Raw genomic sequence first — 55,026 nt, 5'->3', positions numbered from 1 at the left:
CATAACCGATGCAAAACTGGCTTTCTTGCTGCTTATCGGAGCTATTTGTAATCTATGAACCTTGACCCGTCGCTACACAGGCTAACCATTTGGCTACTCAGGGATGCGTCACTAGCGCATCATCAAAGCATTACGCTTGCGGTCTATCCGCTTTGCTAAACCATGATTGGTTCTCCTATTGTTGATAAATACACCTAACACTGTCCGCCGCTTGCCTGAGATGCCATATACCCCGTGAGGTCTGGAGATGTCAGGGAACTGAGTTGTGCAGATATCTCTGCTCAGCATTAGATGCAATACCAAATTGTTAAAGAGCATATTGATTTATCTTTCGGCTGTGTGCCTTGGATGGATTCAATATAACTTTGGTTATGATTATTGGCAATAACTTTTTTCATGTTAAATATGAATTAAGTTATAAATATTTGAGCGGGAAAGGAATTTTTTTGAAAAAAGTTATGGGGGATGAGAGATGGGAATAATAAAAAGGCCGCATTATGCGACCTTATGGAGAAATGATTAATCTAAAAAGGATGCTACCCAGAAGACTTTACCCAATATTTCTACGCTATCCATTGGAACTTCTTCATCTGGATACTCTTCTTTTTTGAGGCTTCTGATGGTGATTTTGTCATGCGATGATCTGATTAGAATCTTTATTCTTTTCCATCCGTTTTGATTAATTGCATAGACTTTTCCGTCTATAACTTTTTTGTCATCACAATTAATAGCGACGGTAGCATCATTGGGTATCAAAGGTGCCATGCTATCACCTTTGGCGGGGAAGCATAGCACTCCCGTACCATCTGGGTCAGCTCCAACTCTTCTGAATGTAGGCTTAAAAAATCTCAGCTTAAACCCTTTATAGTCCGGCTTACTGTATTCACCATTACCATATACATAGTCGATATCTGTCAAAAATGGAACTTCTACTTCATCGAGTTCTAAAGGTGCTGGATTGTCCCATCGTTGAATATTTTCCCATTCTTCAAAAGGGTGGGAATTAGGATTAGCAATTTCACCTTTACCACTGACTAGCCATGTAGGATTCACACCCAAAGCTAGAGCAATTTCAAGTGACTTTCTGGAGGATTTAGCTTTCCCTGAAACGAGCTTGGCTATGGCTGGCTGTGAGATGCCAACCCTTTGAGCTAACTGCTCTTGCGACATTTTTGCCGCTTCTAATGCGACTTTCAGGCGTTCAGATAACGTTTTCATGCGTGGAATATATAACCTCAGTTATGCAAAATCAAAGAACCAAAGTTATTGCGTTTATCCATAACATTGGTTATATTTAATTTCAATTATTACTATCAGAGGCATAACCATGAATATAGTTATTCAACGTGCTATTAAGATCGTTGGTAGCCAAGAAAAATTGGCTCTCCTCTGTGATGTTAGCCAGCCAGCAGTACATAAATGGCTGAAAGGAGGGCGAGTATCTCCACAGCGAGTACTTGCCATCGTTAACGCCACGGATGGATTAATCAAGGCCCACGAAATTCGCCCTGATTTGCCACTTTTGTTCCCTCGCGTGGAACACGCAGCATAACTGCATAGCTCTTTAACAATCTATCTTCACGACAAGCTATTGATGAACCCTAGCAAATCGAAATAGCGCCGAGTAAGAACTCAGGCAATCGGGGCGTAGATCCCGTAAAGGCTTATTCATCAAGAGGCTAAGTCGTGTTAACCACTATCTAATCAGGATAGTGAATTCATTCGCTTCATACTTAAACCAAATTTAACTCTGGGTAATTTAACTTATGGAACACGCAATCACACGCAATACACGTAATGAGAGTAAAAAATTTATAAGTAATCATTTGCTCTCTTCGATATTGCAGCCCATCAGAGATGTTACGCAAAAAGTTATAGCTAACAAATTAGGCGTAGCCACTTCAACCATCACTCGACGACTTGACCATCTCCAACATACAACTGAAATAATGGCTCAGGCTGGAATAATCGATGTAGTGAAAGATGGTGAACGAAAAATTAGTGAGGAAGAATATCGATACTGGCTTATTCGGATGATACAAGCCTCTATCCAGAACTTGGAATTTAATTTCAATGGAGAGGTGAAGATATCTTACGAGGAATATCGATATTTGCTTAAGCAGCAAATTGAATTATCAGAAATGAAACTCAGGAACTTTATATGAAAAAGCCTCAACTATGGTGGTAGCTGAGGCCTATAAAACAATTCATAGAGTGGAAAAGTTTACGGATTAATTATACATGAAAACCAAATTTAATCACATAGCCGTGCATAAAAATAACATGCGCGATCGGGAGGCTCGTTCCGTTACCAAGGAAGGAGTTAAACATCTTCGTGCTCTTTTAGATGACGCGAAACTACGGAAAGAACTTCGAAAAGAGCTGATTGGAGATGATCGCCATGAGTAACATTGCAAGAATGGCTGATTACCGTCAGCCAATAACACAAGTGAAAGAGGAAAGTGTGAATGGTGATATCGAGTTCATTAAAATGCCTCGTAGTCCAAAATTAGTTTTAATGGCGCACAGCAACAAGGAGATAACCTATCGGCAGTACAGGATCATTGATGCCATTATTGAAAAAACGTTCGGCTGGCATAAGCGGTTTGATAGAGCAACTAACACTCAGATAGCAGAAATGATTAACCTACACCACACTCATGTGAGCACCGAAATTAAGGAGTTAACACAAAGAAAAATACTTATTAAACAAGGAAGTATGATAGGGCTAAATTTGGAAATTTCTGAGTGGATTTTAGATGTTAGCCAAAATAGCAAACCTTTAGCCAAATCAGCTAATAAAAGTTTAGCTAAAACAGCTAAAAAAAATAAGCCAAATCAGCTAAACACAAAAGATACTATTAAAGAAAAGAAAGATAATAAAAACATATTGTCCGAACAAGTTCAGACTGAATGTGAAAAAACCTCTCTTGAGCCAGCAAAACAAGATCAGGTTCAATCAGTATTCGAAAATATCTTTTGGCTTGCCGGGATGAAAAAAATTGGCAAACCCAAGGCACTCTCCGCTTTCAAATCTCAGTTCAAAGCGTGGCGGAAAGAAACCGGAGGAACGCCGGAGCAGTTTGCGACGTTTCTGGTTGAGGACATTCGGTCACGTTTGCAGGCAAAGATATTCGGATTTGAAAATCTCCACCCGACCACCTACCTGAACCAGAAACGCTGGACAGATGAAAAGCCCGCGATAAGCACGCCAGCTAAACCCACTTCGGGACAGTCCGGGATTACCGTCAGTAAATCCGGGTTGGTCTTTCTGGATTAGCGACGAAATACCAAATCACATCGTCCATGAATTTATGATGCCGTTATTTCTCCGCGAAATTAACGCAGAGAGTATTAAATGGCATAAGTCATAACATTGGGTGTTTTGAAGTTAAAACCTCTCAAAATTGATTACAGAGGGTTTTACGCCCATGTTTAAATAGTGTTCATGCTAATTATCAGGCATGGAAAATAGCGGGTAATCTGATGACTATTACAGAACTTTCAGACCGTCTTTGGTCTGAGGTGGAGAGAGTGGCGAAGTACTTGTTACCAAACGGCAAGCGAGAGAGTCACGAATGGGTGACTGGTTCAGTGAACGGTGAGACGGGGAAGAGCCTGAAAGTGAATCTTACCGGGAAGAAAGTCTGGTCAGATTTTGCTGAGGGAACTGGTGGGGATTTACTGGATTTATGGATTCAGGTGAGAGACTGCAGTCTGCATCAGGCGATGACCGAAGCGAAGCAATTTCTTGGTATTAGCGATGATGATCATCACTTCGAAGCAAAGCGGCAGAAGAAATTCAGCCGACCCAAAAGCGAATCGCTGAAAAAAAATATCCGCAAAACTGAAAACTGTTATACCTACCTTGCGAGCCGAGGGATTAGCCGGGAAACCGCCGAAGCATTCAAAGTTTGTGATGCGGTGATCTGGTCGCACGATGAAAATCGGGAGTTACCTGCTATCGCCTTTCCCTACAAGCGAGATGGTGAGTTATTGCAGGTTAAGCGGATCAGCACTGAGCGGCCCAATGGCAAGAAAGCCATTTCCGTTGAGGCAGACTGTGAGCCTTGCTTGTTCGGTTGGGATACCGTGCCGAAAAACGTCAGAGTGGTGATTCTCTGTGAAGGTGAAATTGACAGCATGAGCTATCACCAATACGGATTACCCGCGCTTTCCGTCCCGTTCGGGGGCGGCAAAGGAGCAAAACAGCAATGGATTGAATTTGAATATCATAACCTAGACCGCTTCGAAGAAATCTGGCTATCGATGGATAACGACGAAGTGGGCCATGAGGCGGCAAAAGAAATTGCGAACCGCCTTGGTGAACATCGATGCAGACTGGTCAAGCTTCCGCACAAAGATATCAACGAGTGTCTGCAGGCGGGTATGACTCAGGATGAAATTGTCCGCTGTCTTGAAACTGCCGCCTTTTTCGATCCCGAGGAACTTTGCAGTGCCAGAGAATACTATCAGGACACCATTCAGGCATTTTACGGCAAGGAGCAATACCTGTTCGGCAGCCCGTGGGAGACTTTGAATCACAATTTCAAATTCAGGGAGGCGGAGTTAACCATACTCAACGGGGTTAACGGTCACGGGAAAAGTGAAATACTGGGCCATGTTCTTTGTGAAGCCATGAGGCAAGGTTCAAGGGCGTGTGTGGCCTCGTTTGAGTTAAAGCCTTCCGTATTTCTCAAGAGGCTGACCCGGCAGGCAACATGTAGCACGTTGCCACCAATGATTGAGATTGAGTCTGCATTTAATTTTTATGATGACCGCTTATGGCTATTCGGACTGACAGGCACCGCAAAAGCTGATCGCCTGTTAGATATTTTTCGCTATGCCAACAAACGTTATGGCATAAACCTGTTTATCATCGACAGTCTGATGAAGTGCGGAATTGCCGATGATGATTATAACGGGCAGAAGGATTTTCTTGATGCAGTCTGTGACTTCAAGAATAAAACCAACAGCCATGTCATCCTCGTCACTCACAGCAGGAAGTCTGATAGTGAAGATAAACCCACCGGGAAAATGGATGTCAAAGGCTCCGGTTCTATTACAGACCTGACTGATAACCTGTTTATCATCTGGCGAAACAAACGTCGGGAGAGGGCCTTGCAAAAGCTACAGGCAGGACAACAACTCAGTGATGAAGAACAGCGCCATACCAACGAGCCTGCGTCCATTCTCTGCTTGGAGAAGCAACGGAACGGGGAAGGATGGGAGGGTAAGATCCCGTTATATCTTGAAGAACAATCTCACCAATTTCTCATCATGGAAGGCGCTACACCTTACAACTATATCGCAAACATGCCTAACGCCGACTATGACGATGCTTGGCGTGAGGCGCATGTAACTGAATATTAACCCCACCAGAAGAACTTTAGATGACACAGCAAGAAAAACCAGACACCAAACAGCTAATCGAACGTACCAACCACACATTCCTGAAAATTATCTCGCAAATTTGTCTGATCATGACATTGGATGAATCGGACGAATCTGACCGACTGGAGGCATTGCGTCTGGCGAAACATCAGAATGCTGAAATCGAAAAATGGTTATTGGAAGAAAATGCAGGATGAAAATCAAAATAATCTCGTTGAATTGATTAATGCCATTATTTCGCTGTGAGATTAATACAGAGAGGATTAAATACGATAAGTCATAATTGGGTTAGTTGAAGTTAAAATTCATTAGAGTTAATTACAGGCTGCTTTATGGGTATGGTTGAACAATGGTCAGATTAATTTATTCAGGCATGAAATTAGAGGAGAAATATGGTGGCCAGAAATACAGTTGAACGATTAAGCAATTCAGCAGGCCATGATTATCAGTGGTCAGATATGTGTCGGGTTCATCTCTGTAAACTGTGTGGCACAGCAGAACACCGTAGCGGTTGGTACTGATGGGCTGGTTACAAATCGAGAATTGAGCCGCCATGTGAACGGCGATGCTCTAAGGATGAACTACTGAAATGGCAAGAAGAGGCTATTTTCGAAGGAATATAACGGAGATTAGATGGATAAGCAGATCTTTCTGCTACGAAATGCGCACATACTCAAAAATCTGATAGTCACACTCGATAACTTACCTCTCAACGACGAATTTCCCATTCAAATCACTATCTCAGATTCAAATCGAACACTACCGCAGAACGACAAGTTCCATGCGTTATGTGGTGACGTTTCTAAACAGGGGATTGAGTGGGCTGGCAGTACATGGAATACACCGGAATGGAAATGCATTTTTGTTTCTGGTCACGCTAAAGCGACAGGAAAAGAAGGGCAGATCATTGCAGGGCTGGAAGGTGAACTGGTGCCGTTGGCAAGAGAAAGCACTGCCAGAATGAGCATGAAGCGCATGAGCAGCTTAATTGAATATTCACAGGCATGGGCTGTATGTCAGGGCGTAAAACTCACAGAGACACGCTACGCGCTGAATTATTACGGCCACAGGATTTAAATCAAATGACTAGGGAATAAGATGGCAAATTTGCGGAAAGAAGCGCGAGGTCGGGAATGTCAGGTCAGACTTCCGGGTATTTGTAATGGCAACAACGAGACAGTGGTTCTGGCTCATTACCGAATGGCGGGTATTAGTGGCATGGGAATGAAGCCGCATGATCTATTTGGCGCATGGGCCTGCTCTGCCTGTCACGATGAAATAGACCGCCGAACGACACTGACCGATATCGATTATGCACATCTCGCTCATCTGGAAGGGATGATCAGAACACAATCCATATTGTTATCGGAGGGTAAGATTTGACGTGAAAATCTATGACATCTTGCCTGTTCCCAAACCACGGATGACACAGGCAGACAGATGGCGAAAGCGAAAGCCGGTATTAAATTACTACGCATTTAAGGACGAAATCAGGCTCAACAACATTACTCTCCCTGAATCGCATTACCACATCACCTTTGTTATCCCGATGCCACCAAGCTGGAGCAAGAAAAAACGCACAGCGATGAACGGCAAGCCACACCAGCAAAAACCTGATAAAGATAATCTCGAAAAGGCGTTGTTAGATGCTGTTTTTGATGATGACTCACGGGTCTGGGATGGTCGGGTGACGAAGCTCTGGGGAGAGAAGGGGCAGATCATTATCAGGGAATTAGATGCATGACCTTCATTGAACTACACACACGTACAGCATTGCCGGGGATAAAATAAATGAACCTAGAGAGCGCATTAAAATACCATTTCGCGAAATCCCCTTCATTGACCGATTCATCCAGAGCGACATCCAGTGAAACATTAACAGGCACTGATGTGATGGCGGCCTTCGGGATGTGTCAGAGTAAGGTGTCATTCGGCTACGCCGCGTTTACAGGAAAGATGGGGCTTAGCCGGAACGACAAGGATAAGGCGATCAAACTACTGACTCAATATGGGATGAGGCGGTGTGATAAGGTGGCAGCCTTACGCAAGCTCAGTCCCAAGATTAAGGTAAAAGTCGTGCAAATACTGGCAAAATTCGCGTTTATGGATTATTCGCGCTCTGCGGCTAGCGTTACTGAATGTGAAAAATGCCGGGGTGTAGGGATTATTTACGCCAAAAAGGACGTCACCAAACACCCTGGCATTATTCGTACAGATGGTAAGGTGATTATTGAACCCTGGGTTGAAACAGAGCAGGTTGGTGAACTTTGTCAGAAATGCAATGGGAAAGGATCTGTTTCTTGCGCCTGTAAGGATTGCAAAGGGCGTGGAACGGCAGTGGATCAGGACGAAACCGAAAGGCAAGGTGTGCCTGTTCGTAAGGCTTGTAAACGTTGCAGTGGTCGAGGATATGAACGAATTCCAGCCTCTAAAGCATTTAGGGCTGTCAGGGCGGTTACTGGTGGTATCAGTGTTGCCACATTAGAAAAAACAGTAAAACCATTTTATGAAGACCTCATCCAAGAATGTGAAAGAGAAGAGACGAAAGCCAATAGCATGTTAAAGAAAGTTACCAGTGATTTTGGCGATGTTTGATAATCACAAACGTTTTCGTTTGACAAATTTCCGAAAACTGGGTAAATTTGACGCTAATGATGGGATACTCTGTCTTATCAAATAGAAACCTCGCCCTTGCGAGGTTTTTTTATACCTGAAATAAACATAAGACTTGCTGTTGTCGTTGGTCAAAGTTACATGTGTGTTCACGCCGAATAACTGACCAAAGGTTTAAAATTATCATGCTAAAACATGAAGATATGACAACAACAGCTTCCTGCGTTTTAGAAACAGTGCCTCTGTATGACTGGGCGTCTGTTTCAGATATTTCTACCTTAACGGGGCTAACAAGGCCACGTTGCCAATTGCTTTTAACTCAATTTTGTCTGGCTGGTCTGATGGAAAGCCGGGACAATGAGACGTTTTTCAAACGTTGCCTTTGATGGGGCAATGTCTTAAGCGGTGAAATGCAGGGTTGGTGATGCAATAACGCCAGCCTTCCCCCTGTGGCTTTCCTGAGAACCCGTCAGCGTCGATGTATGGAATAGCCAGTGAATTTAAGTAGTACCACATTAATTAACGACGACTCTCTGAAATTTATCAAAACCCTGCCGGATAACTGTATTGACCTGATTGCGACTGACCCGCCTTACTTTCGGGTCAAAGACTGCAGTTGGGATAATCAGTGGAACGATGTGACGGCGTACCTTGCGTGGCTGGATGAACTGCTGGCTGAATTCTGGCGGGTGCTGAAACCCAACGGTAGCCTGTATATGTTCTGTGGTTCGCGTCTGGCCTCTGATACCGAGCTGCTCGTGCGTGAACGCTTTAATGTGTTGAACCATATTATTTGGGCGAAACCTTCCGGCTTGTGGCGCAGGCCGAATAAAGAAAGCCTGCGGATGTATTTCCCGGCCACTGAGCGTATTATTTTTGCCGAACATTATCAAGGCTCCTATCACCCGAAAAGCGATGACTATTCCCGTCACTGCCGGGAACTGAAACAGTCGGTATTTAAGCCGCTGATCGATTATTTTCGTGATGCCCGGAAAGCGTTAGGCGTCACGGCAAAAGAAATTCACGCTGCTACAGGAAAGCAGATGGCGAGTCACTGGTTCAGCGACAGCCAGTGGCAGTTACCCAATAAAGAGGATTATCAAAAACTGCAGGTGTTATTTGACTGTATCGCTAAAGAAAAGCATCAGCGTGGCGAGCTGAACAAGCCTTATTCTAATTTGGTGGAATCACACCAGATATTATCGCGCCAGTATGAAGAACTGCGGCAGGAGTACGGCTTAATGCGCCGTTCGTTCTCAGTCAGAGCAGAAGTGCCTTATACCGATGTCTGGCAGTTTGCGCCTGTGCAGTATTATCCGGGCAAGCATCCGTGCGAAAAGCCTGCTGATTTAATGGCGCATATTATTCAGTCCAGTAGCCGGGAAGGGGATCTGGTGGCTGATTTCTTTATGGGTTCCGGGGCGACACTGAAAGCGGCGCTGAAATTGAATCGCCGGGTTTTAGGTGTGGAATTGGAAGAGGAACGGTTTAAGCAGACCGAGCAAGAGATAACAGGCTTGAGTTTGTAGCTCGATAAATAACCTATCATCTTTCAAATTATGAGTCTTGCTATAGTAGTAATCTGATTGAGATGGGGACTTGGCTTAAGTAAGGTTTTCGGTGAGTTAACAGTAGGATGAAATTACCTTTATTAATAAATAATTAAGTGAGGTGTTTATGTCTGACGTTAATAAACTAGATGATAAAAATTGTTCATTCGACCCTGAAAAATATAAGGTCACATATAAGACTACCACGACAGTTGAGCTTAGTAATGATGTTACTGCTCCGGTAGGCTCTTTTGCATGGGCAATAATTCAATTGAATTTAGGTAAGTTAGTGAAGCGTAAAGATTGGGATTCCCCCAAGCAATACTTACGATTTAATAAAGAATCAGGTTATATAGAAGAATACGATAAGCATGACCATTGGGAACGATGGAGTCCTAAGCAAGAAGACATGGTGGCTTGTGATTGGCTGTTGGAAGCAATGTGTCCAGAAGATGCCATGTTGATTTTTGATCTTAAACTAGGATTTGAACAGATTCCAGCGGGTAACAAATGGTGGGGATACAATAATTGGGGAAGTAAAAGTATTCATACTGGTACTTTAAATATAATTCAAAATAAAATAGGAATTATTGATATACAGTGGTTCTATTTGGATGTTGATAATACTATCCCAACTCTTCTTACAATAGCTTTGCAAGTATCCACTGATAAAAATAGCGATCAAAAAGTATATCAGATATTTAAGAAAAATTTTTATGTTACCGTTGATAATGAAACTTATAATCTTGGTATTCGTCCAAGTTGGGGGCAAAATGGTCTTTATACGCGCAACGTGAGCTATACTTATGATAGTAGATATGATGCCCATAATCTTCAGAAACTTAATGTCAAAAAATTAAGTGAAATATTAAAGCAGACAGATCAAACTAAGCGTTTCTGCATAACTTGGCGTGATAAATAATTTGTCCAAATGCATACACGAAATTCAAGGCTGCGCATTGCGTGGCCTTTTTGTATTTCAGCCAAAGTAAACAGCCCCAGAGTGGGGCCGTTGGGTTATGGAATGAGTTGCTCTGGCGTGCAGTTGTATAGCGTCGCCAGTTTTTCCCGTGTGCGCTTCTGTGGGCGATCTGATGCCTCCCACTGAGACACGGTGGATTGAGCTGTGTTGAGCTTTTCAGCGACTTCATATTGAGACAGTCCACGATAGATGCGCCAAGCCGCCAGAATAGAAACATCCTGGTCAACCATGATAGACACAACGCCGTTAGGCACGGTTACATCATCGTATTTTGACGGAGTGTAGGGCACATCCTCCCAATCTCCTTTTGCGCTGATAAGCTTTTCGTATTCAGCTACTGGCAGGACAACATACAGTGGTTTTCCTGCTTCATCGTTTATGTATTGCATTGTCATATATTCATCCGGTTGGCTAAGAATCGCGGTGAATTTAATAATGAGGAAATGGCGGGTTACCCCGCCTAGTACGTTGTCGATGTTCTCCGTTTGACTGCCATTATCGAGCAGATAACCGGTTCGCCGTCAGTGAATTCGAAGATTATCCTGTAGTCGCCGACCCTTAGTCTGTACTGGTTATCAAGGTCATGAAGCTTCTTGATGTCCAGTGTTACTGCAGGAAAGGTTTCAAGTTGGTTAACCTTCTCATTGATAGCTTTCCGGTATCTGGTATCGATTGAAAGCAACTGTTTTCGCGCTTTCCTCGTCCATTGAACCGTAACCATCGTTTCCTCATTTGTTAAAGAACATATCCGCTTGGGATGATTAGATAATAAGATTTAAATCGTATTTAGTCAACTAAAAATGCGATTAAAATGCGATATTGTTTTCAGGGCTACGCTATTGGCGTGGTCTTTTTAATTTATGCCACCGCAATCACTTTCAGAACCTCAGTATTTCCTATTGCGGCTGGCATCTTATTAACTCACTAGCGAGGTGAATGGTGGAAAAGCGTATTGAAGAACTGGAAAAAAAAGTTGTTGAGTTGGAAAAACAGCTCGCTGATATTCAAAAATCAGTGAGCTGTGATATTGACGCTCTAAGAGCAGATTCAGCTGTAATTAGACACGCAATAATTAGTAAATCTTAAGACAATTATTTTATGGTCACGTTTAGCTTATTAATACTGTTGGCTAACTCAGTATAGACTTGCTTTACTGTTGAGTTTTGATGTTGATCGGCAAATTGTTGAAGATTGACTATCACATCATTTTTAACTGATGGGATAGCTGTATCCAAGCAAGCCAGTGTAATAGACAACGCTGATTCAAGCGCTTCAATTTTTACGATTAAAGCTGTTAAATCAATAGATTGATAAGACATTTAAAATTCTCACTCCGAAGCTACTCAGCCATCACTTCGGTCAGTTAATACTCGGCTGATACAGTAGCATACCTTAATTATTAACTTATTACATTTCTCACAGGGGCGAACCTATTTCACCCCACGGACGCCCATTGTTCTGATGGGGTGGAATATGAAAATGAAAGAAAATCCTGATATTTGGGTACATCTCGGTGACTGGCTCATATCGATAAGAGAGCAAGGCATCGGGGCAGCCCTCGCCGGGACAATGGCATTTCTTCGCGGTCGTTATCAAGGCGGTGGTTGGTTAAAAGTGTCAATAGATGCCTTTATGTGTGCCATGTTCGCTTGGTTCATTCGTGATGTATTAAATCTGTTTGGTCTGAATCCTGACTTGGCCTACATCGGTAGTGTAGTGATTGGTTATCTGGGGACAGACTTTATTGGTCAATGGCTGCGTAAGGCGGCGGAGAAGAAAGCGGGAGGCAATAATGACGAGAGGCATTCGTAACAATAATCCCGGCAATATTGATCACAATCCCGCGAATAAGTGGCAAGGTCAATTGCAGCATGATCTGAATCTTGAAAAGCGGTTCTGCCGGTTCGAGTCTCCTGAATATGGCGTTCGGGCACTGATGAAGTTGCTGTGTAATTATCACAAGGGCGGGCACAACAGCATATCTAAGATGATCAACCGCTGGGCACCTTCCAATGAGAACAATACTACGGCTTACATTAATGGTGTTGCTAAGGCGCTTAATGTTAACCAGTTCGAGAGAATTGAAATCAACAGATCCACACTGATTGCACTGGCTAAGTCGATTATCCGACACGAGAACGGCAGGCAACCTTATTCCGATGATATTTTCATACGGGCATTTGAGATGTTATGAATATTTCAAACTCAATGTTTGCCTTGATATGTGCATTGATCGGCTGGTGCTGGTTCTTCTTAGCGGTAATGTTGCTATGAAATTCAACATCCAGCTTTTCATGATTGGTACGCTGGCTCTTCTATCTACTCTGCTCAGTTTAACTTACTGGCAGTATCAGAAAAAAGTTAAAGATTACACAGAGCTGAATGAGAAATATCAAGCGCAACTCACTGCGATAAATAAGCAGCAAGAGCGTATCCAACATCTTTCCGAACTAGACAAGATTCACACTCAGGAACTCGCCAATGCCAAGACTGAAATTGACAGGCTGCACACTGCTTCTCTTGCTCATCCTGAGCGGGTGTACATCAAAGTCAAATGTCCAATGCCTGAAACCGATACCACCTCCGGCATGGATGATGCAACCACTGCCCGACCTACAGACTCCGCTGTCAGAAATTATTGGTTACTCAGAGAACGTATTGCCACCTCAGAACAAATAATTCTGGGATTGCAGGAGTATGTTAGGACGCAGTGTAGGTGAGAGGACGGCGGAGTACCGTCCTACTCGCATTCAGATAATATTATAAGGAATAGTCCCATGCATAAGTGCGTTAAAGCCAAACCTACTAACAGGCAAAAAGGAAGGTATTTCTTCATTAATTCTCCATGTGTACTTGCAGCGCAATGAAGCTTAATAACCCTCACTTTTGCCCAACAACAAGCGAATAATACTTAACAATTGATTAACACTTGAAACTAAACCTAATATTTCTTTACCCATTCCCTGAGTGGTTAAAGAAATACCCCAAGCCATCACATCCGTGGTGGCTTTTTTATATCTGAATTTCACCGCTTCTCGCTCGAAGCACAAACACCAAAGAACCTTTCAGGATAAGCCTTGAGGAATACCAGTAGTGGTCTGGTTAACCCTCTTTGGGCTGGTGATTCCTGAGCGCAAGGTTTATCACTAAAAGGAACTAACCATGAAAGAAGTGATAGTCATCCCTCCATTCGATTTCCAAGAAATGGTAACAGCCGTACAAGATAAGGTGGTCACGACGAGCCTTAAAATCGCGTCCTATTTTGGCAAACGGCATGACAACGTTTTAAGAAAAATTCGTCAGGTTAGAGATGAATGCCCGGATGATTTTGCTGCCCTCAATTTTGAGGAGGCTGATTTCATTGATAAAAATGGTGATGTGCAGCCGATGTTCAACTTGACTAAAGATGGTTACATGTTGGTTGTAATGGGATTTACGGGCAAAGCCGCAATGCAAATCAAAGTGAACTACATACGAGCCTTTAACTGGATGGCGGAGCAAGTAGATCGATGGAAATATCTTGGTGAAGAGGCGCAACAGCGCCATGCTTTGAAAGTGGCTAAGTCTGAAATCAAAGCACGAATGGGGAGCAGGCTGATGAATGCGAGGAAGAAAGAGAAGAAGTTGCTGGCCTTGGAGTATGAGCAAATTTTATCCCTAACACAGCCAAAATTGCTTTTTCACGGAGATTAATAGTTCGAGGGGTGGCATTTGAAATGCGATCCTTTGCCATGATAAGCGACTGATGTTGGCGAGGTACTCGGTTTGGCTTACCACTCAGCAAAGCTTTTTACTTATTAACATCGGCTAAAAATTCAGCCAATGACCATTTTACAAAATTCTGTAAAGTATTCACATTTGGTGTGGCTGGTAGGATGTGTATCAGTTTTGAGGCAGATGGGTGGGGCAGTTAAGATGTATCACTGCCCTCAGAATGTTATTAATTATATCGTAAAGTCTAAGGCTTCTCTTAAACCCTGAACCATTATTATGCAGTTGATAGTTACATGTTTATTCGTCGCTTTAGCTTCTTCCATGGTTTCTTTAAAGATGTTAGTAATAATGAGTTTAACATAATCCTCTTTTTTTAATAAATCGTTACCAATTACATCAATTTCACCAACGATAGCGGTTTCAATATCTTTGATTTTTTCGGACTCTTGGATTGAAGGATTTTGTGAAAATGTGGCTTCTATTTTTTTTCTGATAGCTGCCGCTTTCTCGTCTGCATCACGAATTCCAAAAGAAGATATTACAGAGTAAGTTAATAAAAATGGTTTAAACATTTGAATCTCCAATTTTGAGTTTTTTGGGTGGCCAATTGGCCAATGTTGGGAATCGCGGAGAGATTAATATTCCTTTACCTTACATGTGGGAGCCTTGGTATAAATCAATCTATTAAGTAAAAAAGTTTAAAATTTGTGATGGTTGTCATTAAATGATATTTAAATAAGGAACAAAAATGGCTAAACCAGATTGGGAGGCTATCGAATCGGCTTACCGGGCTGGTTTGCTGTCTCTCCGGGAAATTGCCTCTCAGCATGGCATATCAGAAGGGGCCATCCGCAAAAGAGCTAAGCGTGACGAATGGACAAGGGACTTAGCCGCAAAAGTCAAATCCCGCTCTGATGACATGGTACGCAAAGAAGAGGTACGCAATCAGGTACGCAATGAAATAACACTCTCTGAACGCGTACTGATTGAAGCCTCTGCGGAGGTGATTACTAAGGTTCGCATGGAGCATCGCGGTGATATCCGTCGAGCCAGAGAGATTGCCAATGCGCTGTTTGATGAACTGGGTGCGGAATGTGCCGATATCGATGCGTTGAGGCAATTAGGGCAACTGATGCAAGAACCGGATGATAACGGGCGAGACAGGCTCAATGAACTCTATCACGCCATTATCAGTCTGCCTGAACGGGTGAAGTCAATGAAAGCCTTGAGCGAGACACTCAAGAATTTGGTTGGATTGGAGCGTCAGGCCTACGGACTGGATGACATACAGACGAATAAAGCGGTTGATCAGCTCTCGAATTTAATGGACGAATTGTCTAAGGGATAGCATGAAGCCGGCACATTTAGCGTTACTGCGCGATAAGCTCTGGCGACTCAACAATCTCTACTGGATAACCAACAAAGAAGGCCGTCCGGTCAGATTCAACATGACCCCAGAGCAGTTGGAGTACTTCGAAGGTATTCATACCCGTAACATCATTCTCAAAGCCCGTCAGTTGGGGTTTACCACCGAAGTCTGCATTATTCAGCTGGATGCCGCCTTATTCGAATCCGCCCGATGCGCCCTGATTGCGCATACCTTAAATGATGCCAAGCGCCTGTTTCGGGAAAAGGTCAAATATGCCTATGACCGATTACCCGACGAGATTAAGGCGGCGAATCCGGCCAGTAATGATGCGGCGGGAGAGCTGGTCTTTCAAAAAGGGGGATCGCTGTATGTCTCCACGTCGTTTCGTGGCGGCACATTACGTTATCTGCATGTGTCTGAGTTCGGCAAGATTTGCGCCAAGTTTCCCGACAAAGCGCGTGAGATTGTCACCGGGGCATTTGAGGCGGTATCAACGGATTGTTTCACCACGATTGAAAGCACGGCAGAAGGGCGGGCAGGTTATTTCTTTGACTACTGCCAGACAGCGGAGAAAGCCCTGATCCAAGGCAAACGACTCTCTAACCTCGACTGGAAATTCTTTTTCTTCTCATGGTGGAAGAATCCACTGTATGCCATTGATCCGGTAGAACCCACACCACAGCGATTGGCTGATTACTTCGCTGAACTGAGAATAAAGCACGGCATCACCCTGACCGAACGCCAGCAGGCATGGTATCTCGCCAAAGAGAAAACGCTGGGCGATGACATGAAGCGGGAATACCCCTCGATCCCCGCTGAAGCTTTCCAGCAATCGGTTGAAGGTGCTTATTACGCCAAGCAGTTCCGCTGGCTGTATGAAAACAAACGCATTGGCAAATTACCGGATAATTCCCATCTGCCTGTTCATACGTTCTGGGATATCGGTGTCGGGGATTCCACGGCGATCTGGTTTGTGCGTGAAGTCGGGGGAGAGTTTCACGTTATCGACTACTACGAGAACTCAGGTGAAGGGCTGCGGCACTATATGAAGGTGCTGAAAGATAAGGGTTACACCTACGGCGAACACTGGGGACCCCATGATATCGATAACCGGGAGTTCGGTGCAGATGCGAAATCACGCCGGGAACTGGCGCGGGAAGGGTATGAAATCGACGGTCAGCGTTATTCGCTTATCTTTAAGGTCGTACCCAAAGTGGCGGTAGATACCGGTATCGAATCTGTGCGTGAAATACTGCCTAATTGTGTCTTTGACGAGGAGAAATGCAGTGAAGGCATCTCCCATCTGGAAAGCTACCGCAAAGAGTGGGATGACAAACGCGGCTGCTGGAAAGATAAACCCTTACATGACTTCACGTCACACGGGGCTGATAGCTTCCGTTATTTTGCGGTGGCTAAGAATAACCGTAAGGCAGTCGGTGCCTTTTTCTTTTAAGGAGCGTCTTTCGTGAGTGAAAGCAAAACAGAATTTCTGGTCAACAGTCTGGCGGATACGCTGGCTAAACGGAGGCTGTATGTGTCAGGCGGTGTCAGCGGCAATACCAAACGCACCAATATCTACGCAGAGTTTGGCTATCCCGAACGACTCACCTTTCGTGAGTATTACAACGCCTATGAACGTCATGCCGTGGCGCATGCGGCGGTGCACCGTCTGCTGGATGGCTGCTGGCAGGATAACCCGACTCTGATTGAGGGCGAGGAGCAGAAAGAATCCATCGTCACCAGTGCATGGGAAAGGGAGGTCACCAAGCTAATCAAACCGTTCTGGGCGAAAATCAAGGACGCTGATCGCCGTAACATGATTGGGCATTACTCCGCCTTATTGATTCAGGTGAAGGACAATCAGGCATGGCATGAGCCGATTGATACGGCGGTGGTGTCCCGCTTAAAAACGGAGGCACTGGTGAATCTGATCCCGGTCTGGGAATCGCAGCTTACCGTGGCGGAATGGGATTCTGATATCAACTCAGACAACTACGGACAACCGACGATGTTTAACTTTGATGAACGTCCGGTGGGGCAGGTTGATGTTCAGGGGCCCGCCAAGCAACTGGCGATCCATCCCTCCCGCGTCATTATCTTGTGTGAAGGGGCGGAGGATGGCGATATCTTCTCCGGTACGCCGCTACTGCGGGCAGGCTATAACAAGTTGCTGGATATTGAAAAGGTGTCCGGTGGCAGCTCAGAAGGTTTTCTGAAGAATGCTTCCCGTCAGATTGGTGTGGAGTTTGATAAAGAGACAAACTTACACGATATCACTACGGCAGCGATTAAGGCGGGTTATCCCGATTTGGGTGCCGCACTGGAAGATAAAATCAGTAAGCTCAACCGGGGGACGGATTCTGCTGCGGTCATGCAGGCCGGTAAGCTGAATGTCTTGTCAGTCACACCGGGCGACCCAACCCCCACATGGGAAGTGACGACCCGCGAGTTCTGCGCCTCGGTGCAAGTGCCATTTACCGTGCTATTCGGCACACAAACCGGAAAGTTAGCCGGTGATAAAGACGATACCACATGGAAAGTGCGCCTGAATGGGCGTCGCTGGGGATTTCTGACCCAGTATATTACCCGGTTGCTACGACGGTTGTGGGAGATTGGCGTGATCACACCGCCCGGTTCTGGCGAGGTCACTATTGCATGGTCTGACATGCTCGCCGCCAGTGAGCAGGAGAAGATCGACAACATGATTAAGATGGCAGAAGCGGCCCTGAAAACCCAGCAGGCATTTGGTACACCGATATTCACCGCCAATGAAATTCGTACTGTAGGTGAGCTGGAACCACTGGACGACGAGCCGGAGCCACAGGGCGCAGCAGGAGATCCGCTGACTGATGAGCAGAAACCGAATCGGCACCCCGATCATACCGAGAAATAAACGCGACCCCACTCAGTCATACCGCCCCGTCAACAAGATGTTCCGGGATATCGAACAGCGATACTACGGCATCAAACAAACCCTCAGACAGCTCTTTGATCTGAAATTAACCGGTAGAGCGCAGGTAAGCAATGCCGGGTTATCGCATACCCTGCATGGCAACACACTCTATCAGGTCAATGCGGGGAGTTTTATCTATGAACTGTCAGCGACAGAGCTGGCCTTATTGCTTGAGCAGATACAGACCATTCTGGACGAGTATCTGCTGGCAGGCGGTCAGGACCAGCTCTGGGCTTTCGAGTATGTGGCGCAGGCGTACCAGCGTGGCACTGTAAACGCGTATACCAATCTGTCGGCGCAGTCCGCTGTCTATGCCCAGCAAACCACACTGTCGGCTTTGTTATCCATGCCTGCGTATCAGAATCAGGTGGCGGTGGCGCTCGTAGCCACTTACAGCGACTGGAAAGGGTTATCTGATGCGGCAAGGGCGGATTTGTCTCATGTGATTGCGGAGGCGATTGCGCGAGGGATTAATCCCAGAGAAACAGCGAGGATTATCAGCAAACGCCTTGATGTGTCGATGAGCCGGGCGAAAAACATCGCCCAGACAGAGCAGGTTGGCGCATTGCGGCAAGCCAACTGGAACGAAATGGCATGGGCCAGAGAGCGGTTAGGGTTAAATACCCGGCTGCTGTGGTTATCAGCCTTAAAACCGACCACTCGCCAATGGCATGCAGTCCGGCACGGGAAGCTCTACACCAAACAGGAAGTCGAGGAATTCTACGCCAAAAATGGTAATCGCTACCGCTGCTACTGTGCGCAACAGCCTGTGGTGCTGGACGATGATGACAAACTGCATAACACCGGTCTGACCGCGCGACTGGACGAAGAGCGCCAAAGCTGGTCGGGCAACTTATCTCAGTAACCATTCAACAAGGTGACAGCATGGGATCCTTTGGAATTCATATTAAGTCACTGGCCTTAAACTCCGCCAATATCGCAACAGAGACCCTTGATGGGGATGTGCATATCGTCATTCGTGGCGTGGTGCCTGTCGTGGATGATGTGGTGATGAACGGAGGGTTATATCCCGCCAGTGAGATTAACAAAAGCTATCAGTCAATGGAGGGGAAACAGGTGCCTTACGGCCATCCCAACATTGACGGTCAGTATATTTCGGCTGATATGCCCCGTGCGGTAAATCAGTTTCATATCGGTGCCTGGGCGGAGAATGTCCGCAAAGACGGTGACCGGGTGATGATGGATGTGAAGGTTAACCGGCGATTTGCCGAATCCTCTGATAAGGGAAAGGAATTCTTATCCCGTGTGGATGACATTATCGCCGGGAACAGTACCGATCCTATCCATGTGTCCACCGGATTACTGCTCCAGCGAGAACAGAATAAAGGCAAGTCAAAAGGCAAGGCGTATAGCTGGATTGCCCGGAATATGCACTTTGACCATATCGCCGTCCTTCCTGCCAGTGAGCCGGGGGCAGCGACACCGGAAGAAGGCGTGGGGATGTTTGTCAACGCGGACGGTGAGCACCTTGAAGTTGAACGGGTCAATCTGTCTGATGCCGCCAATTGCACTCAGGAGAGGCTGATTGATAAGACGAAGTTCTTCTTCAGCAATGCCGCCAATTTCTCTTTCGACGACATTTATGCTGCCCTGAGAGCGAAGTTAAAAGCCATCGACACCGAGGATGACTGGCCTTACCCGGAAACAGTCTGGCCGGACAAATTTATCTATTACCACACCGGTAAAACCTACCAGCAAAAATACCTCATGAACGATGACGGCACCGCCGAATTCGTGGGTGAGCCTGTGGAAGTGGTACGCAAACCCACGGAATACGAAGCAGTCAAAACCAATAAGGAACATAACCCGATGAAAGACATGATTATCAATGCGCTGAAAGCGGCAAACCAAGCCACGGACGGTAAATCCGACGAGGAACTGCTGTTTGCTTATAACGCGCTTAAAGAGAAAGAAAAGCAGGCGCAGGATAGCCAAAAGAAAGAAGAAGATGAGAAGGCGAGGCAGGCCGCCAATAACGCGGCTCAGCCCCCGGAATGGTTTAAACCTTTTGTGGAGAAACTCACTGCGATTGAGTCTGGTCTGACCGCCAATGCGGACAAAGAAAAAGCCGACAAACGTGCGGCAGTCAAAGCCAAATTCGGTCTGGATGATCTGGCGGTTAACGCACTGGATGGCGCAGCCCTCGATGGCCTGTATGCCCAGTGTCAGTTCTCAATGGGACTGAACTCCGCCTTTACCCACACCCCGACTGAATCCTTCACCTCAATGCCGGAGTAATCAACATGGCAAAAAATGGAAAACGCGTTATTCATGCGGGCGGTTTATTCCCTAACCCGATGCTGAACAGAGAAGGGGCGGCAGCCGTCGATACGCTGCCTGGCACCATTGGTTATTTTGAAAAAGGTAAATTCCATGCCTCAGCGGACGGCAAAGAAGCTGCCTTGCTGTATGTCGCCAATATCGACTATCTGCGCTGCCAGACGGTGGATGATCCCATTAACGCAGGCGAAGTGGTCGTGAGTATGCAGCCGATGGCGGGCATGTTCCTGAATCTCCGGGCAACTGCCGGAACCTACAAAAAGGGGCAGGCCGTGGCCGTCGCAGAAGGCCAGATCACAACGGCAGGTGAAGGCATTGCCGCCTTTGCCTATATCGAAGAAGACACCATTACAGCAAAAGCAGGCGATCTGGTCCGCGTGGTTTTTAAATAAGGAGAGAATGAATGCTGGTATTTTCAACTAAAAAGGCCACCGAAACCGGAAACCTTGACGTCAACCAAATGCAGTTCCGTGAACTCGAAGCGGCCCGTAATGCTTCGGCGCAGGCCGTGGCTGATTTCGTTGCCCGTACCCGCTGGCGAGGGGATGCGGCTAACACGCCAACACTGGATGCAGTCAATGCTATCGACGATATTCGCCGCCTGTACCGCACCTATGACCAGACGGTACTGGCTGAGTTTGAGCCGAACACCGAATTCACCCTGCTGAACGACCTGATGCCGCTGTCCCGTTCGGTGCGTCTGGAAGAGTCGGTGTATGAGTACGCCCGTACCGGTGGTAAGGGCTGGGCACATACCTCCATGAGCGGTCAGATTGGTGCAGCACTGGATGCGCGTACCTATTCCTTTGATGGCACGATGGTGCCTATCCATGATTCTGGCTTCAAATTCCAGTGGCGTGACCCGATTTTCAACAAAGGTTCAGCACTGGCCTCACTGGCCGATGCGCAACGCGGTTCGGTTGAGAATGTGCGTCGTCAGTACATGGATTACGTCTTTAACGGCTTCCGTGATGAAGAGGGCAACTACATTCAGTTTGACGGCAAGACGTGGAAGGGCCTGAAAGCCGATGAGCGCGTTGGCATGGTGGATCTGGGTGCAGGTGGCATGAATATCGACTTTACCCAAGCCGAGGCAAAATCTATCCGCGAAGGGGCCATTGCCCTGCGTGACACTTTGCGCCTGAAAAACAACATGTACGCCGAACAGACGTGGTATGTCTCCGGTAACATTCTGTCTCACTGGGAGAAAATTTACTTTGATGTGAATTCGACCCGTACCGTACTGGAAGAAGTACAGAAGCTGACCGGCATCAAAGCCATCAAAGAAGATTTTGAGCTGAAAGGCAATGAAATCATGGTCGTGCCGCTGGGCGCGGGGGTGATTGCCCCTATCGTGGGGCAGGCGTTCGGTACGGTCGCGGATCCGCGTCCACACTACAACTCTGACTATGTGTGGCGCACATGGGGTGCGGCTGGTCTGATGGTCAAGACCGATATCAACAACAAACACGGCATCTTGTTTGCGAAAGGGTAAGGAGCAATTATGGCACGGGTGAAAGTGATTGCGGGTAATCTGTTTTCGGGGGCCAGTCTCCAGAATCTGGCGGTGAGTGATATGGTCGAGGTGGATCAGGCTACGGCGCAGCGTTGGGCGCAGATTGGGTTGGTCGAATTGCTTGAAGACCGGGTGTTTGAAGTGGCTACACCCCACAATCCTCCTGAGTCTGACCCAGAAAAACCACCCAAAGGTAAAGGGAAGAAGGATAAACCCGATGGTGACGATAACGCTGAATGATATCAAGCCGATGAGCGCCGAGCTGGGGTTTACTCTGCCTGATTCGGTGCTTGAATTGCTGTTGAATCAGGTCAATGAAACCGCCGAATGCATGGCGGCGCAGGGCTATGCTGAACAACTACAAAAGTTACTGCTTATCTATGCCACTGTGCGTCTGGCCTCGCTGTCCGGGGCCAGAAAAATTGCCTCACAAAGTGCGTCGTCGGGCGCGTCCCGCTCATTTGCTTATGACTCATCCGGCACGGATTATCTGCTTAAACAGATGAGAACGTGGGATACGTCCGGTTGTTTGTTTGGCTTGCCGCTGGAGAGTCAATCGGTTGGCTTCTTTGATGTGGTGGGGTGAGGATGAGCAGTATTGCTAACTGGGCGTATACCGCCCCTTGTACCTTCTGGAAGCTGTTGGGCAATGATGAGTACGGAAGCCCGCTCGGTTATGACGTGCCGAAAATCATCATGTGTGATTATCAGGGCGGACTCGCCAGCAAGCTATCCAGTGTTGGGACTGAACTGATTGCCAAAAACACCTTCTGGACGGAGTTTGCGGATGCCTCCATCGGGGATTATATCCTGATTGGGGAATCTTCCCAGCCAGACCCGATTGCAGCCGGGGCCAGTGCCATTAAATATGTCACGTTTGATGCCGACACCTTCGAGCGCCTTGCCGATGATTATATCTTAGTAACAGGCGTCTGATATGGGCGTCAAAGTCACGGGGATCCGTGAAGCCCAATCCCGGCTCAATGCCCTGATTGGTGATATCCGGGGGCGCAAAGTTGTTCGGGCTGTGTATAAGGCACTGTATATCGGCAGTACACAGGCCGCACTGTATACCCCGATTGATACTGCCACGCTGATTAACTCCCAGTTTCGTGATGTGCGCTTTGAGGGTACACGGCTCACAGGGCGTGTGGGTTATTCGGCAAACTATGCCGTCTATGTCCATGATCCGGCTGTGAAGCAGGATTTTCGCCGGGCCACTGCGAAGAAGGCGTTTCTTAAATTGGGCTTTGATGAGATGCGAAAAGAGATAGATAACGCGGTCGCACAGGAGCTGAAACTCTGATGATCTTTGAACAATTCCGCCAGTATCTGGCAAAAGCAGGGTTGATTGACGGTTTTAAAATCCAGATGCTGAACTGGATTGAACAAAAAGGGGATGGCGGTCAGGCCCCATATATGGTCTTTCAGCCTGCCGGGGGAACCGGTCGGCTGGATGATTTAGGGGCGGATGATAATGTGCAGGTCATTCTGGTGAGTGGGCAGAATAATCCTCAGCCCGTTATCCGGCGTGCACAGGACATTCTGAATTATGTCGCGACTCATCCCGATGATGATTGTCTGAACGGCGTCTTTAATCTCGGCGGCCTGACCCCCCCTATTCCTACCCAAGAGAACCGGTATGTCATCCGACTACTCTTTCGTTGTATATCCTAATCAGGTCGCCTTGCGCGGCCTTTTTTTTATTATAAGAGGTTATTCACATGGCTAATTGCCCGGTAGAGACCAATAAACTGATTGGTCGTCATGCCATTATTCGTATTGCTAAAGGGTGCCCTGACACCGCACCGAAACAATCTGATTTTTTACGACTTGGGGCGCTGACCACCAAATCCTTCGATCTGTCACCCAATACCCTGACTTCTGAAGCCGATGATTCAAAAGGGCTGGTCGAAAGTGTCGTCACCAGTATGGACTTAACCATCAGCTTTGACGGCGAGTACCGTAAACAGGATAAAAAAGACGATTTTGGCCCCTTGCGTCTGTTGAAGGAGATCCCGCAAGAAGTGCAGGCCGGTCGCCAGCCCGCCTATTGGGTGCAGATGGATTTCACCGGCGATCATGCTTTCGTGCTACAGGGCTATATGGTGTTCACCTCCTGGTCATCTCAGTTCGGTGCGAATGAGATTGCCACCTATTCCGGTGAGTTAAAGGTCAGTGATGCTGACTCGGTGGACTGGCTGATTGAAGAAGTGCCGGTAAAACTCCCCAAAGCGGGATAACCGTCGTTCCTTGATATTACAAAGGGTACTGATGCAGTGCCCTTGATCATATTCAGGAGGCTTTATGACACCCATGCTTGAAATCGGGGAGATGGTGATCTCCACAGAGAAAAAAGATTTTTCACTCAGTCCCTCATTCGCTGCCATGACCCGTCTGGGTACACCCCGACAAATCGTGGAAGCCTATACGGTGCTGAACGGCGCAAAGGCACAGGCACTCATTCAACGGGCAATGCTGGCTTACGGCACACTCCCTGACTGGTTAATCACACTGATGGGAAAACCGGTATTTGGTCGCCCGGTGTTGTCCACAGCGATGTCCGTGATACAGGCGTGCTGTGAAGAAGAGATTGATGCGCTCATCGGTGAGTGGCGACCCGGACAAAAAGGTATGGTGTATCGTCCGGGCAGTATGCCGGTTAAGGACATCATCCCGATTGCCAAAGAGCTGATCACCCACGGTGTAATAGGCAAAGTGAAGCTGCGAAAACTCCAGCGCCATGAAGGCACGGAGGCCTATTCTGACCAATTTAACGCGATGGAATATATCAATGCAGCGCGGACGCATTTTGGTATGTCGCGTGAGGAAGCGGAACGGTTAACCATGACGGAGTTCCAGATGATGCTGAAAGCCAAGTTCCCGGAAGAAAAAGGCTTTACCCGTGAAGAATACGATGCCGTGATTGCGGCGGATGATAAACGTACCCGTGATCTGCTCAGTGGTAAACGCAGACTGGTGAGTATGAAATAATCAAAAAGAGCTATAACCTATAACGCCTTGAAAAATAATTATTATTGAAAGGCGAATGACGGGTTTTTGATAGAATTCGCTAACTTATTAACGGTTTTTAGTGATAATAATCGGTAAATACCTACTATTTGTGTACAAATAGTTGATTATTCGAGGTGTATCCCAATTTAAAGTGAACTTTCTTTACAAAATGTGACAATCACGCAATTAATAGTGTCCTATCGAAATGACGAAGCCCCTAACTATAGCCGTAGTCAGGGGCCTCTGAATTGTCCAGTATTAATTAGGAACCCAGACGTGAGCATTGTAACAGTTAAGGAAAGCAGTCCAATCATCAACGTTCCATTTTATGGCGCAGATCTCTTTATCGTGAATTACAACGGTGAGCCATATGTCCCCATGAAGCCGATTGTTGAAGGAATGGGGCTGAGCTGGGCCTCGCAGTGCACAAAGCTGAAAACACGTATTCAGGCCGGTGTAGAGAAAATCCCGATACTGACTAAGCAGGGTCTGCGAACAATGAGCTGCCTTGCACTTGATGAACTTGCTGGCTGGTTAGCCATGATCAACCCCAATAAAGTGAAAGTGGCTATCAGGGATAATGTTATCTGGTATCAGGAAGAGTGCAATGATGTACTTCAGGTTTACTGGGTTGTGAATGAAGCAAAAAGGAAAGAACAGGTAAAGCCTCAGCCGCCTAGCTGTAGGTATCTCATTAAGCTGGAAGTTTATGATCATCATCTCAAGAAAACGAACATTTTTATAGGAGGAGCGAATACTCCAGAAGGCATTGTGAGCGGAGTTGCTAGGAAATATGGATATAGCATCGAAAAAATGATACCACTGCCAATACACAGGGCTTAATTTTATACCAAGAAGTGTGTTAGCCACCCAGCTTGCAAAAAGCAAGAATTATACTTATGATTAGTTCATAATAATAGTGAGGCTTTGATCGTGGACTATGAGCATGGGTTAGAGGTCTTATTAGACCTTCATGGCCAGAGAGTGAATAGGGATGATGGCTACTGGTGGGAAATAAAAGCATGGATGGTGAATAAGTCTAAGGCAATCCCTCATGGGATTAGATACAGCCTTACATTGCATGACAGGCATAACACCAGAGTGTTTGGTATGGATAATGCACATGCTATTTCTGCACCAAAGAAAGGAAAGTACAAAGGCCGCATAGTTTACGATCACATGCATAGAAATCCGCATGATAAAGGGGTTCCATACGAGTTTGCATCACCTTATCAGTTAATTGAGGACTTTTTCTCAAAGATTGATGAGGTTATTGCTGAGAGAGAATCCAGGGGGGTAGCAAAATGAAAGCACTCATCGGCGTAATGAATGAAGAACTGATTCGTAAGCGTGTATTAGCAATAGCTAAAGGCGAATATAAGCCTAAATCTGGAGAGCCTAAAATCTGGTTCACCTCTATGATCGCTCTGGCGCAAGTGCTGAGTGAAAATAATATCGCGTTACTTCGAATGATGGACGAACAAAAACCGGAAACAATGACTGAACTGGCCGATCTTTCAGGTAGAAAGCTTAGTAACTTATCGGCTACGCTAAAAACGTTAAACAGGCACGGCTTTGTTCGACTGGAAAAAAGTGGAAAGAATGTAAAGCCAATAGCTTTATTTACCGATTTTGAGATCAAAATTGAACAGGAAGTCACAGATAGGATCGTGAAGACAGGTTCAAGAGGTAAAGAAGCCGCCTGATGTTACATAACCTTCCCAGCCCGCCTAGTGCGGGTTTTTGTTTATGGAACTGTTTTGATGGGCTTAATATTCATTGTTCGCTCCATATATACGGCATCATATTGATACATTTTAACCATAAATGGAACAAATAAAACACAGCCTAGGTTGTTGAACCCTCGGTTCAAAGAGTCTAATATTACCTCAGTTATATTTATCTATGGGCTGAGTTTGAATCTTTGGGTTGGGAGGCTAAATGCCATTGCATCTTAAAAATATAGATAAAATTGCTGCTGACTTCAGTCACCTGAATGAGTCTAAGCGCAATAGTGATCTGTATGATGCTCTTGCTCCACTGGCTCATGAGATCGTAAAAGACGTCGATGAATTAATTCTACCTCCAGGCTATCGGCTTATTAGGGTCGATAAGCGATTGAATATAAATAAGCCTCATTTTGAGTTAGCTTTATTGTGTGACGTTACACATGAAGTCGTTTATTACAACAAAGTCATAATAACTGATGATGTAGAGTTGAAGTGCAGGCCTGTATCTCAAGTACTACTTTGGCGCACAAAGAAACCTAAGCATAATGGAGCGCTTAACGGTTTCGCTTCAAAAGTATTTTTCCATTACCTGATTAAAAGTTATGACGTGATAATTTCTGATGTTAATCAGACGCATGAAGGAATGTCATTCTGGCAAGGTAGGATGTATGAAGCGCTGGAATACAAGCTATATGTCTACGGTTATGATGTGATGAGTGGTGAAGTCAGGCAAATAGTTAATCAAGATGAAGTTGGTGACTACCAATCTTGGTTATGGGGAAGTGAAGAGCATCACCCGCATCGATTAGCCATCATATCGAAAATAGTACTACCGAATAATTAACCCGTCACTGAACGGTTTTTTCGTGCTTAAAGTAGGTGCAACAATGGATAAAAATTTATTTTCCAGACTCACTGAAAGCATGATCCAGATGAATGAAATCATTGAAGGTAAACAGGTTCCCTCGCGTGAAGCGGCTGTTGAAGTAGTGAAAATAAACAGCATTAGCCATCAAGCAACCTATTATGAAAAAAACAACTCATTCAGAACTCCCGATTAAGCGGCTGCATAACCATGCGGTCGCGCAACAATTACGAGGGTTCATTTATGGAAGTAAGAAATCGTTCTGTCAGACGACATCATATGTATCGCTTAAAAGCAAAGCGTCAGCAATATCATAATGCTGCCGGAGATTCAGGTAAGGTATCGGCAGGTATTTGCTATGTAACGCCTTGCTTATGCTCCTGCTGGATGTGTGGGAATAGCCGTGATGTATTCGGTATGGGCATCAAGGAAACTCGTGATAGAGCCAAATATACAGATTAAGTACACTAACCCGCTTCGGCGGGTTTTCTGTTTCTACTACCTAGCCGTTTTTGATTGAGTTAAATCTTTGATTATTTCAGAGGAGTAGAAGGCAATATCTTTATTTTTGTGCTTGGATAACGTCTTGTTAATTCATTAGGTTACGTTATCAAATTAAATTTGGATGTGCTCCGCCCGATTCCCTGCTTGCTCATATCATTTTGCGTTCTTTTGCTCTAATCACTTGGTATCATGAACAAAATTTAATGATGTGGAAGTCCTTTTTATGAGATTAATTTTTATATTGTTCGCTGTTTTGTCGCTGATGGGGTGTAATAAACGACCAGATGCTCCTTTTGGATTAGAATGGGGGCAGAATATTAATTCATTGGTCGAGTTAAAATTAAAAGAATTTAAATGTACGGAAAAACAAGATATTCAAGAACAGAAAATCACTGAATGCACATTCAGGAATGCCCCTGAAGCTGTTGAGTGGATTGATATATATTCCGCTAGTTTTATTAATGATCAGTTGGTCGAAATAAGTGCTTATATGAGTAGCCGAAATGGCTACGGCGACAATGATTTTTCTTCATTTAATATTAAATTTAATAAAGCTATTTCTGATTTATCTCGTGAATATGGTAAACCAGTCGAGCAGAGTGATGTGAGTATCACTTGTGATAACGAAGATAATTGTGATGGTTATCGGGCTGAATACAAAAAAGATGGAATCAAGATTGATATGTCTATTCATAAGATGCCATTTTCATCTGATTTAACGATGATGATTAATTACAAACCTGAAAAATAATTTATTTTTCTTACTGACTAACTACAACCTCGCCAAGTGCGGGGTTTTCTTTTTTAAGGAGCTAGTAAATGGCAGAGCATCGTGTAGGTAATCTTGTTTATCAGGTGCAAATGGATGTAGCGCAATTGCTGACAGCGCAGCGTCAAGTTGACGAGCGCCTTAATCGAATGGAGCAGAGCTTTAATCAGACAGGTAGAGCAGTTCAGGGAGCGGAAAAGGCATTATCCTCAGTATCTAAAGTTGCCACTGCTCTTACTTCTGCATTATCAGTTCAACAAGTAGCTGCTTATGCTGAAGCATGGACGGTAGTCAGCAATAAATTGGTTAACTCTGTTCGCGCTAATGAGCAGTTGATCGATGTGACTAATCGAGTGTTTCAGATCTCACAAGATACTCGCACCAGCTTAGATGCAACCGCCACTTTATACGGTCGTTTGGAGCGAGGAACGCGGGAATACAACACATCCGCAAAGGATTTAGCAAGACTAACGGAAATTATCAACCAAGGATTTATTGTATCTGGTGCAACTGCGACAGAAGCTGAAAACGCGATTATTCAGCTATCACAAGGTATAGCTTCGGGTGTTCTGCGTGGTGAAGAATTTAACTCTGTAGCAGAGCAAGGCAGTCGTATAATGGTAGCTTTGGCAGATTCGCTGGGCGTGAATATTGGACAGCTACGTAAAATGGCCGCAGAAGGAAAATTGACCACTGACGTAGTAGTTAAGGGGTTATTATCTCAAGGGAATGCGATTGCTAAAGAATTTACAAAAACTACTATGACAATGGGGCAGGCAATGCAGGTTGCCAGTAATAATCTGACCAAGTTCTTTGGTGAGTCGGCAACCATCAAGTCTGGAATTAATGCATTTAACGATGCCATTATTTCTCTCAGTAATAACATGGAAACCGTATCCAATGTGGTTTTGGTGGCAGCCGCTGTGATGGGATCTCGGTTTGTTGGGGCATTGACATTAGCAACGAAAAACAAATTAGAGAGTGCAGCAGCATCTATTGGTGAGGCGAGAGCGACCCAGATTTCAGCTCAAAATACATTATATGCAGCTCAAGCAGCGACGAGAAAGGCTTGGGCAGATAGAGATGCAGCGGTATCTGCATTAAACCTTGCCCAGGCTGAGTATAACGTAGCAAAAGGAACGGCGGCTGAGGCATTTGCATTGGATAACCTTAATGCTAAAAAATCTGCTGCAATAGCTACATCAACAACATATGCTCAAGCTAAAAACGTAGAAATAGCAGCTACAGAACGATCAGTGGTTGCAAATAGAGCTGCCAATGTTGCATTGACTGGTCTTAAAGGCTCGCTTGCATTGGTAGGAGGGCCAGCGGGAGCGGCTATGTTGGCTGCCAGTGCTCTCTATTTTTTCCATTCAAAAGCAAAAGAAGCGAGCGAAGAAGCAAAAAATCTTGCAGAAGGAGTGGATAACCTTCTTGTAAAAATGAGGGAGATGAATCGGGTACAGTTAATGGCCGAGGCATCAAAACTCAGGCAAGCACTTCCTGAACTTAGTAATAACCTTTTAGATGCGAACATTGCATATTCAAAAGCTAAATCAGAAGTAAACAAATACACAAAGCAACTGAAAGAAGCGAAAGATGGCTCACAAGAGCAATCGGAAGCCTCGAGGCTTCTTTCTCAAGCTCAAGATAAACTGAATATAGCTATTGGTGATACGGAAAAGGCATACAATAACTACAACAATGCTAAACGTGCTGCAGGAATTTTAGATGCTAAAGCGAATGGAACCTTGCTTGAAGGTGCTGAACTACTTACCGCGCACACCAGAAGTGTATTACCCAGCGCAGAGCAAGCATGGCGTAGTTATGGACTTTCATTAAAAAATGCAATTCAGGAGCAAAAGGAATTTAATGCAGAGTACCTGAAAATTAAGTTAGATTGGGGTGGCGAAGAAGGCGAAAAATTAATAAAACAAGCTGAAAGACGATTAGCCCTCAGTAAACTGGAAGGAAAAGCGAGAGCTGAACAGCAAGGAAAATATGCCGCCGAGGATGCTGGAATAACAGATGAGCGAGCAATTACTCGGTTGAAAGAGGTATATACACAAATATGGGAAAATGAAGCCGCAGGGAAAGAAGCTAACAAAAAATCTGCTAAATCAACAGATGAAGCTACAGAAGCACTAAAACGCCAAAAGGAAGCTTTAGAACGTCTCAATACCGGATATAAAGAGGGAAGCGTTCAGATGGCTCAGTATGATGCTGTTAAGGCGCTGGGTGAAAAAGCCACCTCAAAGCAAATTGCTCAGGCAAAAGAGGCGGCAACAGCGTTATATAAAATAGACCAACAGCATAAGGATAAGAAAGCCGCGCTTGAAAAAGATGCTTTTGCCAAAGCAGAACAAATCCGAAAACTGGATAGCGAGCAGTTGGAACGTCAGCTTAAGAGTGATTTAGTCACCGAAGAACAATACGAGCGGCGCCGGTTGGAAATTGCTACTACTTACGCAAAAGCGATTGCCGAAGCTAAAGCAAACAAAATTGTTACCCCTCAACAAGAACTCACTGCACAAGTTGATCCCGTTCAGGAACTCGCAAACCGTCATGCCAAACAATTGGAAATGATCCGCCAATTCGAAACGGAAAAGGGTGAATTGACGCAACGTGGTATTGAGCTGATGAATGCGGCCAATACCAAATACGAACAAGATCGCCTGAATGCGTCATGGGAGATATGGCGTAATCAGAGTGAGGCAAATCAGTTCTTGGCTAATTCTCTGGATGCATTAGGGCAACGTTCCGCCAATGCCATCACCGGGCTGTTAACCGGTACTCAGACCGCCGATGAAGCCATGCGCAATCTGGCCTTAACTATCGCCAACGAAGCGGTCTCTGCACTGGTTCAGATGGGAATGCAACAAATCAAGAACATGGTCATCGGTAAGGCCGCCAATACTGCCGCTAAGGTGGAAGCGGTGGCAACAGGTGCGACGATCACCACAGCAATGGCTCCAGCGGCTGCGGCGCAAAGTGTTGCCACAATGGGTACAGCCGCGACTGTCGGAATGGCAGCCATGACAGCCGCAGTGCCTGCTATGATTGCTTTACTGGGGGCGCGTAAGAATGGTGGGCCAGTCAGTCCGAACGGGGCATACCGGATTGGGGAAAACAATAAGCCGGAGATATTCAAAGCCAATAACGGTCACCAGTACATGATACCGGGCGACAGGGGTAAGGTCGTCAGCAACCGAGAGATGGGCAAGGGCGGCGGTGGTACTTCTGTGGGCAGTATTAATATCTCTTTTAATGTTCAGACACAGGGCAACTTCTCTGAGCAAGATGCACGGATGATGTCGGGCATGGTCAGGAAGACTATCTATGATGTACTGACCGATGAGAGTAGGCCGGGTGGTATGCTGAATCAGTAGCATAATATCAATAACCTGTTGTTTAATATCAGGGTTAACACAATACTGGAGATAATATGGCGGAAATCCCTTACACCAAAGGCACTCATGATGATGAAACTATCCCTCATGAAGTCGTCAGTATCATGGTGGATGAAGAAATTACCCTCCATGCGGCATGGCGTATCTATCGTGGTTTATCACAAACCGAAGTGGCTGAAAAATTGGGTGTAAAGCAAGCTGCTGTTTCCCAGTTTGAAAAAGCAGAACGCCCCCGTCAGGTTACCTTGGAAAAACTGGCGGCACTTTATGAATGCAGGCCAACACAGTTAACACTGGATTAACCGCAATCCCTTTCTATGGGATACGTAATTGCACAAACCCGCTTCGGCGGGTTTTTTTATGGGTGAAATATGACAAAACCAGAATTTATCTGGCGACCGCAGGATAACTATGAGGTCAGCCATGAACCGCGGGTCAAAGTAATTAAGTTTGGCGATGGCTACGAGCAGCGCATCAAAGATGGCATCAATAACCAGTTAAAACGCTACCAGCTTAATTTTGCCGGGAGTGCTGATACAGGGCGGGCGATTGATGCGTTCTTACGCGCACGGGGTGCGGTGGAATCGTTTGTCTGGCTAACCAGTGACGATAATCAGTTACGCACGTTTGTGTGTCGTTCGTGGACGGTCAACCGCCATCGGGTGCGCTGGTCAGTCAGTTGTGTGTTTGAGGAGATCGTGGTATGAGGGATATTCCGAAAGCAATGCGGGTTGCCGTCACTGAACTGGGCCAGAACGCGATCCTGAATCTGTATGAAATCGATTTAACGATGTTTGGTGGCGATATCTACCGTTTCCATGATGGTATGAACGGCAAGTTACAGCCGGTGATTTGGCAGGGGCTGCGCTATGAGCCGTATCCGGTGGAGGTGACCGGGTTTGAGATGAGTGGAAAAGGCCCCAGTTCCCGTCCGAAAATGGTGTTTGCCAATATCAATGGCTTGCTGACTGCCATCAATCAGGATTTCAATGATGCGCTGGGCGCGGTCGTCACCCGCCGTCAGGTGCCGGAGTTGTATCTGGATGCGGTCAACTTTCCGAATGGCAACCCACAGGCCGATCCGACCCGTGAGGCGGTGAGTAAATACCTGATAGAGCAGAAGCAGGATGCGAACGCGGATTTCGTGACCTATATCCTGGCCTTACCCAGTGAAACCGACGGGGTGCTGATTCCGGCGCGGGTGATTCAGGCCGACATCTGTTGCTGGCAGTACCGTTCAGCCGATTGTGGCTATGATGGCCCACCGGTGGCGGATGAAAAAGACCAGCCCACCACTCACCCATTGAAAGACCGGTGCTCAAAGAAATACAGCGGTTGCACTCTGCGTTATCCCCGTCCTTTGTCTATGCCCTTTGGCGGCTTTTTAGGCGCTAACAAGTTAGGTTAATCATGATTGAACACCACATTATCGCCCACGCGAAAGCGGAAGGGGTGAGGGAATCGTGCGGCCTGATTGCCGGTGGCCGCTATTTCCCGTGCCGTAATATTTCATCGGATCCTGAGCACTATTTCGAGATTAACCCGGATGACTGGATAACGGCAGAGTGCTTTGCCGATATCGAGGCCATTGTGCACAGTCACCCCAATGGCAAGCCCCGATTAAGTACCGTCGACCGCACGCAGCAACTCAAGATGGGCCTGCCGTGGTGGCTGGCTTGTGGTGATCGGGTGCACCAATTTCGCCCGGTGCCGCGTTTATTAGGCCGGGCATTTGTCCACGGAATACAGGATTGCTATTCGTTGATCCGCGATGCCTATCATCTGGCAGGCATTGAATTAGACGATATTCCCCGTGACGATGCGTGGTGGAACGCGGGGCAGAACCTTTATCTCGATAACAGCTTAAGTCAGGGCTTTGAGCAGGTGGATGAGATCCAGCCCGGCGACATCATTCTCATTTGTCTGGGGAGTCAGACGCCCTGTCACGGGGCGATTTACCTCGGCAATCAGCAAATCCTGCATCACAGGCCAGATCGCATCAGCAAGCGCGATGTTTACGGCGGTTACTGGCTCAAATACACACATTCAGTCTGGAGACATCCACAATGGTCAGGTTACAGCTTGGAGGCCATCTCAGAAGATTTGGCCGTCGTTATGAGTTAGAGGTGCGTGATGCAGCAGAAGCGGTCAGGTGCCTGTGTTATCAGTTAACAGGGTTTCAGCAGGCGCTGGCTGACGGACAGTTCCGCATTCGCATTGCCGGGCGGGATATGACAGAACAATCCATTTCGGCAGGTATGAATCACCCGCTGAATGACGGCGATACCGTGACGATTGTGCCGGTGGTCAGGGGGGCAGGCGGAAATAGCGCGGGGATAGGCATGGCGGTGTTGGGCGTGGTGGCGATTGCTGCGGCATTCTGGACGGGCGGAGCGTCGATTGCCATGTGGAGTGCATACACAGCGGGGCTGGCGATGGCGGGGGTGGCCCTGCTGGCGGCTGGGATGGCGACCATGCTGACCAAAATGCCGGAGAGTCCGTCGATGGGTTCCAGCAAAACCGAGGGCAACCGCTATTTCAGTTCACTGGAAAACCGTATCGGGCAGGGTTATCCGGTGCCCATTGCTTACGGTGAGCTGGTGGTGGGGTCGAACGTGATTTCTCAGGGTCTGGAGACAGAATAATGGCTAAAGGTGGCGGCAAGGGCAGTACCCCGAAACTGCTGGATGATAATCTGAAGAATAAGCAGTTTCTGAACATTGTTGATCTGATTAGTGAGGGACAGATTGAAGGGCCGGTCGGTGGCCTGCAGGGGTTCAGGATTAACGGCACGCCTGTTGTTGATAAGAGCGGTAATCCCAATATCCACGGCGTCACTGTCCAGTGGCGGGCGGGGACGCAATCGCAGGAGCCGTTAAGCGAGTATCCGTTTGTCGAAAGTGAAATTCCGGTCAGTGTTGAAGTCAAGAAAGACATGCCGATACTCCGATCGGTATCGAACCGCGATGTGGACAGGATCAGGTTTACCGTGGGCGTCAGCCAGCTTGTTAAGACCGATGATAAGGGCAATCAGGAAAACAGTTCGGTGCAACTGTCTATCGATGTGAATGACGGTTCTGGCTGGTATAACGCCAAGTTTGTGCATATCGGCCCGGCAAAAATCAGTGGGCAATATCTGGAATCCCACACTATTGATGCGCCGAAGAAAAAGCCGTTTCAGATCCGGGTGTCCCGCTTAACGGAGGACAGTAAAAGCGACCGGCTGCGTAATGGCACGGTCTGGGCCAGTTATACCGAAATTACCGATACCCTGATGAGCTATCCCAATAGTGCGGTGGTGGGAATGCGCATTGACCGCTCACTGTTTGCTGATACGCCTAAGCGGACCTATCACATCAAGGGCATGATTGTGCAGGTACCGGATAATTACTTCCCTGAGACGCGGGAGTATAAAGGCGTCTGGACAGGGCGCTTTAAGCCTGCTTACACCAATAACCCGGCATGGATATTCTACGATTTGGTGACCAATACCCGTTATGGCATCGGGAAGCTGATGGGATCGTTTGGCTGTGACAAATTCGCCCTGTATGCCATCGCGCAATATTGTGATCAGCTTGTGCCGGATGGCTTTGGGGGGATGGAACCCCGATTTACCTGTAATGCCTATATTGCAAACCAGCGTAAGGCACGGGATGTGCTGGATGATCTGGCTTCGGTCTTTCGGGGCATGCAGGTCTGGAGCGGACTGCAACTGACCTGTTTTCAGGACAGACCCACCGATCCGGTCTGGACATTCACGAATGCCAACGTGGTCGAGGGCAAATTTAACTACAGTGCAGCGGCAAAGAAAGCCCGGCATACGATTATTGAAGTCACCTGGGTGAACCCGGATAACGGCTGGAAAGAAGAACGGGAGCTGATTCAGGATGATGCGCTGGTTGACCGTCTGGGCCTGAATGTTCAAAAGGTAACCGCTTTTGGGTGTACCAGCCGGGGGCAGGCGCACCGGGTCGGCAGATGGATCATCGAAACCGAAAAGCTCGAAACAGATTCCGTGACGTTCAGTACCGGTCGTGAGGGGATTAATTGCATACCGGGTGACATTGTGGAAATTGCCGATAACACCTTCGCCGCTGCGCGTATCGGTGGGCGTGTGTTGAATTTCTCCGGTAAGGAAGTGCGTCTTGATGCGCCCGCCGAGTTTGCCTCTGATGAATCCGCTTATTTCTCCTATATGGGCAATGAAGGGCAGTTTGTCCGGGTGGAGATTGAATCTGTCAGTGGCGATGTGGTCACCCTGAAAGACGTACCTGCGGGATTGCGGCAATGGGGCGTGTTCTCCATCGCCAAGCGATCACTGGTCACCCGCTTGTTCCGGGTTATGAGCATTGCCGAAGACACCAAAACAGGCCATTACAATTTTACCTGTATTCAGCATGAACCCCAGAAAGAAGCGGTTGTTGAGAACGGGGTTGATTTTCAGGGGACGCCTGCCACGCAGAACGTGATCCGGATTCCCAATATTGAACGCCTGAGCATGGCTTATATTCAGGACAGTACGCAGGTGCAGGCCCGTGCGATGTGGGCGACGATGACGTTCAACCGCACGATCACCTTTGATGTCATGGTCTATCGTGACAATAAAGTGGTTTCGCACGGCAATACCAAAGAGCTGGAATATTGCTTCAGTGGTCTGGAAGCAGGGGTATATACGGTCGGTGTCCGTGCCCGTGACGACAACGGTATGTTGGGTGATGAAGCCAAAGTGCCGATGGTGATTGGTGCGCCGGCTGCCCCTTCCGTTATCACGATTGAGCCGGGCTTTTTTGAGCTGAAAGCCATCCCCTATATCAGTGCCCCCAAGACGCTGGATACCCAATTTGAGTTCTGGTTCTCAGACAGGTCAATCCCTGATATCAACGAGATTGAAACCAAAGCCGATTTTCTGGGGATTGCCAAGTTCTGGACAAAAGGGAGACTGAAAGCTGGAACCGCCTACTGGTTCTACGTCCGCAGTGTGAATGAATTCGGTAAATCGCACTTTGTCGAAGCGCAGGGCAAGCCGGATGATCGGGCCAAAGAGATATTAGACATTACCGGTCAGCAATTTTTGTCTTCTGAAAGCGGGAAACGTCTGGCAGAAGACATCAGACACAATGCAGACAAGGTTGGGGAGATAGAGAAGGTCACACAGGCGCTGGGTGATAAGACGATTGAACTGGAATCCACCACTCACCAACTGAGCAACAAAACGGTCAATCTTGAGGATCAGCTGGTGTATGTTGCTGAGGGGACGTTAGAAAATACTCGGTTCACCACAGAGGTCAGTCAACGAGTTGTAGAGGAATCCGCTGATCGCAAAGCTGAAATTTATCGACTTGAACAGGTTCAGGCTAACGACAGAGAAACTCACGCCAAATTTCAGGAACAAATCAGTGCTGAGGTTGCGGAGAATACTGCGGCAGCGCTGGCGGTTAAAGAAGCGCAAGCGACACAAGAAGCGGCTTTCTCTCAAGCACTGAATCAGGTTAAGTCTTCCCTTAAGGAGACTGAGGAAGGGGTACAGGACGTTGCAGGGCGTGTCACCCATCACTCGGAAGCGATAGCCAATCTCTCTGAGACGCAGGCGAAATTCGAGCAGACAACAGCATCCCAGTTTGCATCACAAAAAAGTGACCTCAGCCGGATTGAGACCTCCGTCACTAATACCGAGAAGGCGCTGGCGGAATCAATACTGCAAACATCGGCTGAATTCAATGAGTTCAATGAACGCCAGCTGACCTCAGAAGCTAAGGTCATTAAGAACGAGAAGGCTATTGCCACAGAGTCGGCAACGCGCGCTGAGATGGGGATTCAGATCGCGGCTAAGTTCGAAGCGTCAGAGGCTGCCATTGTTGAGATTAAGCACGCGCAATCTGAGACTGACAAGGCTGTTACGGAATCCACCTCGCAACTGCGGGCTGAGATTCAGTCGGGTGATAAAGGGCTACAAGGTGAAATCGACAAGCAGGCCGGTGAGTTAGCCTCAATCAGCAGTGCATTCACTGCGCAGCAAACGGCGATCGCGGATCTTGAGAAAACATCGACAGAATTGCAGGAAAAACAACACAGTCAGTACGAAGAACAGAAAGCGAGTCTTGGACGGGTCGAAAGCACCCTGACGACGGTTGAGGCATCACTGGCTGAGTCTGTCGTGCAAACCTCCGCAGAGTTCAATGGATTTAACGAAAGGCAGCTGGCATCCGAGGCTAAAATTGTCAGAACCGAGAAAGCCATCGCCGCAGAGTCGGCAGCCCGGACTGAGCTGGGATTACAGATATCAGCGCGGTTTAATGATAACGAGGCGGCGATAGTTGAAGTCAAAAAGGCCCAATCCGAAACCGATAAATCTTTAGTGGAAACGAGCAGTCAGTTAAGGGCTGAGATTCAGCAAGGGGATGATACGTTACAGGATGGTATCAATAAACAGGGCGGTAAGCTCGCTTCCATTAGCAGTAAGGTTGATGGTCAAAATACCCTCATTGCTGATCTTGAAAAAGCCTCCTCTGAAATCCTCGCGTTACAAAAAAGCCAGTATGACGCCCAGCAGGCTCAGATAGCCCGATTAAACCAAACCGTCACCACGCAGGAGTTGTCACAGGCGGAATCTGCCCTGCAACTGGCGGCACAAGCCAGCGGAGCCGCGGGTGAGCAGCGACAAATTCGAGCCGAAATCTCACGAGTAGATCGCGCCTTCGCGGATGAAAAAACGGCGACGGCTGAATCCTTTAAAGAGGTTAAAGCAGATATTGTGGACGTCAAGAATGACGTGAAAACCGAGGTCAAGACCAGTATTCAGAACAGCCAGAAAGCGATTGCCAAAATGGACAAAGCGTTGGCGGACAGTGAACAGCGTACTCAGGCACAATTTAATAATCAGTCTGCCATTATCCGCGAGAAAGCGACGGCGGTGTTTGATATCGACGGCAATGGCTATGCCATCAAGGATATCGGGGCGGGCGTCTGGTTTAACGGTCAGTTTTATAAATCCGGTATGGTCATCGGTGCTGAGGTGAAAAACGGCACGGTGGAAACCCACTTCGGCGTCAGCGCCAACCAGTTTACGGTGGTCAATCCCACTAATGGCAAGCTGGAATCGGTTTTTATGGTGAAAGACGGGCAGGTGTTTATCAAGGAAGCCTTTCTGGGCACGGCAGTCATTGACGGGGCCAAAATCAACGATGCATCCATTACGATGGCAAAAATTGCTGACGGGCTGCGCTCAGATAACTGGCCGCACAGTGGCTGGAATCTGCCGAAGAACGGGGCGTTTGAGATGAAAGGCACATCAGGCGGAGTAAGGATTGCTCTCGATAATACCGGACTGGCGGTGTTTGATGGCAATGGCGTGTTAAGGGTCAAGGTAGGAGAAATTTAATGAGTGACATCGGGTTATTGGTTCACCCCGGCGATGGCGGCAAACCTTATCGACTGGATTCAGAACGCGCGCAGACCTTGAGTCTGATACGCACAATAGCGGTCGATTTGCACGGTGATTACCGTAAGCAGGGCTGGCAACAATCCCGCCACATCCCGGAAGCCAAAGATTTTAATATTGTCCTGATACCGACCAAAACGGTCATGGTGGGGCAGGATGGCAACGTCTCTGCCATTGTCGATATCCGAATCCATAACATCCGCATGGAAGGGGAGTATCTGCGTTTTGAATACAGTGACAGTCCCAATGGTAAACCCGACTGGTATGGCAATGTCACCGGCTGGTTTGATCCCTTTTTTGAACACGACCAGAATTTCTCTATTCAGGTGTGTGGCTATCCCAAGCATCGAGAATCCTTTGGCATTCAACTGGCGGGCATGAATGGGATTGCTACCCTGTCCAATCAGAACCGGATGGGTTACTGCGTTTACCGTGGCAAAGTTAATCTGGGTCGCTTTGGACAATGGCGGGTGCCGGATGCTATCCCGAACCGAGAACAGTGTCTGGTGTTTGCCCGGACGGAGACATCAGGGGCCGCTGTTGGTATGAATCACGATAAAGTCATAATGAACAATGACGTGCCCTGCGAGGTCTCTGTTGTGATTTTCTCCAGCGGGTTCTCCCTCAGGAAACCCGATGTGGGCGTAGCAGTATATAACGCCTCCGGGGAGATGACTTACTCATCTTATTATTCGCCGTTTTTCTTAGGCGAAATGATCCCCGTTCGGAACGGGAGCGGTTCAGCTCAAAATATTGCCCGCCCGATGATACATCTTAACCGGTTGGCAAAGCTGGTCAGGAATATTGGGGGAAATCGCTGGCGCTTTGCCGATTCCGGTTTCAGCTTCTCAGGCCGCACTATTTCGGTGAATGAAGCCGGAAAAATGGATTTTGAATATGTTCAGGCGAACAGCTTCAGCTATAAACCCATCAATTACGACATCTACGCGATTAACTTCGACGACTATTTCTAATTTTCTTTTTTCAGGAATTTCTCATGATTTACACACAAGGCACACTTTCCACGGTGTCCGGCTCGGCGATTGTCCGTGGCACGGGCACAAAATTTAAAGATAACCTGAACGGCATTGCACCGGGGCAGGTGATCATTATCCAGTCCGGCAGCAGTAATTTGCTGCATATGATACAGGCAGTGAATTCCGATACCGAGCTGGTACTGGCAGATAACGCTAAAACCACGCTGAATAACGCCACTTACCAGATCCAGACGACGGTGCCCAATTCCATCTCCGATGGTGTCCGGCATATGTGCGCTATTAACAGCAATATCATCCAGTTCTTGCAGAATATGGATAAGTGGATGACGCAAAATAGTGTGGTGAATGTGACACTGCCGAATGGACAGACGGTGTCACTGCAATCGATAAAGGCGATGAATGAAGCGATTGTTCATATTGGGCAAGAACTGGTAGCAAAAGCGAGCCAGGGAGATGTTAATAATCGTCTCGAAAAAGCCAGGAACGGAGCAGATATTCCGAATAAATCGGCCTTTATTGGAAATTTGGGATTGAATAGTATTTTGGATAGCAAGTTTTCATGTGGACAATATCAGGTAGGTTCATCCGGTGGAGGGATTCAAGACTTTAACCTCATTCAACCAAACCGCACCTTCTATGGATATGCAGGTGCACTCAACTCATCGGGAATGTATGGGGCAGGTATAGACATTAGGAACGCGGGTGATGAGTATGGTTTTCAGCTTCATGTCCAATACAATGCTTCACGGATGAGAATCAGAAATGTTTATGAAGGCAACAAATGGACCCCGTGGAGTGATATTTTGATTGAGGGTATCACCGCAAAGGCAGATACCAATGGTTTTTACAGAAAATCGTCTCCTATCATTCAAATTCATCCGGCAGGTAAATTTACCACCAACGATGAATCCGAGGGGGCAACCGTCTCTAAACTCAGTCTCGGCCATTATCAGATCGTGGGCGTACTAGGCTATAACGCGGATGGTGCATGGGGTGTGCATGGCGGTATTACCTCGCCGAAGAACAACAACGGACTGGAACTTATTTATATTGATGACAAGGTGAACAAGGACGGCAGTATCACGATTGAGACGTTTCACCGTCAGCATGCCCATTTACCGGCACGCTTTCAGAACAAGCGGATAAAAGAAATTGTTAACGGGGAAAAGGTGTACTATCAGGACGGTGAGCCGTGTGATATTCCCGAAGGCTGTCGTTTGGATGTCCGTGTCCAGATGCCGGCGAATTCGGTGTGGAATGTGAAGCAGAAGGTGGCCGAGGCTGCCACTGATAGTGATCAGGCTGAACCGGTGGAGTAAGGAAATGATTAACCCGCAAAAAAATTGCGGGTTATCTTTGCGATTATTTATTTTATTTCATCGAGAAGAGAATAACGTGACTCAATTTTAACGTTAACATAAAAGTCACCGGAATTATCACCAAAATCACCAGGGAAATCGAAAAATAAGAGTATTAACTCACCATTGGTAGGGACTGTTTTGTGAAGCACACCATTACTAATTTCGTAGGATTTATCTCCAATTTTTGCAATTAGACTATATCGCGCTTCAGGCGATATACCTACGAGCCCTTGAGGTGCAGCCCACGGATTTGGTCGATTGTCAGAGGCATATTTTACCCATCCCGAAGCAATAACAGAGATAACATCGCCTTTTTGAAGTACAAGTCCTGTCGGTTGACCTTGCTCAAGGTTAGCAGGAACATTTCCAGACCAATCATACATAGTATTACCTCCAAATTATATTTTGAAAGCGATAGAAGAATTAAGATTGTGATTATTTAGTGTCAGGCATTTGCACCCGAACAGAAACAAATCTGCCATCGGGAATATCGATCAAATCACCGTCAGCGTAACCTTCACGTATATTTCTGGCGAAAGCAGGAGCGTCTGAGTGTTCACGGTGGTAGGTCATTAATTTGATGGAACCATCGGGTAGAACTTCATGGTTGACCCAAACCATTGGTAGATCGTTCTGACAGCGTGGGATATCGATGCTGCTTACCGCTCCATCATTACTAAATCCTTTAACGCCTTTAATGAGGTAAGTGCCTTTTGACAGGTGTTCAGCAGTGATGCTCACAGATTCGTCGTTGGAAGTAAATTTACCATTAGGGTGAATGAATATGGTAGGGGAGACTGCTTTTAAGTAACCATTAACTACGGTGGCGTTTTTATCTGTCCATAGATGACTGACTTTCGTATTACCTCCACCATCATTACCATGTATGATGGCAACACCATAGTCATTATAGGCTGAAACGAACCCAGCCCAAGTATCTCCCATTCTGGTTATATAACCGCATGACCATGAGTAACCTGTTCCAGCATTATTGGCTTGAAAACGAAATGCGTGCCCACCAGGGGGTAGTGACGTTATCCATGATGTAAATTCATTGCTGGTAGCAGGATTAATCAGACATCCTTTAATGAAACCAGAGCCATTATTGGTTACCCATTCTTGAGTCGCTGCTCCAATATTTTTCACGAATTTGGCTTTATCAGGAATATCAGAACCGTTCTGGTCTTTTGCTAAACGAGTATCGATATTGTTGTTTGCTGTGCTCGCCAAATCATACGCTTCTTTCACTGCTTTTGGTGTTGCTGCCATTGTCTCACTATCGCTAACATCATTACTCAGGACAACAAATCCTTTATCTTGCAGCGTAGCATCTGGGTGATTACGGCTCGCAGCGTGTTCTGCAATAGCTTCTTTGACATATTCTGGCGTTGTAACGATCACGAGATTACTCTCGTCTGAGACAGGTACATCTGGCTTTTTGTCTTGCATATTCATTCCCTCATCTAATCAACAATACACATTGCTAAATAACATGAAGGCGGTGGGAGACTTCTCCGCCGGTGAACATCAATAAAAGGGTTCATCAATACGGGAAAGTACGGTTTGACTAATATTTGATAGGCAGCATGTTTTGTTGGCAGGATGACATAAAATGACAGGCGGGGAATTAATGAAATTTATTAGATGGTTGATGAAATTTGGATAAATATTCATCTTTATCTAATGGAGGTTTTTTATTTTCAGCTAAAGTCGGGTTACTTTTTCCTTTTTCTAGCCTTAATAAAAGCTCCGTGTAAAGCAATTAATTAATGGAAATGCTACCCTTGTCTATAAAGTCATCTATTCAAGGCACGGTAAAAAACAGGTTGAATTTCCTTCTATATATATGATGCAAAGAACTCCATAAAACACATGACATCATGCTAAGATCGAACTGCTGAAATATTGCTCTAAAGTTAGGTGTTTTTGATAAACAGGACAATATACAGGACAATTATATTTATCTTTCCTCTATTTTACCAATAAAAACAATGAGATAAATTTAATGTTATTATTAACAACGATATCCATGATCAGCTGTAATAAATTGGTTGCGATAGAAAAACCTTTCATAACATGTTGATATGTTTGTTTTTCAATATTTCTGACACTCATTAATGGCAACTTTCCCATAATATCACCCCAGAACTGGACATCTGTTCTGTACTGTCGGCCACGGGTATCGGAGTATCTGATAATATAATCAGTCGCAATAGAAGAAAGGGCTATCTGAGTTTTTTTTATATCGTCCATCTTCTTCATAACATTATATTTATCATTGAGTTGTGATGCAATGACAAATTGAACTAAGCCATCAGTATCGCTGAATCGATGGTCAGAGAGAGTGAAATGATCTTCAATATTATGACAAAAAAATTGTTCAGCCTGTTTTATCTGGTTTAGATAATTTTCACGCTTAATAATAATTTCGTTATCCATAATTCGCCTTCCAATAGTTAATAAACAATAATAGGGTTGATGATGATATTCGGGGCGCTGAATATCAGTTCCGGCCATCAATAGAACATATCTATTTTGTGGGTGTCATCACTAAATTTTGTCAATAAGTGAGGAATTACAGCGGGTTGGCAAAATATGTGAAAGCTGAATAACAATTATCTACTAGTATGTTATGTTTAATCATATATATCCGTCGTTTTTCAAATTGAAATTCATAGGGTGTAGCTGGTCATAAATATAAAAATGGAGGAGTTATGTCGTCTAAATTGAAAACGGACTGTGCCTCAACACTTTCCATTAGCAGTGAAACTTCTGGCAGTAAGGCCTACCATTATTACAGTTTACCTCTGTTATCTGAGCAACTGGGTGAAATATCCCGCCTCCCTAAATCACTGAAAGTTCTGCTTGAAAACCTTTTGCGTAATATTGATGGTGATTCTGTTGTTGAAGATGACCTGAAAGCGCTGGTGGCATGGCAACAGAGCGGGCATGCTGAGCGGGAAATTGCCTATCGTCCCGCCCGTGTATTAATGCAGGATTTTACCGGTGTACCCGCTGTCGTGGATCTTGCGGCAATGAGAGAGGCTGTTTTAAGGCTTGGTGGCAATGTAGATCAGGTGAATCCTTTATCACCGGTTGATCTGGTGATTGACCACTCTGTCATGGTGGATAAATTCGGCACTGAGCAGGCGTTTGAAGAGAACGTTCAGATTGAGATGGAGCGTAACTATGAACGCTATTTATTTTTACGCTGGGGGCAAAAAGCCTTCAATCGCTTCCGGGTTGTTCCTCCCGGAACAGGTATTTGCCATCAGGTTAACCTTGAATATTTAGGCAAGGCGGTTTGGTATGAAAACCGTGACGGAAAGGATTTTGCCTACCCAGATACACTGGTTGGTACCGATTCTCATACCACAATGATTAACGGTCTCGGTGTGCTTGGGTGGGGCGTTGGCGGAATTGAAGCCGAAGCCGCAATGCTAGGGCAGCCAATTTCCATGCTGATCCCGGATGTGGTTGGTTTCAAGCTGACAGGAAAATTACGCGAAGGGATCACCGCGACTGATCTGGTGCTGACTGTCACACAGATGCTGCGTAAACATGGCGTGGTCGGCAAATTTGTTGAATTTTACGGCGATGGTTTGGCTGATTTGCCACTGGCAGATCGGGCGACGATTGCCAATATGTCGCCGGAATATGGTGCAACTTGTGGTTTCTTCCCTGTTGATGATATTACCCTGAGTTATATGCGATTAACCGGACGCAGTGAAGATGAAATTACGCTGGTTGAGGCTTATAGCAAACAGCAGGGATTATGGCGTCATGCCGGAGATGAGCCAATTTTCACCAGCAGTCTTGAGCTGGATATGTCTACGGTAGAGGCTAGTCTGGCAGGGCCAAAACGTCCTCAGGACAGAGTCGCGTTGGGTGGGGTTCCACATGCCTTCCAGTCCTCGATGGATCTGGATATTAATAGAAAGCAGGGGCTGCAATCATCTATCCCTGTGACAGTAGATAATCAGACATTTTCTTTGCAGGAAGGGGCGGTAGTGATTGCAGCTATTACCTCTTGTACTAATACTTCCAACCCCAGTGTATTGATGACAGCCGGCTTACTTGCTAAAAAAGCGGTTGAGAAGGGGTTACAACGGCAGCCATGGGTTAAAACGTCACTGGCTCCGGGTTCTAAAGTGGTAACAGAATATCTGAATCTGGCCGGATTTATGCCTTATCTTGAAAAGTTAGGCTTTAATTTAGTGGGATACGGCTGTACTACCTGTATTGGTAATTCAGGGCCGTTGCAGGATGAGATTGAGGCTGCGATTAAACAGTCTGACTTGACAGTCGGAGCCGTACTTTCCGGTAACCGAAACTTTGAAGGGCGTATTCATCCATTGGTCAAAACTAACTGGCTGGCTTCTCCGCCGTTGGTTGTGGCCTATGCTCTTTCCGGTAGTATGAAGCGCGATCTGACCAGTGAACCAATTGGGCAGGATCAGCAGGGGCGTGATATCTATCTTAAAGATATCTGGCCGAGCAGTAAGGAAGTTGCTGAAGCAGTGGAAAAAGTCAGAACCGAGATGTTCCACAAGGAATATAGTGCGGTGTTTGACGGCGATGAAAACTGGCAAGCACTGGAAGTTGAAAGTTCAGCCACTTATTCCTGGCAGCCGGATTCAACCTATATACGTCTTCCGCCTTTCTTTAGCCACATGACACAGGAGCCTGAGCCGGTAACGGATATCCATCAGGCTAATATTCTGGCTATTTTGGGTGATTCAGTAACAACAGACCATATTTCTCCCGCCGGGAATATCAAGGCAGACAGTCCGGCTGGGCGATATTTACAGGATCATGGAGTAGCGCCGAAAGATTTTAACTCGTATGGTTCAAGGCGCGGAAATCACGAAGTTATGATGCGTGGAACATTTGCTAATATTCGTATTCGTAATGAAATGGTGCCCGGTATTGAAGGGGGATATACGCGCCACATCCCATCACAAAGCCAACTGGCTATTTATGATGCGGCTATGCGTTATCAGGAAGAGAAAAAACCGCTTGCCATTATTGCTGGTAAAGAATATGGCTCCGGTTCCAGTCGTGACTGGGCGGCTAAAGGAACCAGCTTATTGGGTGTAAGAGTGGTTATTGCGGAATCTTTTGAACGAATTCACCGTTCCAACCTGATTGGCATGGGGGTATTACCGCTGGAGTTTCCACAGGGCATCACTCGTAAAACTCTTAACCTGACTGGGGATGAATTCATTGATATCGGCGGATTGAATGATATCAGGCCTGGGCAGGTTATTGTTGTGAAAATTACTTACCCTAGTGGGGATGAAACTCAGGTTAATGCCCATTGCCGAATTGATACCAATACAGAGCTCGCCTATTTCTATAATGGCGGCATATTGCATTATGTTATCCGCAATATGTTGAAGTAAAAATAAGCATTGCTGAAATGAAAAACTGCGCCCACACCGACGCAGTTTTTATTTTCTTTTCTGTAGAAAGAAATTAGCTGGATTTGGACAGCAGATGCCCCATCAGGCGCGCTTTTGTATCAAGGTAGTAAGCGTTATTAGGGTTACGCCCTACAATAAGCGGCACACGCTCGACAATGTTAATGCCGGCTCCGACCATAATCTCCATTTTTTGCGGATTATTCGTCAGAAGACGGATAGCACGTACACCCAGTAATTTATACATGTCTGAACACAGAGTGAAATCTCGCTCATCGGCAGCGAAACCTAATTGATGGTTCGCTTCGACAGTATCAACACCTTTATCCTGCAATGCATAGGCCCGAATTTTATTCAGCAGACCAATATTGCGGCCTTCCTGGCGGTGATACAGCAGAACACCCCGGCCTTCCTGGCTGATTTGTGACAGAGCAGCTTCGAGTTGAAAACCACAGTCGCACCTTAAGCTAAATAAAGCATCTCCGGTCAGGCACTCTGAATGGATGCGGGATAAAACCGGCTCATCACCAGAAATGTCACCATACACAAGGGCAACATGATCACGGCCTGTTTCTATCTCTTCAAATCCAATCATCAGAAATTCGCCCCAGGGAGTGGGCAGTTTGGCTTCAGCTACTCGTGTTAGCTGTATGTTTGTATTCATATGTTGATTTAGCTCGTTACAATGACAATATTGCGATACTCAGAACAATACCAGTTTGGAAATCAGCTAAAACTACGCAAAAATTTTCTCTGATTACAGTGCATGTACGCATCGCGAGTATAACAGAAATTATGCTTATGTTCGTAGATAAAGATATGTCGGATTTTTGGATAAAGCACAGGAGAGACAATTGCAGTTTGCAGTAATATTAACATGCTAAACTGTAAACATATTTTTGTAGACATATCCGGTGCCTTTATGCCGGTGAAAATTCACATACAGCGATACATCTAGTCATTTGTTTTACTTGGATATGCTTGTTCGACGGAAAACAGTGACGGAATTACAGGCAGCAAAGTAGAATATTGTCACAAAAAGGGTGAAATATTGGTTTAGTGCAATAAAATACTTCCTTTGCGTAGATGAGAAATGCTAATTTAGCAAGCCACTATGTCTGTTATTTGGCATATCAATCAGCAACAATCGATAACAGGAAACAATGTGAAATATTTTCTGATCTTATTACTGGCACTGGTTGTTTTTGTTATCTCAGTGACACTGGGAGCAAATAATAATCAAGTGGTAACCTTCAATTATTTGATTGCCAAAGGTGATTATTCGATATCCACTTTGCTGTCGTTTTTATTTGCCATCGGTTTTGTTCTTGGATGGGGAATTTGTGGCGGGTTTTATCTGCGCACCAGCATGTCGCTAAGACGCGCGAAACGTAAAATTAAGCGCTTGGAGACCCAGTTGGAGCAGCCAGTTGAATTATCGACAAAAATTGTCTCTCAAGCTCCAGTGGTCCTGGACAAGGAATAATACTCCATGTTAGAGCTGTTGTTTCTGTTGCTTCCTATTGCTGCCGCGTATGGCTGGTATATGGGACGCAGAAGTGCTCAACAAGATAAGCAACAATCGGCAGACCGCCTGTCACGTGAATATGTTGATGGGGTTAATTTTTTACTTTCGAACCAACAGGATAAGGCAGTCGATCTGTTTCTTGATATGTTAAAAGAGGACAGTTCCGCGTTTGAAGCACATTTAACGCTGGGCAACCTGTTCCGCTCCCGTGGTGAAGTTGAAAGAGCCATCCGTATTCACCAATCCCTTATGGAAAGTGCCTCCCTGACATTTGAACAGCGTTTACTGGCAACTCAGCAGCTCGGTAGAGATTACATGGCTGCCGGGTTATATGATCGGGCAGAAAATATGTTTGTTCAGTTAATCGATGAAAAGGATTTTCGGGAGAGCGCACTTAATTCTTTGCTGACTATCTATCAATCAACCAGTGACTGGAGCAAAGCCATCGAGGTGGCAGAGAAACTGGTCAGGCTGGGTAAACAGCAATTCCGCGAAGAAATCGCCCATTTTTATTGTGAATTAGCTCTACAGGGAATGAGGGAAGACGGTTTCAGTGATGCTATCGGGTATTTGAATAAAGCTGCTCAGGCGAATAAAAATTGTGCCCGTGTATCGATCATGTTTGGCCGTATTTATATTGCACAGAAAGAATATACCAAAGCAACTGAGGTGCTGAAACGAGTTCTCGAGCAGGATAAGCAACTGGTTAGCGAAGTTTTATCGATGTTGCAGGAGTGCTATAGGGATCTTGTTCAGCCGGAAGGGTGGGAAGCTTTCATCCTGCGTTGCGTGGAAGAAAATTGCGGAGCAATTGCAGAGATCCATCTGGCCGACATTATTGAGCAAAAAGAGGGGCGTGATACAGCCCAGGTTTATATTAATCGGCAGTTGGAACGTCATCCGACGATGCGTCTCTTTTATCGCCTGATGGATTACCATCTGGCTGATGCAGAAGAAGGGCGGGCCAAAGAAAGCTTGCTTCTTCTGCGGAACATGGTGGGTGAACAGATCCGAACTAAACCAGATTATCGATGCCATAAGTGTGGCTTTACTTCTCGTTCACTTTATTGGCATTGTCCTTCATGTCGTTCGTGGGACACAATTAAACCCATTCGTGGTTTAGACGGGCAGTGACAATGTCACTTTATTGGTGGCGTTTTTTATTTATAAAATTTTTATGCGCGAAATAAAATTCATTTTAAAATTAAAGGCTAAAAAATGACATCCCATACAGGTCAAGCTTTAGGTAAGCAAGTTGAATCACCGGTTGTTGTTGCGTTGGATTATGACAATCAGGATGCAGCACTGGCATTTGTCGATAAGATTGATCCTCAATCTTGTCGTCTGAAAGTGGGCAAGGAGATGTTTACATTAAATGGCCCACAATTTGTCCGTATGTTGCACCAGCGTGGTTTTGACGTGTTTTTGGATCTCAAATTTCATGATATTCCTAACACCACAGCAAGAGCTGTAGCCGCAGCGGCAGAATTGGGCGTTTGGATGGTCAATATTCATGCCGGCGGTGGGGAAAGAATGATGACTGCTGCTAAAGAAATTTTATTACCTTATGGTAAAGATGCTCCATTATTAATTGCCGTTACTGTCCTGACCAGCATGGATCAGTCTGATTTGTTAGGCACCGGGATTGATGTGACGCCAGCTCAGCACGCTGAACGTCTGGCGAAACTGACTAAACAGTGTGGTCTGGATGGTGTGGTTTGTTCAGCTCATGAAGCACAACAACTGAAAGCAGCATGTGGTCAGGAATTCAAACTGGTTACACCGGGTATTCGTCCTGAAGGTTCAGATGCCGGGGATCAACGCCGTATTATGACACCACCACAGGCAATTCAGGCCGGTGTGGATTATATGGTGATCGGGCGTCCGATTACACGAGCTGAAAATCCGGCATTGGCATTGCAGCAAATTAATGAATCAATCGGGATTGTTCATGGATAATAACTCACGTCTGGTTTATTCAACAGATAGCGGCCGAATTCAGGAAGAAAAAGCCCCACCGGCTCGCCCTAAGGGTGATGGGATTGTGCGTATCCAACGCCAGACCAGCGGGCGTAAAGGCAAAGGCGTTTGTGTTATCACAGGAATTGATGCTGATGATCAAACCATTGCTAAGCTAGCCGCGGAATTGAAGAAAAAATGTGGTTGCGGTGGCTCAGTTAAAGATGGTGAGATTGAAATTCAGGGCGATAAACGCGATTTACTAAAACAGTTATTGGAAGCGAAAGGAATGAAAGTCAAACTGGCTGGTGGCTGATTTAGCTTTTCATCTCACTTTATCAATCTTCACAAGCTATGCAATGTAACAGACTTATGGCATAGCTTGTGTTCATAATTCCCGTTATAGAATCTTATTCAGCCTGAATCATTATACGCGCTGCTTTTGCCAGTACATCAGGGCGGGCCTTGGCGTTTTTATCGCCGGGTTGAGTGAAATAAGTCACCAATACCAGTGGTGCCCGGTTTCCTGTCGGCCAGATTACGGCAATATCGTTGGTTGAGCCATAATCACAGCGACCGGTTTTATCCCCGACAACCCAATCTTTTGGTAATCCAGCACGAATACTGGCATTTCCAGTGGTGTTTCCTTTTAGCCATTCCACCAGTTGCGTACGTTGTTTTGGTGCGAGGGAATCACCTAAAGTCAGTTTATATAGACTTTCTGCCATAGCCTGAGGTGTTGAAGTATCACGCTCATCACCCGGCTGAACCAGATTTAATTCTGGTTCTTTACGATCCAGCCGAAACATCGTGTCACCGAGAGTTCGGGCAAATGTTGTCATACTTTCAGGGCTACCTAACTGGTTAATGATTAGGTTCATGGCGGTATTATCACTGTATTGCAAAGTTGCTGCACTTAGCTCCGCCAGTGTCATACCAGTTTCAATATATTTTTCAGTAATCGGACTGTATTCAACTAAATCAGATTGTTTGTAATTAACTCTTTGCTTTAACAAATTTTCATCTGTTTCGCTTTTTTTCAACAGCGCAGACACTGCCATAAATTTACTGGTGCTACATAATGGAAAACGCTCATTTGTGCGATAGCCGATGGTTGAATTGTCTGCGTTATTGATTAAGACCACTCCAAGATGCCCATTGGCACTTTGTTCCAACGTAGTAAGCTGCTTAATTATTTGCTCTTGCTGAACGTTATCGGAAGATGCCTGAGAAGGGAAAATTATCAGGGTACTCAGCAAAGGTAAGAGGGTTACAGCACCATGTATAAATTGGGGTATGAATTTAGGGATGATTTGTTGTGTAGGGAATTTCATATGAAATTAAATGATGATTTAAGTTTTGTTATGAAACTGCCGCTTATAATAGCGGCAGTGTGTTTATGTTCTGGAAATCCCCGTTTTATTGGGTATAGCCTATTATGTTGATCCTGTGTTAACTAACAGGACGCGCCACGATATTGCGGGTTTCCATTCTGACTTCTTCAAGGCGCACATCGATAATATCGTTCAGGCGATAAACTGCTTCGCCTTTAATCAGGACAGAGCCGGTTTCCTGACTGCATTGAAGTTCATCACGGACGGAATGCAGGAATGGCCCCGGAACGAAAGCAATTGCACCATTGTCGACCAAACGAACACGCAGACCACCACGAGTGATATCAATAATCTCAGCAGCAAAGATTTTATCTGTGCCAGCATAAGGTTTGAGATAACGGGCATAGAGCCAGTCACCAACATCGCGCTCGGCCATACGGTTTGCACGTCGGCGTTCGGACAGCTGCAAACAGATCTCTTCAGCCGGTTTTTCTGCTTCAGTGTGTTGAATAACGGCTTTCAGCAAACGATGATTGATAATATCGCTGTACTTACGGATAGGGGATGTCCATGTGGCGTATGCGTCAAAACCTAACCCAAAGTGTGGGCCCGGTTCTGTTTTAATTTCTGCAAAGGTCTGGAAGCGACGGATACGGCTATCAAGGAACTGAGTCGGTTGTTTATCCAGCTCACGGCGTAATTCACAAAACCCTTCCAGCCCAATAAGTGCTTCCGGACAGGTTTCAATACTGTGTTCTTTGAGTACGTCAACAACCTGTTCAATCTGTGTTGGTTCAAAGCCGGTGTGAACGTTATAAATACCAAAGCCTAACTTATCGCGCAGGACTTTCGCAGCACAAAGGTTAGCTGCAATCATTGCTTCTTCAACAATGCGGTTTGCAGAGCGACGCTGTTCAGTGACAATATCAGTGACATTCCCGCCTTCATCCAGAATAAACCGGTAATCAGGGCGATCTTTAAATACCAGAGCGTGCTGTTGGCGCCAGTTATTACGGCGTTCACACATCTCTTTTAACAGTGTGATTTGTTCAGTGACAGCATCTGAACCCGGTTTCCAGCCTTCCTTACCTTCCAGCCAATCAGAAATTTCGTCATAAACCAGCTTGAATTTCGATTCGACCCAAGCGGCAAAGAATTGAATGTCATCACCTAATTGCCCGTCTTCCAGAATGGAAACCTGACAAACCAGAGCAGGGCGGCGGGCATTCGGACGAAGAGAACACAAATCATCAGAAAGTTCGCGGGGCAGCATTGGAATATTGAAGCCCGGCAGATAGTTGGTAAAGCTGCGTTGATAAGCGATTGTGTCCAGATCGCTGCCAGCCTTGATATAGGCAGTCGGATCGGCAATAGCAATGGATAATTTCAGGCTGCCATCATCATTTTTGACAATATGCAATGCGTCATCCATATCTTCAGTCGTTGCACTGTCGATTGTGACGAAATTAAGGGAGGTCAGGTCGATACGCTCAAGAGAACCATCATCCAACTGGCAATCTGCCATTGATGGGGCTTCACGTTCCAGACTGTGGCGAGTAAGAGTAACCCACCACGGAGCGAAGTGATCATCACCACGGGTAATATAGCCGGTTATTTCAGCATGGAAACCGCGATCACCTTTCAGTGGATGACGGCGCATTTCAGCAACTGCCCAATCACCTTGTTCAAAATTATGAGTTACCTGACTGGACGGTCGGCATGGAATAGAGTCTTTTAACAATGGATGGTCAGGAATAATCCATAGTCGGTTGTCGTTTTCTTTTCTCTGCACCCGGCCAACAAAACGGGTCAGGAAAGGTTCAATCAGTTCTTCTGGTTCAGCGACTTCTTTTTCTTTATCGGTATGAATAGCAGCACTGACTCGATCGCCGTGCATCACTTTCTTCATATAAGGAGGAGGAATAAAGTAACTTTTTTGACCATCGACTTCCAGAAAGCCGAAGCCCTTTTCTGTTCCTTTGACTAAACCTTCTACACGCAAGGTTTGAGAATGTAGTTGCTGTTTTAGCTGAGCAAGCAGCGGATTGTTTTGAAACATAATAATCAGGAGAGTTGTGGAGTTATTATCGATAATTTAGGTAATAGTTTTACGCGAATCGAGGGTATCGGGCAAGTAACATCTTATCAAAACACGAAAAAGTACCTAGTGAGAGTAATATTTATACAGCTTACAGATGATCATGCAGTAACAATAATAATATAAGATAATGTGCTGAATATTCACTCAAAGGTTAGCTCTGAATTTAATATCTGATGAATATAGTTGTTTATTTAAATAT

Annotated in this window: 67 protein-coding genes (1 of these 67 only partly in view); 55 read left to right on the top strand and 12 right to left on the bottom strand. The window is 46.0% G+C overall.

Annotation, left to right across the window (positions count from 1 at the left end; genetic code table 11):
* On the top strand, positions 1-58 hold the end of the coding sequence (locus tag AACX38_RS15385; protein ID WP_228863113.1) for a hypothetical protein. It extends 92 nt beyond the left edge of the window; 58 of the gene's 150 nt are visible here — the last part of the coding sequence; the start codon falls outside the window, past its left edge; it ends in the stop codon at positions 56-58.
* A gap of 461 nt (positions 59-519) precedes the next feature.
* On the opposite strand, the gene AACX38_RS15380 is transcribed toward AACX38_RS15385, so the two are convergent.
* Entirely contained in the window at positions 520-1,218 is a 699-nt protein-coding gene (locus tag AACX38_RS15380) for an XRE family transcriptional regulator (protein ID WP_228863112.1), read from the bottom strand.
* A gap of 109 nt (positions 1,219-1,327) precedes the next feature.
* Here AACX38_RS15380 and AACX38_RS15375 point away from each other — a divergent pair, with 109 nt between their 5' ends.
* The 14 genes from AACX38_RS15375 (at position 1,328) to AACX38_RS15310 (ending at position 10,479) form a co-directional block, all read left to right on the top strand.
* On the top strand, positions 1,328-1,552 hold the full coding sequence (locus AACX38_RS15375; protein WP_187650554.1) for a transcriptional regulator: 225 nt from the start codon (positions 1,328-1,330) through the stop codon (positions 1,550-1,552).
* A 214-nt stretch (positions 1,553-1,766) separates the two neighbouring features.
* A complete protein-coding gene (locus tag AACX38_RS15370; RefSeq protein ID WP_228863111.1) occupies positions 1,767-2,165 on the top strand; it encodes a hypothetical protein in 399 nt (132 codons plus the stop codon).
* 76 nt (positions 2,166-2,241) lie between these two features.
* Positions 2,242-2,409, top strand: a complete 168-nt coding sequence (locus tag AACX38_RS15365) for a hypothetical protein (protein ID WP_228863110.1) — start codon at positions 2,242-2,244, stop codon at positions 2,407-2,409.
* Positions 2,402-3,280 (top strand): replication protein, encoded by an 879-nt coding sequence (locus AACX38_RS15360; protein WP_339385691.1) that lies wholly within the window; start codon positions 2,402-2,404, stop codon positions 3,278-3,280. Before AACX38_RS15365 ends, AACX38_RS15360 begins: the two co-directional genes overlap by 8 nt.
* 206 nt (positions 3,281-3,486) lie before the next feature.
* Positions 3,487-5,373 (top strand): toprim domain-containing protein, encoded by a 1,887-nt coding sequence (locus tag AACX38_RS15355; protein WP_228863108.1) that lies wholly within the window; start codon positions 3,487-3,489, stop codon positions 5,371-5,373.
* Positions 5,374-5,393: 20 nt separating this feature from the next.
* Complete coding sequence (locus tag AACX38_RS15350) at positions 5,394-5,591, top strand: hypothetical protein (RefSeq protein WP_099122590.1); 198 nt, start codon at positions 5,394-5,396, stop codon at positions 5,589-5,591.
* Between the two features lie 195 nt (positions 5,592-5,786).
* Positions 5,787-5,915, top strand: coding sequence for a hypothetical protein (locus AACX38_RS15345; RefSeq protein ID WP_339385690.1), 129 nt, complete (start codon positions 5,787-5,789; stop codon positions 5,913-5,915).
* Positions 5,916-6,027: 112 nt separating this feature from the next.
* Positions 6,028-6,471, top strand: a complete 444-nt coding sequence (locus tag AACX38_RS15340) for a recombination protein NinB (RefSeq protein ID WP_228863107.1) — start codon at positions 6,028-6,030, stop codon at positions 6,469-6,471.
* Between the two features lie 21 nt (positions 6,472-6,492).
* Positions 6,493-6,777: a DUF1364 domain-containing protein gene (locus AACX38_RS15335; protein ID WP_228863106.1), complete on the top strand. Its 285-nt coding sequence runs from the start codon at positions 6,493-6,495 to the stop codon at positions 6,775-6,777.
* A 1-nt stretch (position 6,778) separates the two neighbouring features.
* The gene (locus AACX38_RS15330) at positions 6,779-7,138 is read left to right on the top strand and encodes a RusA family crossover junction endodeoxyribonuclease (protein WP_228863105.1); all 360 of its coding nucleotides are present in this window, start codon (positions 6,779-6,781) and stop codon (positions 7,136-7,138) included.
* A gap of 47 nt (positions 7,139-7,185) precedes the next feature.
* The gene (locus tag AACX38_RS15325) at positions 7,186-7,989 is read left to right on the top strand and encodes an antitermination protein (RefSeq protein ID WP_228863104.1); all 804 of its coding nucleotides are present in this window, start codon (positions 7,186-7,188) and stop codon (positions 7,987-7,989) included.
* 203 nt (positions 7,990-8,192) lie between these two features.
* On the top strand, positions 8,193-8,393 hold the full coding sequence (locus AACX38_RS15320; protein ID WP_228863103.1) for a hypothetical protein: 201 nt from the start codon (positions 8,193-8,195) through the stop codon (positions 8,391-8,393).
* A 108-nt stretch (positions 8,394-8,501) separates the two neighbouring features.
* Positions 8,502-9,536 carry a DNA-methyltransferase gene (locus tag AACX38_RS15315; RefSeq protein ID WP_228863102.1) on the top strand — a complete coding sequence of 345 codons (1,035 nt, stop codon included), beginning with the start codon at positions 8,502-8,504 and terminating at the stop codon, positions 9,534-9,536.
* 148 nt (positions 9,537-9,684) lie between these two features.
* Entirely contained in the window at positions 9,685-10,479 is a 795-nt protein-coding gene (locus tag AACX38_RS15310) for a Thoeris anti-defense Tad2 family protein (protein ID WP_228863101.1), read from the top strand.
* Between the two features lie 95 nt (positions 10,480-10,574).
* Here the strand turns inward: AACX38_RS15310 and AACX38_RS15305 are convergent, their stop codons facing one another.
* Together AACX38_RS15305 and AACX38_RS15300 are read right to left on the bottom strand one after the other, a co-directional pair.
* On the bottom strand, positions 10,575-10,934 hold the full coding sequence (locus AACX38_RS15305) for a helix-turn-helix domain-containing protein (protein WP_228863100.1): 360 nt from the start codon (positions 10,932-10,934) through the stop codon (positions 10,575-10,577).
* Between the two features lie 65 nt (positions 10,935-10,999).
* Positions 11,000-11,260 (bottom strand): type II toxin-antitoxin system RelE family toxin, encoded by a 261-nt coding sequence (locus AACX38_RS15300; protein WP_228863099.1) that lies wholly within the window; start codon positions 11,258-11,260, stop codon positions 11,000-11,002.
* Positions 11,261-11,475: 215 nt separating this feature from the next.
* Between AACX38_RS15300 and AACX38_RS15295 the strand changes: the two genes are divergently transcribed.
* Positions 11,476-11,625 carry a hypothetical protein gene (locus AACX38_RS15295; protein ID WP_339385689.1) on the top strand — a complete coding sequence of 50 codons (150 nt, stop codon included), beginning with the start codon at positions 11,476-11,478 and terminating at the stop codon, positions 11,623-11,625.
* A gap of 5 nt (positions 11,626-11,630) precedes the next feature.
* Here AACX38_RS15295 and AACX38_RS15290 read toward each other — a convergent pair whose 3' ends face one another.
* Entirely contained in the window at positions 11,631-11,858 is a 228-nt protein-coding gene (locus AACX38_RS15290; protein ID WP_228863097.1) for a hypothetical protein, read from the bottom strand.
* 160 nt (positions 11,859-12,018) lie between these two features.
* Here AACX38_RS15290 and AACX38_RS15285 point away from each other — a divergent pair, with 160 nt between their 5' ends.
* From AACX38_RS15285 to AACX38_RS15275, 3 genes are read left to right on the top strand one after another with little or no spacing between them, the layout of a single operon-like run.
* A complete protein-coding gene (locus AACX38_RS15285) occupies positions 12,019-12,351 on the top strand; it encodes a phage holin, lambda family (RefSeq protein WP_228863147.1) in 333 nt (110 codons plus the stop codon).
* Positions 12,332-12,733, top strand: coding sequence for a structural protein (locus tag AACX38_RS15280; protein WP_228863096.1), 402 nt, complete (start codon positions 12,332-12,334; stop codon positions 12,731-12,733). The genes AACX38_RS15285 and AACX38_RS15280 overlap by 20 nt, the downstream gene beginning before the upstream one ends.
* The gene (locus tag AACX38_RS15275; RefSeq protein ID WP_228863095.1) at positions 12,699-13,259 is read left to right on the top strand and encodes a lysis protein; all 561 of its coding nucleotides are present in this window, start codon (positions 12,699-12,701) and stop codon (positions 13,257-13,259) included. Before AACX38_RS15280 ends, AACX38_RS15275 begins: the two co-directional genes overlap by 35 nt.
* A 150-nt stretch (positions 13,260-13,409) precedes the next feature.
* Here the strand turns inward: AACX38_RS15275 and AACX38_RS15270 are convergent, their stop codons facing one another.
* A complete protein-coding gene (locus AACX38_RS15270) occupies positions 13,410-13,568 on the bottom strand; it encodes a hypothetical protein (protein WP_228863094.1) in 159 nt (52 codons plus the stop codon).
* A gap of 133 nt (positions 13,569-13,701) precedes the next feature.
* Between AACX38_RS15270 and AACX38_RS15265 the strand changes: the two genes are divergently transcribed.
* Entirely contained in the window at positions 13,702-14,232 is a 531-nt protein-coding gene (locus AACX38_RS15265; RefSeq protein WP_228863093.1) for a Rha family transcriptional regulator, read from the top strand.
* Positions 14,233-14,483: 251 nt separating this feature from the next.
* Here AACX38_RS15265 and AACX38_RS15260 read toward each other — a convergent pair whose 3' ends face one another.
* Entirely contained in the window at positions 14,484-14,825 is a 342-nt protein-coding gene (locus tag AACX38_RS15260; RefSeq protein WP_228863092.1) for a hypothetical protein, read from the bottom strand.
* A 176-nt stretch (positions 14,826-15,001) separates the two neighbouring features.
* Between AACX38_RS15260 and AACX38_RS15255 the strand changes: the two genes are divergently transcribed.
* The 30 genes from AACX38_RS15255 to AACX38_RS15110 all read left to right on the top strand — a co-directional run bounded on the left by AACX38_RS15255 (position 15,002) and on the right by AACX38_RS15110 (position 42,440).
* On the top strand, positions 15,002-15,601 hold the full coding sequence (locus AACX38_RS15255) for a hypothetical protein (protein ID WP_228863091.1): 600 nt from the start codon (positions 15,002-15,004) through the stop codon (positions 15,599-15,601).
* A 1-nt stretch (position 15,602) separates the two neighbouring features.
* Positions 15,603-17,075: a terminase gene (locus tag AACX38_RS15250; protein WP_228863090.1), complete on the top strand. Its 1,473-nt coding sequence runs from the start codon at positions 15,603-15,605 to the stop codon at positions 17,073-17,075.
* 12 nt (positions 17,076-17,087) lie between these two features.
* On the top strand, positions 17,088-18,515 hold the full coding sequence (locus tag AACX38_RS15245) for an anti-CBASS protein Acb1 family protein (RefSeq protein ID WP_228863089.1): 1,428 nt from the start codon (positions 17,088-17,090) through the stop codon (positions 18,513-18,515).
* Complete coding sequence (locus AACX38_RS15240; protein WP_228863088.1) at positions 18,472-19,440, top strand: phage minor head protein; 969 nt, start codon at positions 18,472-18,474, stop codon at positions 19,438-19,440. Before AACX38_RS15245 ends, AACX38_RS15240 begins: the two co-directional genes overlap by 44 nt.
* A 20-nt stretch (positions 19,441-19,460) precedes the next feature.
* Positions 19,461-20,834: a DUF2213 domain-containing protein gene (locus tag AACX38_RS15235; protein WP_228863087.1), complete on the top strand. Its 1,374-nt coding sequence runs from the start codon at positions 19,461-19,463 to the stop codon at positions 20,832-20,834.
* A gap of 5 nt (positions 20,835-20,839) precedes the next feature.
* Complete coding sequence (locus AACX38_RS15230) at positions 20,840-21,268, top strand: hypothetical protein (protein WP_228863086.1); 429 nt, start codon at positions 20,840-20,842, stop codon at positions 21,266-21,268.
* 11 nt (positions 21,269-21,279) lie between these two features.
* Positions 21,280-22,371, top strand: a complete 1,092-nt coding sequence (locus AACX38_RS15225; RefSeq protein WP_228863085.1) for a major capsid protein — start codon at positions 21,280-21,282, stop codon at positions 22,369-22,371.
* A 9-nt stretch (positions 22,372-22,380) separates the two neighbouring features.
* Complete coding sequence (locus tag AACX38_RS15220) at positions 22,381-22,632, top strand: hypothetical protein (RefSeq protein WP_099125756.1); 252 nt, start codon at positions 22,381-22,383, stop codon at positions 22,630-22,632.
* Entirely contained in the window at positions 22,610-22,978 is a 369-nt protein-coding gene (locus AACX38_RS15215; RefSeq protein WP_228863084.1) for a DUF7370 family protein, read from the top strand. Before AACX38_RS15220 ends, AACX38_RS15215 begins: the two co-directional genes overlap by 23 nt.
* 2 nt (positions 22,979-22,980) lie before the next feature.
* The gene (locus AACX38_RS15210; RefSeq protein ID WP_228863083.1) at positions 22,981-23,328 is read left to right on the top strand and encodes a hypothetical protein; all 348 of its coding nucleotides are present in this window, start codon (positions 22,981-22,983) and stop codon (positions 23,326-23,328) included.
* A gap of 1 nt (position 23,329) precedes the next feature.
* A complete protein-coding gene (locus AACX38_RS15205; protein WP_228863082.1) occupies positions 23,330-23,698 on the top strand; it encodes an HK97 gp10 family phage protein in 369 nt (122 codons plus the stop codon).
* Complete coding sequence (locus AACX38_RS15200; RefSeq protein WP_228863081.1) at positions 23,698-24,069, top strand: phage tail termination protein; 372 nt, start codon at positions 23,698-23,700, stop codon at positions 24,067-24,069. Before AACX38_RS15205 ends, AACX38_RS15200 begins: the two co-directional genes overlap by 1 nt.
* A 47-nt stretch (positions 24,070-24,116) precedes the next feature.
* Positions 24,117-24,635 carry a hypothetical protein gene (locus AACX38_RS15195; RefSeq protein ID WP_228863080.1) on the top strand — a complete coding sequence of 173 codons (519 nt, stop codon included), beginning with the start codon at positions 24,117-24,119 and terminating at the stop codon, positions 24,633-24,635.
* 64 nt (positions 24,636-24,699) lie between these two features.
* A complete protein-coding gene (locus AACX38_RS15190) occupies positions 24,700-25,386 on the top strand; it encodes a DUF6246 family protein (RefSeq protein WP_228863079.1) in 687 nt (228 codons plus the stop codon).
* A gap of 297 nt (positions 25,387-25,683) precedes the next feature.
* Entirely contained in the window at positions 25,684-26,250 is a 567-nt protein-coding gene (locus tag AACX38_RS15185) for a phage antirepressor N-terminal domain-containing protein (RefSeq protein WP_228863078.1), read from the top strand.
* Positions 26,251-26,340: 90 nt separating this feature from the next.
* A complete protein-coding gene (locus AACX38_RS15180) occupies positions 26,341-26,715 on the top strand; it encodes a toxin-antitoxin system TumE family protein (protein ID WP_228863077.1) in 375 nt (124 codons plus the stop codon).
* On the top strand, positions 26,712-27,113 hold the full coding sequence (locus tag AACX38_RS15175) for an HVO_A0114 family putative DNA-binding protein (protein ID WP_228863076.1): 402 nt from the start codon (positions 26,712-26,714) through the stop codon (positions 27,111-27,113). The genes AACX38_RS15180 and AACX38_RS15175 overlap by 4 nt, the downstream gene beginning before the upstream one ends.
* Before the next feature lie 235 nt (positions 27,114-27,348).
* Positions 27,349-27,981, top strand: a complete 633-nt coding sequence (locus tag AACX38_RS15170) for a hypothetical protein (RefSeq protein WP_228863075.1) — start codon at positions 27,349-27,351, stop codon at positions 27,979-27,981.
* A gap of 43 nt (positions 27,982-28,024) precedes the next feature.
* Positions 28,025-28,198, top strand: coding sequence for a hypothetical protein (locus AACX38_RS20800; protein WP_370630592.1), 174 nt, complete (start codon positions 28,025-28,027; stop codon positions 28,196-28,198).
* A 47-nt stretch (positions 28,199-28,245) separates the two neighbouring features.
* Positions 28,246-28,464 carry a hypothetical protein gene (locus tag AACX38_RS15160; protein WP_228863074.1) on the top strand — a complete coding sequence of 73 codons (219 nt, stop codon included), beginning with the start codon at positions 28,246-28,248 and terminating at the stop codon, positions 28,462-28,464.
* 265 nt (positions 28,465-28,729) lie between these two features.
* Positions 28,730-29,257 carry a hypothetical protein gene (locus AACX38_RS15155; RefSeq protein ID WP_228863073.1) on the top strand — a complete coding sequence of 176 codons (528 nt, stop codon included), beginning with the start codon at positions 28,730-28,732 and terminating at the stop codon, positions 29,255-29,257.
* A gap of 68 nt (positions 29,258-29,325) precedes the next feature.
* Positions 29,326-32,664, top strand: a complete 3,339-nt coding sequence (locus tag AACX38_RS15150; protein WP_228863072.1) for a tape measure protein — start codon at positions 29,326-29,328, stop codon at positions 32,662-32,664.
* A gap of 56 nt (positions 32,665-32,720) precedes the next feature.
* On the top strand, positions 32,721-32,987 hold the full coding sequence (locus tag AACX38_RS15145) for a helix-turn-helix domain-containing protein (protein WP_228863071.1): 267 nt from the start codon (positions 32,721-32,723) through the stop codon (positions 32,985-32,987).
* A gap of 69 nt (positions 32,988-33,056) precedes the next feature.
* Positions 33,057-33,392, top strand: coding sequence for a phage tail protein (locus AACX38_RS15140; protein WP_228863070.1), 336 nt, complete (start codon positions 33,057-33,059; stop codon positions 33,390-33,392).
* Positions 33,389-34,093: a phage minor tail protein L gene (locus tag AACX38_RS15135; RefSeq protein WP_228863069.1), complete on the top strand. Its 705-nt coding sequence runs from the start codon at positions 33,389-33,391 to the stop codon at positions 34,091-34,093. Before AACX38_RS15140 ends, AACX38_RS15135 begins: the two co-directional genes overlap by 4 nt.
* Positions 34,094-34,095: 2 nt before the next feature.
* Positions 34,096-34,809 (top strand): C40 family peptidase, encoded by a 714-nt coding sequence (locus tag AACX38_RS15130; protein WP_228863068.1) that lies wholly within the window; start codon positions 34,096-34,098, stop codon positions 34,807-34,809.
* A complete protein-coding gene (locus AACX38_RS15125) occupies positions 34,752-35,330 on the top strand; it encodes a tail assembly protein (RefSeq protein WP_228863067.1) in 579 nt (192 codons plus the stop codon). The genes AACX38_RS15130 and AACX38_RS15125 overlap by 58 nt, the downstream gene beginning before the upstream one ends.
* On the top strand, positions 35,330-40,063 hold the full coding sequence (gene gpJ / locus AACX38_RS15120; RefSeq protein ID WP_228863066.1) for a TipJ family phage tail tip protein: 4,734 nt from the start codon (positions 35,330-35,332) through the stop codon (positions 40,061-40,063). Before AACX38_RS15125 ends, gpJ begins: the two co-directional genes overlap by 1 nt.
* Entirely contained in the window at positions 40,063-41,097 is a 1,035-nt protein-coding gene (locus tag AACX38_RS15115) for a DUF6453 family protein (RefSeq protein ID WP_228863065.1), read from the top strand. The genes gpJ and AACX38_RS15115 overlap by 1 nt, the downstream gene beginning before the upstream one ends.
* Before the next feature lie 23 nt (positions 41,098-41,120).
* Positions 41,121-42,440, top strand: coding sequence for a phage tail fiber protein (locus AACX38_RS15110; protein WP_228863064.1), 1,320 nt, complete (start codon positions 41,121-41,123; stop codon positions 42,438-42,440).
* A 47-nt stretch (positions 42,441-42,487) separates the two neighbouring features.
* On the opposite strand, the gene AACX38_RS15105 is transcribed toward AACX38_RS15110, so the two are convergent.
* The 3 genes from AACX38_RS15105 to AACX38_RS15095 form a co-directional block, all read right to left on the bottom strand.
* On the bottom strand, positions 42,488-42,865 hold the full coding sequence (locus AACX38_RS15105; RefSeq protein WP_228863063.1) for a LecA/PA-IL family lectin: 378 nt from the start codon (positions 42,863-42,865) through the stop codon (positions 42,488-42,490).
* Between the two features lie 52 nt (positions 42,866-42,917).
* The gene (locus AACX38_RS15100; RefSeq protein ID WP_228863062.1) at positions 42,918-43,931 is read right to left on the bottom strand and encodes a phage tail fiber protein; all 1,014 of its coding nucleotides are present in this window, start codon (positions 43,929-43,931) and stop codon (positions 42,918-42,920) included.
* 522 nt (positions 43,932-44,453) lie between these two features.
* Positions 44,454-44,921 (bottom strand): hypothetical protein, encoded by a 468-nt coding sequence (locus AACX38_RS15095; protein ID WP_228863061.1) that lies wholly within the window; start codon positions 44,919-44,921, stop codon positions 44,454-44,456.
* A gap of 275 nt (positions 44,922-45,196) precedes the next feature.
* Between AACX38_RS15095 and acnA the strand changes: the two genes are divergently transcribed.
* Positions 45,197-47,887: an aconitate hydratase AcnA gene (gene acnA / locus AACX38_RS15090; protein ID WP_228863060.1), complete on the top strand. Its 2,691-nt coding sequence runs from the start codon at positions 45,197-45,199 to the stop codon at positions 47,885-47,887.
* A gap of 73 nt (positions 47,888-47,960) precedes the next feature.
* Here acnA and ribA read toward each other — a convergent pair whose 3' ends face one another.
* Positions 47,961-48,557 (bottom strand): GTP cyclohydrolase II, encoded by a 597-nt coding sequence (gene ribA / locus AACX38_RS15085; RefSeq protein WP_193757237.1) that lies wholly within the window; start codon positions 48,555-48,557, stop codon positions 47,961-47,963.
* 513 nt (positions 48,558-49,070) lie between these two features.
* Between ribA and AACX38_RS15080 the strand changes: the two genes are divergently transcribed.
* The 4 genes from AACX38_RS15080 (at position 49,071) to yciH (ending at position 51,708) form a co-directional block, all read left to right on the top strand.
* Complete coding sequence (locus AACX38_RS15080; protein ID WP_228863146.1) at positions 49,071-49,391, top strand: LapA family protein; 321 nt, start codon at positions 49,071-49,073, stop codon at positions 49,389-49,391.
* Between the two features lie 6 nt (positions 49,392-49,397).
* Positions 49,398-50,567 carry a lipopolysaccharide assembly protein LapB gene (gene lapB / locus AACX38_RS15075; RefSeq protein WP_228863059.1) on the top strand — a complete coding sequence of 390 codons (1,170 nt, stop codon included), beginning with the start codon at positions 49,398-49,400 and terminating at the stop codon, positions 50,565-50,567.
* Between the two features lie 84 nt (positions 50,568-50,651).
* Positions 50,652-51,392, top strand: a complete 741-nt coding sequence (gene pyrF, locus AACX38_RS15070; RefSeq protein ID WP_228859978.1) for an orotidine-5'-phosphate decarboxylase — start codon at positions 50,652-50,654, stop codon at positions 51,390-51,392.
* A complete protein-coding gene (yciH, locus tag AACX38_RS15065) occupies positions 51,385-51,708 on the top strand; it encodes a stress response translation initiation inhibitor YciH (RefSeq protein ID WP_228863058.1) in 324 nt (107 codons plus the stop codon). Before pyrF ends, yciH begins: the two co-directional genes overlap by 8 nt.
* A gap of 94 nt (positions 51,709-51,802) precedes the next feature.
* Here yciH and bla read toward each other — a convergent pair whose 3' ends face one another.
* Both bla and AACX38_RS15055 read right to left on the bottom strand, forming a co-directional pair.
* Positions 51,803-52,705, bottom strand: coding sequence for a class A beta-lactamase (gene bla / locus AACX38_RS15060; RefSeq protein ID WP_370630593.1), 903 nt, complete (start codon positions 52,703-52,705; stop codon positions 51,803-51,805).
* 139 nt (positions 52,706-52,844) lie between these two features.
* The gene (locus AACX38_RS15055; protein ID WP_228863057.1) at positions 52,845-54,785 is read right to left on the bottom strand and encodes an exoribonuclease II; all 1,941 of its coding nucleotides are present in this window, start codon (positions 54,783-54,785) and stop codon (positions 52,845-52,847) included.
* Positions 54,786-55,026 lie beyond the last annotated feature (241 nt).

Origin of the sequence: Xenorhabdus sp. PB30.3, from assembly GCF_963895965.1 — a bacterium.
Lineage (GTDB): Bacteria > Pseudomonadota > Gammaproteobacteria > Enterobacterales > Enterobacteriaceae > Xenorhabdus > Xenorhabdus stockiae.
This window is presented reverse-complemented; position numbering and strand designations above follow the sequence as displayed.

Excerpts from the sequence above, each read along its gene's own strand:
- AACX38_RS15155 (WP_228863073.1), top strand. The coding sequence starts at position 28,730 with ATGAGATTAATTTTTATATTGTTCGCTGTTTTGTCGCTGATGGGGTGT.
- AACX38_RS15145 (WP_228863071.1), top strand. The coding sequence starts at position 32,721 with ATGGCGGAAATCCCTTACACCAAAGGCACTCATGATGATGAAACTATC.
- AACX38_RS20800 (WP_370630592.1), top strand. The coding sequence starts at position 28,025 with ATGGATAAAAATTTATTTTCCAGACTCACTGAAAGCATGATCCAGATG.
- AACX38_RS15160 (WP_228863074.1), top strand. The coding sequence starts at position 28,246 with ATGGAAGTAAGAAATCGTTCTGTCAGACGACATCATATGTATCGCTTA.
- AACX38_RS15360 (WP_339385691.1), top strand. The coding sequence starts at position 2,402 with ATGAGTAACATTGCAAGAATGGCTGATTACCGTCAGCCAATAACACAA.
- AACX38_RS15240 (WP_228863088.1), top strand. The coding sequence starts at position 18,472 with ATGAGCAGAAACCGAATCGGCACCCCGATCATACCGAGAAATAAACGC.
- gpJ (WP_228863066.1), top strand. The coding sequence starts at position 35,330 with ATGGCTAAAGGTGGCGGCAAGGGCAGTACCCCGAAACTGCTGGATGAT.
- AACX38_RS15275 (WP_228863095.1), top strand. The coding sequence starts at position 12,699 with ATGATATTTTCATACGGGCATTTGAGATGTTATGAATATTTCAAACTC.
- AACX38_RS15355 (WP_228863108.1), top strand. The coding sequence starts at position 3,487 with ATGACTATTACAGAACTTTCAGACCGTCTTTGGTCTGAGGTGGAGAGA.
- AACX38_RS15280 (WP_228863096.1), top strand. The coding sequence starts at position 12,332 with ATGACGAGAGGCATTCGTAACAATAATCCCGGCAATATTGATCACAAT.
- AACX38_RS15340 (WP_228863107.1), top strand. The coding sequence starts at position 6,028 with ATGGATAAGCAGATCTTTCTGCTACGAAATGCGCACATACTCAAAAAT.
- acnA (WP_228863060.1), top strand. The coding sequence starts at position 45,197 with ATGTCGTCTAAATTGAAAACGGACTGTGCCTCAACACTTTCCATTAGC.
- AACX38_RS15345 (WP_339385690.1), top strand. The coding sequence starts at position 5,787 with ATGGTGGCCAGAAATACAGTTGAACGATTAAGCAATTCAGCAGGCCAT.
- AACX38_RS15130 (WP_228863068.1), top strand. The coding sequence starts at position 34,096 with ATGATTGAACACCACATTATCGCCCACGCGAAAGCGGAAGGGGTGAGG.
- AACX38_RS15175 (WP_228863076.1), top strand. The coding sequence starts at position 26,712 with ATGAAAGCACTCATCGGCGTAATGAATGAAGAACTGATTCGTAAGCGT.
- AACX38_RS15265 (WP_228863093.1), top strand. The coding sequence starts at position 13,702 with ATGAAAGAAGTGATAGTCATCCCTCCATTCGATTTCCAAGAAATGGTA.
- AACX38_RS15380 (WP_228863112.1), bottom strand. The coding sequence starts at position 1,218 with ATGAAAACGTTATCTGAACGCCTGAAAGTCGCATTAGAAGCGGCAAAA.
- lapB (WP_228863059.1), top strand. The coding sequence starts at position 49,398 with ATGTTAGAGCTGTTGTTTCTGTTGCTTCCTATTGCTGCCGCGTATGGC.
- AACX38_RS15350 (WP_099122590.1), top strand. The coding sequence starts at position 5,394 with ATGACACAGCAAGAAAAACCAGACACCAAACAGCTAATCGAACGTACC.
- AACX38_RS15300 (WP_228863099.1), bottom strand. The coding sequence starts at position 11,260 with ATGGTTACGGTTCAATGGACGAGGAAAGCGCGAAAACAGTTGCTTTCA.
- AACX38_RS15255 (WP_228863091.1), top strand. The coding sequence starts at position 15,002 with ATGGCTAAACCAGATTGGGAGGCTATCGAATCGGCTTACCGGGCTGGT.
- AACX38_RS15235 (WP_228863087.1), top strand. The coding sequence starts at position 19,461 with ATGGGATCCTTTGGAATTCATATTAAGTCACTGGCCTTAAACTCCGCC.
- AACX38_RS15055 (WP_228863057.1), bottom strand. The coding sequence starts at position 54,785 with ATGTTTCAAAACAATCCGCTGCTTGCTCAGCTAAAACAGCAACTACAT.
- AACX38_RS15150 (WP_228863072.1), top strand. The coding sequence starts at position 29,326 with ATGGCAGAGCATCGTGTAGGTAATCTTGTTTATCAGGTGCAAATGGAT.
- AACX38_RS15200 (WP_228863081.1), top strand. The coding sequence starts at position 23,698 with ATGATCTTTGAACAATTCCGCCAGTATCTGGCAAAAGCAGGGTTGATT.
- AACX38_RS15095 (WP_228863061.1), bottom strand. The coding sequence starts at position 44,921 with ATGGATAACGAAATTATTATTAAGCGTGAAAATTATCTAAACCAGATA.
- AACX38_RS15100 (WP_228863062.1), bottom strand. The coding sequence starts at position 43,931 with ATGCAAGACAAAAAGCCAGATGTACCTGTCTCAGACGAGAGTAATCTC.
- AACX38_RS15140 (WP_228863070.1), top strand. The coding sequence starts at position 33,057 with ATGACAAAACCAGAATTTATCTGGCGACCGCAGGATAACTATGAGGTC.
- AACX38_RS15305 (WP_228863100.1), bottom strand. The coding sequence starts at position 10,934 with ATGACAATGCAATACATAAACGATGAAGCAGGAAAACCACTGTATGTT.
- AACX38_RS15260 (WP_228863092.1), bottom strand. The coding sequence starts at position 14,825 with ATGTTTAAACCATTTTTATTAACTTACTCTGTAATATCTTCTTTTGGA.
- AACX38_RS15215 (WP_228863084.1), top strand. The coding sequence starts at position 22,610 with ATGGTGACGATAACGCTGAATGATATCAAGCCGATGAGCGCCGAGCTG.
- AACX38_RS15115 (WP_228863065.1), top strand. The coding sequence starts at position 40,063 with ATGAGTGACATCGGGTTATTGGTTCACCCCGGCGATGGCGGCAAACCT.
- AACX38_RS15135 (WP_228863069.1), top strand. The coding sequence starts at position 33,389 with ATGAGGGATATTCCGAAAGCAATGCGGGTTGCCGTCACTGAACTGGGC.
- AACX38_RS15295 (WP_339385689.1), top strand. The coding sequence starts at position 11,476 with ATGGTGGAAAAGCGTATTGAAGAACTGGAAAAAAAAGTTGTTGAGTTG.
- AACX38_RS15375 (WP_187650554.1), top strand. The coding sequence starts at position 1,328 with ATGAATATAGTTATTCAACGTGCTATTAAGATCGTTGGTAGCCAAGAA.
- pyrF (WP_228859978.1), top strand. The coding sequence starts at position 50,652 with ATGACATCCCATACAGGTCAAGCTTTAGGTAAGCAAGTTGAATCACCG.
- AACX38_RS15170 (WP_228863075.1), top strand. The coding sequence starts at position 27,349 with ATGCCATTGCATCTTAAAAATATAGATAAAATTGCTGCTGACTTCAGT.
- AACX38_RS15220 (WP_099125756.1), top strand. The coding sequence starts at position 22,381 with ATGGCACGGGTGAAAGTGATTGCGGGTAATCTGTTTTCGGGGGCCAGT.
- AACX38_RS15310 (WP_228863101.1), top strand. The coding sequence starts at position 9,685 with ATGTCTGACGTTAATAAACTAGATGATAAAAATTGTTCATTCGACCCT.
- AACX38_RS15190 (WP_228863079.1), top strand. The coding sequence starts at position 24,700 with ATGACACCCATGCTTGAAATCGGGGAGATGGTGATCTCCACAGAGAAA.
- AACX38_RS15370 (WP_228863111.1), top strand. The coding sequence starts at position 1,767 with ATGGAACACGCAATCACACGCAATACACGTAATGAGAGTAAAAAATTT.
- AACX38_RS15105 (WP_228863063.1), bottom strand. The coding sequence starts at position 42,865 with ATGTATGATTGGTCTGGAAATGTTCCTGCTAACCTTGAGCAAGGTCAA.
- AACX38_RS15210 (WP_228863083.1), top strand. The coding sequence starts at position 22,981 with ATGAGCAGTATTGCTAACTGGGCGTATACCGCCCCTTGTACCTTCTGG.
- AACX38_RS15325 (WP_228863104.1), top strand. The coding sequence starts at position 7,186 with ATGAACCTAGAGAGCGCATTAAAATACCATTTCGCGAAATCCCCTTCA.
- AACX38_RS15205 (WP_228863082.1), top strand. The coding sequence starts at position 23,330 with ATGGGCGTCAAAGTCACGGGGATCCGTGAAGCCCAATCCCGGCTCAAT.
- AACX38_RS15110 (WP_228863064.1), top strand. The coding sequence starts at position 41,121 with ATGATTTACACACAAGGCACACTTTCCACGGTGTCCGGCTCGGCGATT.
- AACX38_RS15195 (WP_228863080.1), top strand. The coding sequence starts at position 24,117 with ATGGCTAATTGCCCGGTAGAGACCAATAAACTGATTGGTCGTCATGCC.
- AACX38_RS15290 (WP_228863097.1), bottom strand. The coding sequence starts at position 11,858 with ATGTCTTATCAATCTATTGATTTAACAGCTTTAATCGTAAAAATTGAA.
- yciH (WP_228863058.1), top strand. The coding sequence starts at position 51,385 with ATGGATAATAACTCACGTCTGGTTTATTCAACAGATAGCGGCCGAATT.
- AACX38_RS15250 (WP_228863090.1), top strand. The coding sequence starts at position 15,603 with ATGAAGCCGGCACATTTAGCGTTACTGCGCGATAAGCTCTGGCGACTC.
- AACX38_RS15285 (WP_228863147.1), top strand. The coding sequence starts at position 12,019 with ATGAAAGAAAATCCTGATATTTGGGTACATCTCGGTGACTGGCTCATA.
- AACX38_RS15230 (WP_228863086.1), top strand. The coding sequence starts at position 20,840 with ATGGCAAAAAATGGAAAACGCGTTATTCATGCGGGCGGTTTATTCCCT.
- AACX38_RS15225 (WP_228863085.1), top strand. The coding sequence starts at position 21,280 with ATGCTGGTATTTTCAACTAAAAAGGCCACCGAAACCGGAAACCTTGAC.
- AACX38_RS15365 (WP_228863110.1), top strand. The coding sequence starts at position 2,242 with ATGAAAACCAAATTTAATCACATAGCCGTGCATAAAAATAACATGCGC.
- AACX38_RS15335 (WP_228863106.1), top strand. The coding sequence starts at position 6,493 with ATGGCAAATTTGCGGAAAGAAGCGCGAGGTCGGGAATGTCAGGTCAGA.
- AACX38_RS15320 (WP_228863103.1), top strand. The coding sequence starts at position 8,193 with ATGCTAAAACATGAAGATATGACAACAACAGCTTCCTGCGTTTTAGAA.
- AACX38_RS15125 (WP_228863067.1), top strand. The coding sequence starts at position 34,752 with ATGGTCAGGTTACAGCTTGGAGGCCATCTCAGAAGATTTGGCCGTCGT.